The 56,028-nt window shown below is 74.1% G+C and carries 52 protein-coding genes and 1 riboswitch (1 of these 53 only partly in view); of the genes, 25 read left to right on the top strand and 27 right to left on the bottom strand.

Translation table 11 applies throughout. The features are described 5' to 3' along the window. Positions 1-140: 140 nt before the first annotated feature. The 11 genes from BM064_RS02895 to BM064_RS02945 form a co-directional block, all read right to left on the bottom strand. A complete protein-coding gene (locus tag BM064_RS02895; RefSeq protein ID WP_092857711.1) occupies positions 141-2,141 on the bottom strand; it encodes a hypothetical protein in 2,001 nt (666 codons plus the stop codon). A 39-nt stretch (positions 2,142-2,180) separates the two neighbouring features. Beyond that, entirely contained in the window at positions 2,181-3,404 is a 1,224-nt protein-coding gene (locus BM064_RS02900; protein ID WP_092857713.1) for an ATP-grasp domain-containing protein, read from the bottom strand. 287 nt (positions 3,405-3,691) lie between these two features. Beyond that, the gene (locus tag BM064_RS02905; RefSeq protein ID WP_218160940.1) at positions 3,692-4,477 is read right to left on the bottom strand and encodes a hypothetical protein; all 786 of its coding nucleotides are present in this window, start codon (positions 4,475-4,477) and stop codon (positions 3,692-3,694) included. 94 nt (positions 4,478-4,571) lie between these two features. Continuing rightward, entirely contained in the window at positions 4,572-5,465 is an 894-nt protein-coding gene (locus BM064_RS02910) for an RDD family protein (RefSeq protein WP_245779039.1), read from the bottom strand. Further along, a complete protein-coding gene (locus tag BM064_RS02915; protein ID WP_092857719.1) occupies positions 5,462-6,460 on the bottom strand; it encodes a stage II sporulation protein M in 999 nt (332 codons plus the stop codon). The genes BM064_RS02910 and BM064_RS02915 overlap by 4 nt, the downstream gene beginning before the upstream one ends. Further along, positions 6,460-7,719, bottom strand: coding sequence for a DUF58 domain-containing protein (locus BM064_RS02920; RefSeq protein WP_092857721.1), 1,260 nt, complete (start codon positions 7,717-7,719; stop codon positions 6,460-6,462). Before BM064_RS02920 ends, BM064_RS02915 begins: the two co-directional genes overlap by 1 nt. A 23-nt stretch (positions 7,720-7,742) precedes the next feature. Then, positions 7,743-8,699, bottom strand: a complete 957-nt coding sequence (locus BM064_RS02925; RefSeq protein WP_092857723.1) for an AAA family ATPase — start codon at positions 8,697-8,699, stop codon at positions 7,743-7,745. After that, complete coding sequence (locus BM064_RS02930; protein ID WP_092857725.1) at positions 8,689-10,020, bottom strand: hypothetical protein; 1,332 nt, start codon at positions 10,018-10,020, stop codon at positions 8,689-8,691. The genes BM064_RS02925 and BM064_RS02930 overlap by 11 nt, the downstream gene beginning before the upstream one ends. Then, positions 10,017-10,628 (bottom strand): DUF4129 domain-containing protein, encoded by a 612-nt coding sequence (locus tag BM064_RS02935; RefSeq protein ID WP_177236128.1) that lies wholly within the window; start codon positions 10,626-10,628, stop codon positions 10,017-10,019. Before BM064_RS02935 ends, BM064_RS02930 begins: the two co-directional genes overlap by 4 nt. Before the next feature lie 174 nt (positions 10,629-10,802). Continuing rightward, positions 10,803-13,202: a sensor histidine kinase gene (locus tag BM064_RS02940; protein WP_245779040.1), complete on the bottom strand. Its 2,400-nt coding sequence runs from the start codon at positions 13,200-13,202 to the stop codon at positions 10,803-10,805. Beyond that, positions 13,195-13,863: a response regulator transcription factor gene (locus BM064_RS02945; RefSeq protein WP_218160941.1), complete on the bottom strand. Its 669-nt coding sequence runs from the start codon at positions 13,861-13,863 to the stop codon at positions 13,195-13,197. Before BM064_RS02945 ends, BM064_RS02940 begins: the two co-directional genes overlap by 8 nt. Positions 13,864-14,032: 169 nt before the next feature. On the opposite strand from BM064_RS02945, the gene BM064_RS02950 reads away from it, so the two are divergent. From BM064_RS02950 to BM064_RS02965, 4 genes are all read left to right on the top strand, one after another. Beyond that, positions 14,033-15,010, top strand: a complete 978-nt coding sequence (locus BM064_RS02950) for a Bug family tripartite tricarboxylate transporter substrate binding protein (protein WP_092857731.1) — start codon at positions 14,033-14,035, stop codon at positions 15,008-15,010. A 90-nt stretch (positions 15,011-15,100) separates the two neighbouring features. Continuing rightward, a complete protein-coding gene (locus tag BM064_RS02955; protein ID WP_092857733.1) occupies positions 15,101-15,571 on the top strand; it encodes a tripartite tricarboxylate transporter TctB family protein in 471 nt (156 codons plus the stop codon). Further along, entirely contained in the window at positions 15,571-17,091 is a 1,521-nt protein-coding gene (locus BM064_RS02960) for a tripartite tricarboxylate transporter permease (protein WP_092857735.1), read from the top strand. The genes BM064_RS02955 and BM064_RS02960 overlap by 1 nt, the downstream gene beginning before the upstream one ends. A 4-nt stretch (positions 17,092-17,095) precedes the next feature. Then, entirely contained in the window at positions 17,096-18,109 is a 1,014-nt protein-coding gene (locus tag BM064_RS02965) for an AbrB family transcriptional regulator (RefSeq protein WP_092857737.1), read from the top strand. 129 nt (positions 18,110-18,238) lie between these two features. Here BM064_RS02965 and BM064_RS02970 read toward each other — a convergent pair whose 3' ends face one another. Together BM064_RS02970 and BM064_RS02980 are read right to left on the bottom strand one after the other, a co-directional pair. Further along, positions 18,239-18,700, bottom strand: a complete 462-nt coding sequence (locus BM064_RS02970) for a helix-turn-helix domain-containing protein (protein ID WP_092857739.1) — start codon at positions 18,698-18,700, stop codon at positions 18,239-18,241. A gap of 1,069 nt (positions 18,701-19,769) precedes the next feature. After that, on the bottom strand, positions 19,770-20,762 hold the full coding sequence (locus BM064_RS02980) for an MBL fold metallo-hydrolase (protein WP_092857741.1): 993 nt from the start codon (positions 20,760-20,762) through the stop codon (positions 19,770-19,772). A 167-nt stretch (positions 20,763-20,929) separates the two neighbouring features. Between BM064_RS02980 and BM064_RS02985 the strand changes: the two genes are divergently transcribed. Further along, positions 20,930-21,856 carry a LysR family transcriptional regulator gene (locus tag BM064_RS02985; protein ID WP_092857743.1) on the top strand — a complete coding sequence of 309 codons (927 nt, stop codon included), beginning with the start codon at positions 20,930-20,932 and terminating at the stop codon, positions 21,854-21,856. A gap of 180 nt (positions 21,857-22,036) precedes the next feature. Here the strand turns inward: BM064_RS02985 and nadC are convergent, their stop codons facing one another. Genes nadC through nadA form a run of 3 tightly spaced genes read right to left on the bottom strand, consistent with a single transcriptional unit; the run spans position 22,037 to position 25,516 of the window. After that, the gene (nadC, locus tag BM064_RS02990; protein WP_092857745.1) at positions 22,037-22,897 is read right to left on the bottom strand and encodes a carboxylating nicotinate-nucleotide diphosphorylase; all 861 of its coding nucleotides are present in this window, start codon (positions 22,895-22,897) and stop codon (positions 22,037-22,039) included. Further along, positions 22,894-24,459: an L-aspartate oxidase gene (locus BM064_RS02995; RefSeq protein ID WP_092857747.1), complete on the bottom strand. Its 1,566-nt coding sequence runs from the start codon at positions 24,457-24,459 to the stop codon at positions 22,894-22,896. The genes nadC and BM064_RS02995 overlap by 4 nt, the downstream gene beginning before the upstream one ends. A gap of 7 nt (positions 24,460-24,466) precedes the next feature. Next, positions 24,467-25,516, bottom strand: coding sequence for a quinolinate synthase NadA (gene nadA / locus BM064_RS03000; RefSeq protein WP_092857749.1), 1,050 nt, complete (start codon positions 25,514-25,516; stop codon positions 24,467-24,469). A 210-nt stretch (positions 25,517-25,726) separates the two neighbouring features. Further along, positions 25,727-25,827: riboswitch (TPP riboswitch) on the top strand. Positions 25,828-25,942: 115 nt separating this feature from the next. Here nadA and BM064_RS03005 point away from each other — a divergent pair. From BM064_RS03005 to BM064_RS03025, 5 genes are read left to right on the top strand one after another with little or no spacing between them, the layout of a single operon-like run. Further along, positions 25,943-26,938 carry an FAD-dependent oxidoreductase gene (locus BM064_RS03005; protein ID WP_092857751.1) on the top strand — a complete coding sequence of 332 codons (996 nt, stop codon included), beginning with the start codon at positions 25,943-25,945 and terminating at the stop codon, positions 26,936-26,938. Continuing rightward, a complete protein-coding gene (thiS, locus tag BM064_RS03010) occupies positions 26,922-27,119 on the top strand; it encodes a sulfur carrier protein ThiS (RefSeq protein ID WP_092857753.1) in 198 nt (65 codons plus the stop codon). Before BM064_RS03005 ends, thiS begins: the two co-directional genes overlap by 17 nt. Position 27,120: 1 nt before the next feature. Next, positions 27,121-27,891: a thiazole synthase gene (locus BM064_RS03015; RefSeq protein WP_092857755.1), complete on the top strand. Its 771-nt coding sequence runs from the start codon at positions 27,121-27,123 to the stop codon at positions 27,889-27,891. Next, positions 27,888-28,484 carry a thiamine phosphate synthase gene (locus BM064_RS03020; protein WP_092857757.1) on the top strand — a complete coding sequence of 199 codons (597 nt, stop codon included), beginning with the start codon at positions 27,888-27,890 and terminating at the stop codon, positions 28,482-28,484. The genes BM064_RS03015 and BM064_RS03020 overlap by 4 nt, the downstream gene beginning before the upstream one ends. After that, the gene (locus tag BM064_RS03025) at positions 28,481-29,461 is read left to right on the top strand and encodes a HesA/MoeB/ThiF family protein (RefSeq protein WP_092858767.1); all 981 of its coding nucleotides are present in this window, start codon (positions 28,481-28,483) and stop codon (positions 29,459-29,461) included. The genes BM064_RS03020 and BM064_RS03025 overlap by 4 nt, the downstream gene beginning before the upstream one ends. Positions 29,462-29,498: 37 nt before the next feature. Here the strand turns inward: BM064_RS03025 and BM064_RS03030 are convergent, their stop codons facing one another. Beyond that, positions 29,499-30,401 carry a LysR substrate-binding domain-containing protein gene (locus tag BM064_RS03030; RefSeq protein ID WP_092857759.1) on the bottom strand — a complete coding sequence of 301 codons (903 nt, stop codon included), beginning with the start codon at positions 30,399-30,401 and terminating at the stop codon, positions 29,499-29,501. 127 nt (positions 30,402-30,528) lie between these two features. On the opposite strand from BM064_RS03030, the gene BM064_RS03035 reads away from it, so the two are divergent. From BM064_RS03035 to BM064_RS03060, 6 genes are all read left to right on the top strand, one after another. Further along, complete coding sequence (locus BM064_RS03035; RefSeq protein WP_092857761.1) at positions 30,529-31,170, top strand: glutathione S-transferase; 642 nt, start codon at positions 30,529-30,531, stop codon at positions 31,168-31,170. A gap of 40 nt (positions 31,171-31,210) precedes the next feature. Further along, positions 31,211-32,818, top strand: a complete 1,608-nt coding sequence (locus tag BM064_RS03040) for an FAD-binding oxidoreductase (RefSeq protein ID WP_092857763.1) — start codon at positions 31,211-31,213, stop codon at positions 32,816-32,818. 275 nt (positions 32,819-33,093) lie between these two features. After that, the gene (locus tag BM064_RS03045) at positions 33,094-33,669 is read left to right on the top strand and encodes a hypothetical protein (RefSeq protein WP_092857765.1); all 576 of its coding nucleotides are present in this window, start codon (positions 33,094-33,096) and stop codon (positions 33,667-33,669) included. After that, positions 33,659-34,624: a ketoacyl-ACP synthase III gene (locus BM064_RS03050; RefSeq protein WP_092857767.1), complete on the top strand. Its 966-nt coding sequence runs from the start codon at positions 33,659-33,661 to the stop codon at positions 34,622-34,624. The genes BM064_RS03045 and BM064_RS03050 overlap by 11 nt, the downstream gene beginning before the upstream one ends. Next, positions 34,621-34,866, top strand: a complete 246-nt coding sequence (locus BM064_RS03055) for an acyl carrier protein (protein WP_177236129.1) — start codon at positions 34,621-34,623, stop codon at positions 34,864-34,866. The genes BM064_RS03050 and BM064_RS03055 overlap by 4 nt, the downstream gene beginning before the upstream one ends. Continuing rightward, positions 34,863-35,915, top strand: a complete 1,053-nt coding sequence (locus BM064_RS03060; protein ID WP_092857771.1) for a hypothetical protein — start codon at positions 34,863-34,865, stop codon at positions 35,913-35,915. Before BM064_RS03055 ends, BM064_RS03060 begins: the two co-directional genes overlap by 4 nt. Before the next feature lie 66 nt (positions 35,916-35,981). Here BM064_RS03060 and BM064_RS03065 read toward each other — a convergent pair whose 3' ends face one another. The 5 genes from BM064_RS03065 to BM064_RS03085 form a co-directional block, all read right to left on the bottom strand. Beyond that, a complete protein-coding gene (locus tag BM064_RS03065; RefSeq protein WP_092857773.1) occupies positions 35,982-37,238 on the bottom strand; it encodes a M20/M25/M40 family metallo-hydrolase in 1,257 nt (418 codons plus the stop codon). Further along, entirely contained in the window at positions 37,235-38,194 is a 960-nt protein-coding gene (locus tag BM064_RS03070; RefSeq protein WP_218160942.1) for an arginase family protein, read from the bottom strand. The genes BM064_RS03065 and BM064_RS03070 overlap by 4 nt, the downstream gene beginning before the upstream one ends. A gap of 91 nt (positions 38,195-38,285) precedes the next feature. After that, positions 38,286-38,951 (bottom strand): amino acid ABC transporter permease, encoded by a 666-nt coding sequence (locus BM064_RS03075; RefSeq protein WP_092857775.1) that lies wholly within the window; start codon positions 38,949-38,951, stop codon positions 38,286-38,288. A gap of 100 nt (positions 38,952-39,051) precedes the next feature. Further along, positions 39,052-39,858, bottom strand: a complete 807-nt coding sequence (locus tag BM064_RS03080; RefSeq protein ID WP_092857777.1) for a transporter substrate-binding domain-containing protein — start codon at positions 39,856-39,858, stop codon at positions 39,052-39,054. A 49-nt stretch (positions 39,859-39,907) separates the two neighbouring features. Beyond that, positions 39,908-40,681 (bottom strand): amino acid ABC transporter ATP-binding protein, encoded by a 774-nt coding sequence (locus BM064_RS03085; RefSeq protein WP_092857779.1) that lies wholly within the window; start codon positions 40,679-40,681, stop codon positions 39,908-39,910. Between the two features lie 120 nt (positions 40,682-40,801). Between BM064_RS03085 and BM064_RS03090 the strand changes: the two genes are divergently transcribed. The 3 genes from BM064_RS03090 (at position 40,802) to BM064_RS03100 (ending at position 44,536) form a co-directional block, all read left to right on the top strand. Then, a complete protein-coding gene (locus tag BM064_RS03090) occupies positions 40,802-41,743 on the top strand; it encodes a LysR family transcriptional regulator (protein WP_092857781.1) in 942 nt (313 codons plus the stop codon). After that, positions 41,740-43,017 carry a M28 family peptidase gene (locus BM064_RS03095; protein ID WP_092857783.1) on the top strand — a complete coding sequence of 426 codons (1,278 nt, stop codon included), beginning with the start codon at positions 41,740-41,742 and terminating at the stop codon, positions 43,015-43,017. Before BM064_RS03090 ends, BM064_RS03095 begins: the two co-directional genes overlap by 4 nt. A 100-nt stretch (positions 43,018-43,117) precedes the next feature. Beyond that, entirely contained in the window at positions 43,118-44,536 is a 1,419-nt protein-coding gene (locus BM064_RS03100) for an amidohydrolase family protein (RefSeq protein ID WP_177236130.1), read from the top strand. Positions 44,537-44,581: 45 nt separating this feature from the next. Here the strand turns inward: BM064_RS03100 and BM064_RS03105 are convergent, their stop codons facing one another. The 4 genes from BM064_RS03105 to BM064_RS03120 all read right to left on the bottom strand — a co-directional run bounded on the left by BM064_RS03105 (position 44,582) and on the right by BM064_RS03120 (position 49,900). Beyond that, positions 44,582-45,751 carry an HPP family protein gene (locus BM064_RS03105; protein WP_092857787.1) on the bottom strand — a complete coding sequence of 390 codons (1,170 nt, stop codon included), beginning with the start codon at positions 45,749-45,751 and terminating at the stop codon, positions 44,582-44,584. Between the two features lie 91 nt (positions 45,752-45,842). Beyond that, entirely contained in the window at positions 45,843-47,063 is a 1,221-nt protein-coding gene (locus tag BM064_RS03110; RefSeq protein WP_092857789.1) for a calcium-binding protein, read from the bottom strand. A gap of 347 nt (positions 47,064-47,410) precedes the next feature. Beyond that, complete coding sequence (locus BM064_RS03115; RefSeq protein ID WP_092857791.1) at positions 47,411-48,826, bottom strand: amidohydrolase; 1,416 nt, start codon at positions 48,824-48,826, stop codon at positions 47,411-47,413. Between the two features lie 162 nt (positions 48,827-48,988). Next, complete coding sequence (locus tag BM064_RS03120) at positions 48,989-49,900, bottom strand: LysR family transcriptional regulator (protein ID WP_092857793.1); 912 nt, start codon at positions 49,898-49,900, stop codon at positions 48,989-48,991. A 235-nt stretch (positions 49,901-50,135) separates the two neighbouring features. Here BM064_RS03120 and BM064_RS03125 point away from each other — a divergent pair, with 235 nt between their 5' ends. From BM064_RS03125 to BM064_RS03150, 6 genes are all read left to right on the top strand, one after another. Continuing rightward, on the top strand, positions 50,136-50,918 hold the full coding sequence (locus BM064_RS03125) for a 5-oxoprolinase subunit PxpA (protein WP_092857795.1): 783 nt from the start codon (positions 50,136-50,138) through the stop codon (positions 50,916-50,918). Positions 50,919-50,938: 20 nt separating this feature from the next. Beyond that, on the top strand, positions 50,939-51,175 hold the full coding sequence (locus BM064_RS03130; RefSeq protein WP_092857797.1) for an acetyl-CoA carboxylase: 237 nt from the start codon (positions 50,939-50,941) through the stop codon (positions 51,173-51,175). Further along, a complete protein-coding gene (locus BM064_RS03135) occupies positions 51,176-52,531 on the top strand; it encodes an acetyl-CoA carboxylase biotin carboxylase subunit (RefSeq protein WP_092857799.1) in 1,356 nt (451 codons plus the stop codon). 81 nt (positions 52,532-52,612) lie between these two features. After that, a complete protein-coding gene (locus BM064_RS03140; protein ID WP_092857801.1) occupies positions 52,613-53,488 on the top strand; it encodes a 5-oxoprolinase subunit B family protein in 876 nt (291 codons plus the stop codon). Then, entirely contained in the window at positions 53,478-54,449 is a 972-nt protein-coding gene (locus tag BM064_RS03145; RefSeq protein ID WP_092857803.1) for a 5-oxoprolinase subunit C family protein, read from the top strand. The genes BM064_RS03140 and BM064_RS03145 overlap by 11 nt, the downstream gene beginning before the upstream one ends. A gap of 139 nt (positions 54,450-54,588) precedes the next feature. Beyond that, positions 54,589-55,734, top strand: a complete 1,146-nt coding sequence (locus BM064_RS03150; RefSeq protein ID WP_245779041.1) for a type 2 periplasmic-binding domain-containing protein — start codon at positions 54,589-54,591, stop codon at positions 55,732-55,734. Here BM064_RS03150 and BM064_RS28300 read toward each other — a convergent pair. Next, positions 55,731-56,028, bottom strand: the end of a protein-coding gene (locus BM064_RS28300; RefSeq protein WP_092857805.1) for a GntR family transcriptional regulator. Its footprint extends 722 nt past the window's final position; 298 of the gene's 1,020 nt are visible here — the last part of the coding sequence; its start codon lies beyond the right edge, outside the window; its stop codon occupies positions 55,731-55,733. The two genes, BM064_RS03150 and BM064_RS28300, sit on opposite strands and share 4 nt — an antisense overlap.

A 56,028-nucleotide genomic window follows, 5' to 3' on the forward strand; every position in this document is an offset into this window, starting at 1 on the left:
ACCTGAAGGTCGCAGGTTCAAATCCTGCCCCCGCAACCAGTTTGACCAATATTGCCAAACGCTTGAACGCCGCCCTCCAGGGCGGCGTTCGCGTTCGTGCCGCATGCTCCCGACGACCGCTCCCGCCAGACCCGGACCCCTCAGGCGCCCGCATTCGCAAGGTCAAGGGCGGTGAGTTCGCCGCGGCCGCGGGCCCAGCTGTCGCGGACGCGCCGGGCGATGGCGGCGATCTCGTCGTCGGAAGGCTCGGCCTCCGGCTCGGGGTGCAGAGGGTCGACGTGGAACAGGTAGAGCCGCGCCGCGAACTGGTCGATGGGCAGCGACGCCTCGCCGTGGCGCTCGCCCTTGCCCTGGGTGGAGACCACGATCCCGCCGCCCCAGTCCTGGCCGCTGTCGTTGTTGGGATTGTAGAAATAGACCCGCATCGCCCCCTCGACGTCCGCGGCCATGCGCAGGATCGCGATCGCGTGCCAGCCCACGAAGCGGCCGGTCGCGTCGGTCACGGCGATGCCGGCGGGCTGGGGGTGGATCACCGGCTGGCCGCCGTTGAAGCGCGGGTGATAGGCCGCGTAGAAGCGGCGCAGGAAGCCCTCGATGTCCGCGAGACGGCCTGTCGGCACGTCCACCGCGATGGCGCAGTCGCGGCCGACCCACCAGCCATGGAACTCGGGGTTGATCCAGATGTGCGGGTCGTCGCCGCGGTCCCCGCACAGGCGCCCCATCTCCGCGTAGATCCGGTCGAGATGCGGCACCACGGTCAGCGACACCGGATCGGCGTCCAGCGGCGCCCAGGCGGCGAGCCCGGCGGGCAGGTCGGCGGAGTTGATCGGCCGGCCCTCGAAATGCATCAGGACGGTGTCGTGATGGGCCGCATTGGCGACGACGTGGAGCAGGAAGTCCGGGTCGTTCAGCGCCCACATGGCGATGGCCCGCGCGGACTGGCAGGTGGGGTTGGCCCCCTGGCCCACGCCCAGCGGCTGGCCCAGCACCTGCAGCACCCCGGCCACGAGCACCGAGCGCGGCGAGGCCGCCGGGCCGTAGGCCTGGGCGAGGCGGCGCTCCGCCTCCGGCGACAGGGTCAGGGAGAGCTGACGGCGCAGCGCCGGCGGGATCGCGGGGTGATGCAGGATCCCCCGCTCCAGCAGTTCGGCGAGGCCCAGCACCGCCTGCGGCATCCCCGAGGTCACGGCCACGGCCAGCAGGTCCTCGGCCAGCGCCTGGTGGCGCCGCCAGCAGTCGAGGCCGACGCTGGTCAGCCCCAGCGCCTCCGGCGCGAAGCCCGCGAGCCCGCCCGACAGCGCCCGGTCGAGGAAGGCCGCGTGGTAGTCGGAGACGAGGCCGGTGTCGTGCATCGCCCGCGCCAGCGTCCGCGCCTCCTGGGTCAGGGCCCATTCGTCCATCGCCTCGAGCCGGGCGCGATAGACCGCGAGCCCGGGGTCGTCGCGGCAGGCCTCCGTCGGGCCGAACAGCGCAGAGATCAGCCGGTCCGCGCCCAGGCGGGCGTCCCCCGCCTGGGCCGGGCGGGAGGCGAGCGTCACCGAGATCTGGGCGATCATCTCCTTGACCGCGTTCACCTGGATCGGCCGCTGGGCGAGGATCCGCCAGATCTCGGCCACCAGCACCCCGAGGACGTCCTGGAGGCCGATGCGGTCGGCGAGATGCTTCAGGAGCGCGCGGACCGCGGGTTCCATCCGCCGCTCCCGCGCCGCCTCGTCCGGGGGGGAGAACAGGCGCCGCAGGTTCAGCGCGAGGACCTGCGCCAGGTGGTGGCGGGCCCGGTCGGCGTGCAGGCCGGGATGCGACGCCTCCCCCAGCGCGACCTTGAGCAGGCGCAGCAGGCTGACCGCCTCCAGCGTCACGGTGGCCGGGGGGGCGGCGTCGAAGGTGGCGGGCACGAGCTGGGCCGACAGCGCCTCCGGCCGGTCCCAGTCGGAGCCGGCGAAGAGGCCGGCCGCGTCCAGGCGGGGGGCCATCGCCTCCAGCCGCTCGAGCCCGCCGGGCGCGGCCAGCAGGCGCTGCGCGAGGTCGAGGACCATGTGCTGGTGGCGCGACTTCGCGAACGGCCGCGCCGCCTCGAGCCGGTCCGTGGCCGCCTCCAGCATCGACTGGAGGCGGTCCGCGGCTTCGGGATCAGATGTCATGCGGCGTTTGGGCTCCGACGGGACGGGCGGACGGGCGGATCACACGTAGAAATCCAGGTCCTCCTGCGCTTTCAGGAGATCCCGGAGCTGGTGAGGATTATCGCCGAAAAAGTAAACCAGACCCCAATGGGTTCCGAAAGCCGTCCGTTTGGTCACCTTCTGCTCCATCGGCTGGGCGAGCTCGTGGGACTCGAAATAGGGGTGGTTCTGCGTCTCGTCGGGGATCCGCAGCTCGCTGACCACCCGCCGGCGCGGATAGGCGCCGAAGCAGCCGGCATGGCCGCGGGCGTCCTTGACCGGCTCGGGGAACATCGCGTCGAGCTCCTCCTGCGTGGTCTTGGGATCGAAGCAGGCGACGATGCCCTGGTAGCCGTTGAAGCCGTAGGCGCGCTCGATCAGCTCCAGCGCGTTGAAGCCGGGGGGGCGGTAGGCGATCTCTCCGAAGTACATGGTGCCGTCGGAGGTCACGAAATACTCCGGGTGGATGAAGCCGAAATCGATGTCGAAGGCCTCGATCAGCTTCTCGATCTCCTGGGTGATCTTGGCGCGCCAGCTCTCGAGCTCGGGCGTCGCCGGCACGAAGACCGAGTAGCCCAGGGTCACGTATTCCGAGATGTTGAGGAACTGGATCTTGCGGTCCTTGATCCAGCATTCCACCGCGAACTCCCAGCCGTCGAGGTGGCTCTCCAGCAGGGCGGGGAACTCGTCGGCGGAGATCGAGTCGACGTCCTCCACCGTGCGGATCGTGCGGTGGCCGAGGCAGCCGGCCTTGTCGAAGGCCTTGAAATGGATCGGGTCGTTCACGTCGCCGTCGAGCTTCAGCAGCGTCTGGTTGACGCGCTTGAGGAAGCGGATCACGTCGGCGTGGTTGTCGGCCTCCTCGAAGATGCCGACGCGGATGCCCGCGAGCTGGGCGCGCCGCTTCATCAGCGACTTGTCGCGGAACAGCATCGACTGGCCGAGCAGGCGCGGGTTGCCCAGCAGCACGGAGTTGATGGCGCCCGCCCACTCCACCGTCTCTTCGAAGAGCGGGATGGCGACGTCGCAGCCCTCGTCCTTGAGGATATGGGCGATCTCGTGGGAGCGCTCGTTGAGGCGGTCGAAGTCCCAGGCGATGAACGGGATGCCGTGTTCGCGGGCGTAGGGTTCGGCCCAGTAGGGGGCCACGATCACATATCGCCTGTCGAACCGGTCGATCGCGTCGATCGCGCCGAGGCTCCATCCGAGGATCGCGACGTAGCCTTTGTCGGGGTTCTTCTCCATGTCGAGACGAGCTCCTTTTGGTTCATAGGCGCCGCCGCCCGTCCATCCGCAGGGCAGGGATGAAGGCGCGACAGACCGGCCGCTGCGGAGCAGCGGCGACGGTCAGGCCAAGTCTGGTGATGGGGTTATCCTAGGGCGAAAGGCCCGTCGGGCAAATCCGGGCGGGGCCGCGGGGGCCCGCGGCGCGGCGTCCGGCGCCCCCTTGCGGGCCCCGGAAGGGGGGGCGGACGGGCGCGCGCCGGCGCCTCGGGCCGGCCGTTTCGACGGCCGGCCCGGGCGGGCGGGCGTCAGTCGAAGACGGCCGCGAGGTCGCTGGTCGTCGCGCCCTCCTTGATCTCCCGCAGCCGCGCATAGATCAGCACGACCGTGACGGCGGTCAGTCCGTAGGCGATGCCGCTGAAGAAGGCGTTGGCCAGCGCCGTCGCGGCGACGACCCAGCCGCCGCCGGTCTCGCCCAGCGCCTGCATGCCGAACCCTGCGGCCAGCAACAGGCCATAGGCGCAGATCCCGATGACGAAGAGGACGCCCGCGATCGGCCAGCGATATCCCTTCGTCAGCCTTGCGCTGCGCCTCAGCGCGCCGAAGCCCGCGCGCTCGATCGCCACGGCCGGGAAGGTGACGGAGAGGACGGCGTAGACCCACATCCCCGGCACGATCAACAGGATGAAGCCGACGCCGATCAGCAGCGTGGTCGCCATGGCCAGCACGACGAGCGGCACGATGCAGCGCAGCGTCGCCGCGAGATAGCCGGCCACAGGGCGCGTGCGCCCCTGTTTGAGGTCGTAGGCGAACAGCACGAGCAGGCCCGCGGTCAGCCCGAACAGGGCCATATTGACCGCCAGCCCGGACAGGTAGACGAAGACCCCCTCCGGCGTGCCGAACGCCGGCAGCTCCCGGCCGAGCGCCACGTCGAACCCGCCGATGGCGGCGACCAGCAGGATCCCCGCCAGGCTGGGCAGGCCGGCGATCGCGATCATCTTCGGAACGTTCCGGAAAAAGATCGAAAAGCTCTCGGCCAGGAGGCGGCCCACGCCCAGCGGCGTGCGACGGCCCGATGCATATTGGTGACTCAAGGTCTTGTCCCTCTTGAAATCGGCCCTGCGGCCGTTGCGGGTTCCCGCCCGGACCAGGCCCCGCAGCTTCGGGGGCGGCGTGCGACCGCGCCCGTCACCGCCTGGTCTCCCGGTGGAACTTGTCTGCGCGCGCCTCGCCCAGGATCCGTCTCTGCTCGAGATGGGCGCGCTGGGCGGTGTAGAAGGCGCGCAGGAAGCTCAGGTGCGCCGAGGGCGGCGTCGCCTCGGCGTAGTCGATCCTGGCGCGGATCCGCTCGACGATGGCCGCGCGCACCTGCCGGCGGCGGTCGATCTCGGCCGCGGTCGCCGGCGCCTGCTCCTCGACGCGCAGCACCCTCTCCAGGGTCTGCAGCTCGTAGGCGCCGTAGTGCTCGAGGTGGCGGGTCATGAAGCCGAACGCGTCCGCCCCCGAGGCCGTCGCCGTCGCCGGGGCGGTGGAGGAGAGGTCGCTCGGCAGAACGGGCTCGGGCAGGTGGACCACGCAGGTCCCCGCCATGAGGTCGCCCAGCCGCCGGCGCCGCCGGTTCGAGAGCACGATCGCCACGGCGCCCGTCGTCCAGGCGAGCGCGATCAGCGAGGGCGCGAGCCGCTCGGCGTCCAGGGACAGGACCAGCGTCGCGGGAAGGAAGACCTCGGCCTCCTTCATCAGGTTGCGCAGCACCAGCGCATGGGGGGTCAGCGGCCCGCCGTCATGGGCCACGACCTTGATCTTCATCATCTTCTTGCCCAGCGTCTGCCCGTTCCAGGCAAGCTCGCTCAGCACGTAGTAGGGGACGCGCACGATCAGGAACAGCGCCGCGCCGATCCCTGCGAGCCAGATCGGCGCGACCGCGCCGGTCACGACGAGCAGCAGGATCGCCGCCGCGGCCGCGAGCCCGGAGATGGCGATGTCGGCGATCTGGGCGCCGACGTGCACCCCGAAGCCGGCCACCGGGAAGCGCAGCGGCACGCCCTCGGGGGGCGTGAGGATGTCGGGATCGGCGCTCACGCCGCGCCCCGCCCCGCCAGGCGGACCCACGCCAGCCAGAGCCCGCCGATCGTCCAGCCGATCAGCACGCGGAACCGCAGGTCCTGGACGAGCTGGCGGCCGAACCCCTCCAGCAGCGCCGCCGCGAGCAGCATCAGCGCGGCGACCAGCGCCAGCTTCGCGGCGTCGCGGCCGGCGAGGCGGATCGCCTCGGCCCGCGACCGGTCGCCGGGAAACAGCACGGCGGTCCCCAGCTGGAGCCCGCCCGCGCAGGCGATGCAGATCGCCGACAGCTCGGTCACGCCATGGATCGACAGCCAGCCGAACACGTCCCAGCCGAGGCCGCGGTCGATGTGCAGCGCCACGAAGGCGCCCAGGATCAGGCCGTTGTAGAAGGTCAGCAGGAGCGCCGGCGCGCAGGCGAACACGCCCAGCCCGAAGATGAAGATCGCGATGCGCGTGTTGTGCGAGAACAGGTAGGTCGCGAAGGCCGCGAGCCCCCCGCCGTCCGGCGGCCCGTAGATGGCCGCGCGCAGCTCGGCGGCGGAGGAGCCCGGTCCGCGGCCGTCCGCCAGCTCGGTCGGCATGAACACGGAATACCACGACGGGTCGTCGAAATAGAGCGTCCCGCCCGCCAGGGCGCCGAGCGCCATCGTCGCGACGCCGACGAGGACGAACGCCCAGGCCCGGCGCATCGCGGCCGGGGCCGAGACGGCGAGGAAGCGGCGGAACAGCCCGCCGATCCGCTCCTGCGGCGCGTAGACCGACAGGTAGGCGCGCGCCGTCGGCGCCTCGAGATAGTCGAGCAGCGCCCGGTCGAGCGAGATCTCCCGCGCCACGGCGAGGGAGGTGGCCGCCTGCCGGTAGAGCTCGGCCAGGTCGCGCGCCTCGGCGAAGTCCATGCGGTGGACGCCGCGGCGCTCGGCCAGCGCGACCAGCGCCTCGAGCCGCCGCCAGTCGGCTTCGCGCTCGGCGCGGAAGCGGCTCGAGCGGATGAGATCCGGGGTTCCCTGCATCAGAGCATCTTCCGCGCCTTGATCTCGAGATAGGCCGCCACCAGCCGCCCCGTGGTCTCGCCGGGGCGCACGTCGAGCACGCTCACGCCCAGCCGCGCCAGCCGCTCGAACACGATGCGGCGGTCCTGGAGGAGCTGGCCGGCGGCGATCAGCTCCACGGCGCCGTCGAGGCTGGCGGGCGGGGTCTCGGCGATGCGCTCCAGCTCCGGATCGCGGATCGCGACGAAGATCACGAGATGCGTCTTCGAGATGAGCGCCGCCGCCTCGACGACCAGCTCGGCCGAGGCGGCGTCGACGAAGTCGGCGAAGACCACGACCAGGCTGCGCTTGGGGGTGCGGGCCTTCAGCGTGCCGAGCCCCAGCACGTGGTTCGTCGCGCGCGGGGCGTAGGCGAGCCCGGCGGCCCAGCGCCGCATGCGGGCGAAGGCGAGCCGGCCGGGCGCGGGGGCCACGAAGCTGGTGGGGCGCGCCTCGTAGGCGAAGAAGCCCACGAGGCCGCCCCCGACCGCCGCCGCCCAGGCCGTCGCCAGCGCGGCGTTGATGGCGTGGTCGATCTTGGGCAGGCCGGCGACCTCCTCGCGCATCAGGTGGCCGGTGTCGAGCGCGAGGATCACGTGGTGGTTGCGCTCCGCCCGCAGCTCCTTCGAGAGCAGGGTGCGCCGCCGGGCCGAGCGCTTCCAGTCGATCGCCTTGACGTCCATGCCCGGGGCGAACTCGCGGAGCTGGTGGAACTCCGACCCCTCGCCGACCGCGCGGTTCTCCTTGATGCCGTGAAGGGTCGACAGGACCGTGGTCGCGATCGCGCCCGACTGCACGGGCCGGATGTTGGGGACCACGGCGATCCGGGCGCCCAGCCTGCGGCGGGCCACGACCTCGAACAGGCCCAGGCGCGACGGCCAGGTCAGCCACAGCCGCTCGAGCGTCCATTCCCCGCGGCGCGCGGCGCGCATCGGCGCCGTCGCGCACAAGCGCCCGGCCGCAGTCCCGAAGGCGAAGGCCGCCGGGCCGGAGAGGCCGGCCGGCCACTCCACCGCCCCCGTCAGGCCGGCGACGGCCGCGCTCGGCGACAGCCGCAGGTCGGCGGTCTCGCCCACGAAGATCTCGTCCGGCGCCGTCGCCTCGACCCGCAGTCCGCGGCGGGCGGAGAGCACGGCGTCGCCCGCCGCGGCCAGGGCGAGGATCGCCCACGGCGTCGCCGCGAGGTCCGGGGCGAGCAGCGTCCCGGCCAGCGTCAGGACCAGGGCGGCGAGCCCCAGCATCAGCAATCTGCGCGTCGGACGGATCAGTGCGGCGCCTCGATCTGGTCGAGGATGGTCTCCAGCGCCGTCCCCGCGTCGCGCCCCTCGATCTCGGCGGTGGGGCCCAGCACGATCCGGTGGCGCATCGCGGGCAGGTACAGGCGCTTCACGTCGTCGGGAATGGCGTAGTCGCGCCCGTCGAGCGCGGCGGCCGCGCGGGCGGCGCGGGCGAGCGAATCCGCGGCGCGGGTGGAGGCGCCGTGCGCGATCTCGGCCGTCTCGCGCGTGGCGCGGACCAGGCGCACGATGTAGCGCAGGATCTCGTCGCCGAGGATCACGCCGTCGACCAGCCGCCGGCTGTCGGCGAGCGTCGCGGCGTCCAGCACGGGCGCGAGCGCGGCGGTCTCCGACCCGGCGGCCAGAGGCGCGTCCGCGTGGCGGCGCAGGATCGAGAACTCGACGCTCTCGGGCGGGAAGTCGATCTCGAGCTTGAACAGGAACCGGTCGAGCTGCGCCTCGGGCAGGGGGTAGGTCCCCTGCTGCTCGATCGGGTTCTGGGTGGCGATCACCAGGAACGCGTCGCCGAGATCGTGGTCGGTCCCGTCGATGCTGACGGCGTTCTCGTTCATCGCCTGCAGCAGGGCGGCCTGGGTCTTCGGCGGCGCCCGGTTGATCTCGTCCGCGAGCAGGACCTGGCTGAAGATCGGCCCCCTGGCGAGGGTGAACTCGTTGGTCTGGAAGTTGAAGATCGAGGCGCCCAGGATGTCGCCCGGCATCAGGTCCGGCGTGAACTGGATGCGCCCGAACCGCAGGTCGAGCGCCGCCGAGAAGCTGCGCGCTAGCAGCGTCTTCGCCGTCCCCGGCGGGCCTTCCAGCAGCACGTGGCCGCGGGCGAAGAGGGCGGTCAGGAGCAGGTCCACGGCCTCCTCCTGGCCCTGCACCCGCCGTCCGATCTCGGTGCGGAGCGCATCGGCCCGTCCGCGCAGCGCTTCAAGCGTCATCGTTCAATCGCTCCAACAGGATCTCCAGTTCGTCCACGCAGGCGACGGCCGCCTCGGGCGGCAGATCAGGGGGCGCGGCGCGGATCCGCCCGAGCAGGGCGGCCAGCCGCTTGCCCAGGGCGGCATCGCGCCGCCGCGCGAGCCGCAGGACCGCGGTCTCGGCCGGCTCCGGGCCGCGGGGGCCGAGCAGCCGGCGCGCCGTCGAGCCGATCCGGGCCTGGGCGTAGGCTTGCACCAGCGCGCCGTCCTGGCCGGTCAGGCGCATGAGCCGCGCCCGCGCGCCCAGCATCGCCGCGCGGGAGGGCGGGCGCCTCGCCTCGCCGTCCGCCGCCGGACCGGCGCGGACCGCGCCCCGCCACACGAACAGCGCCAGCGTCGCCCCGGCTCCCAGCCACAGAAGGCTGAAGGGGAAGGCCAGGAACCGGGCGAGGTCGGCCCAGGTGCGCGCCGGGCTCCCGCGACCGCGCTCCGCCGTCAGCCAGGTCTCGAGGCTGTAGTCGACGATCACCCGCCTTCCGTCCGCCAGCCGGCCGACGAGATCCCGGGCGATGCGCGCGTTGTCGCCGAGCCGCAGGCCGTGGTTGTTCAGCAGGTCGGGATCGGAGAGGACATGCACCCAGCCCTCGCCGTCCGCGAGCTCCGTCGGGCAGAGGCCGAGGATCATCGCGCCGGGCCGGCCGATCTCGGGGCGGCAGCCGGCGCCCTCGAAGGTCCGGGCGAGGGGGAGCCGCGCCGTCAGCGTCCGGCCGTCCGCGCCGCGATAGGCGAAGTCGGAGAAGGGCGCCGTCGCCTGCCCGATCGCGCCGGCGGCCGCGGCCGGCCGGCCGAGGACCCGCTCCAGCAGCCGGGAGACGTCGGCCGGGTCGATCAGCAGGTCGGGATGGGCGACGCCGGTCAGGCGCATGCCGCTGCGCCACTTCGGCAGGACGAGCAGCGCGGGCGCCATCCCGACCTTCTCGCGCAGCGTCCGCGCGTCCATGTCGATCTCGTCGCGCTGCAGGCGCAGCTCGGTCTCGGTGGCGGGCGCGACGCGGGCTTCGTCGAGCGCGGCGTCGTAGACCGGCAGGACGGTCAGCCCCACCTCCCGGGCGGGGATCGTCCAGCCGCCCCGGAAGGACTGCGCGTCGAGCCCCCCCTCCGCGAGCCAGATCGCCAGCCCGTCGAAGCCCGACGGCGCCTGGCGGAGCGGCTGGTCGCGCCCGGCGGCGAAGAGCAGCATCGCGCCCAGGGCGGCGGCGAGCGACACGAGGACGACGATGGCGTCCAGGGGCGTGGACGCGGCGCGGCCGGGCGTCGGGCGGGCCGGGGCCGGGGCGCTCACGCCGCCCGCCCGTCGAACAGCGGCGCGACGCTCCGGGCGAGGCGGGCGAACTCCGCCTCGCTCATCTCCCGGTCGCCGAACTGGACATGTTCCGCGGCCCGCACCAGCGGGCGCAGGCCCCCGGCCGCGTCGCGGGGCAGGCGGGCCAGCAGCTCGCGCGCGGTCCAGCTCGACCGCCAGCGCATCCCATGGCGCTCCGCGGCCTGCAAGAGGGCGCTGCGCGCGAGGTCGACGACCGCGGCGCTCCAGTCGTCGCGGGCCATGATCTCGGCGAGGCTGGGCGGCGTCGTCTCGGTCGTTTCGGGGGGGCGGCCGCCCGTTCGCGCCGCCGCGGCCGCGTTGCGCGGCTGCGCCCGGAAGGAGGCCGAGACCGGCGCGCCGAAGCGCCGGACGTGAAGAGCCACGCCCGCCAGGACCAGGACCGCGATCGCGCCGAGGACGATCTTCAGCGACACGGCCGGGACCACGCCGCTCCAGTCGCGCCCGGGCCGCTGGGGCAGGCCGCGGGTCGCCCGTTCGGGCAGCGGCGCGTTCGGGTCGGCGTAGGTCACGTCGGCGTCCACGCGCCGCCCGACGGTCTCGAGATAGCTCCGCCCGCTCTCGGACACCGCCGACGGCGGCGTCTCCGCGCCCCGGGCGCTGGCGACGCCGGGTCCCGACGAAAGGATTAAGACAATGAGCGTGATGCAGAAATTTCTCATCCGCCGCCACTCAAGCGCAGGATGCTCGGCGATGCAGTCGCTTCTCGGCGGGCGGCGCGGGGCCCCTCCGCCGTCTCCGCCTCAGCGCCCCAGCGAGGTCTCCCAGGCGTCGAGGAAGTCCTTGCGCTTGAGGGCGTCGAGGTAGGTCAGCAGGCCGGGGGCGAGGCGGATGGGCACGAAGGCGCCGAGGCGCTCGTGGATGCGGCGCTCGATCTCCCGCTCGGCGGGGGGCGACGGGACGAGGGAAAGCAGCGGGGTCTGCGCGGCGACGATCCGCTGGCCCTCTTCCGAGAGCAGGAAGGCCACGAACCGGTCCGCGAGCTCGGGGTTGCGCGCGCCCTTCGGGACGAAGGCGGTGCGCGACATCACCAGGTTGTAGTCGTCGAAGAAATGCAGGCCGAGGTGGGGCTCCGCCTCCGCCTGGGCGGCGGCGTAGGAGCCGATGGCGTTGAAGACGAAGGCGAGCTCGCCCCGCGCCGTCGCCGCGACCATCTCCGAGGTGCAGCAGAAGGTGCGCACATCCGCCCGGCCCAGCACCTCGAACAGCCGCAGCGCCTGGGGGCCCTGCAGGCTGTCCTGCGTCGCATAGAGATAGCCCACGCCCGAGAGCGCGATGTCGTAGGTCCCGATCCGCCCGCGGAAGCGGTCCTCGTTCTCGCGCACGAAGGTCGCGAGGTCGCGGTGGCTGGCGGGAAGCTCCTCGGGCGAGACCGCCTGCCGATCGTAGATCATCACCGCCGGCTCGAAGGTGAAGCCGAAGATCTCGGAGCGCCACGCCGCCCAGGGCGGCGGCACGATCTGGGGCGGCAGCTCGATGCGCCGCGCGAGGCCCCGGTTGACCAGGTCCACCTGCAGGTCCATCGCCGAGGAGATCACCACGTCCGGCGGCGCCGCGTCGCCGAGATCGAGCATCGCGCGGTGCAGGTCGAGGGTCTGGAACTCCACATAGTCGACCGCGACGCCGGGGGTGCGGGCCTCGAACGCCTCGATCAGGGGCCGGATGGCGGGCGCGTCGGTGGCGCTGTGCACGACAAGCGTCTGCGCGCGCGCCCCGCCCGCCGCGAGCGGCAGGCAGGCCGCGAGCAGCAGCGCCGCGAGAATCCGCCTGAAGATCAAGGTCGCCTCCAGTCCTCCCAGCCGCGAGCGGGCGAGCGTCAGCTCCGCCCCGTGCCCGTCGGCCACCGCCTTGACGATCGAGAGCCCGAGGCCCGAGCCGGCGCTGGCCTGCGAGAGCGAGGTGAAGCGCTCGGTCGCGCGGGGCAGGTCCGCCTCCGCGATGCCGGGGCCGGCGTCCTCGACGCGCAGGCGGATGCGGTCGCCCGCGCCCTCCAGCGTGATGGCGACGGCGGTGTCGGGCGGCCCGTGGCGCACGGCGTTCTCGATCAGGTTTCGCAGCGCCTCGCGGATCGAGACGCTGTCGCCCTCGATCACGTCCTCGCCCTCGGCGACGGCCTCGCCCACGAAGGACAGCGAGACCCGCCGCATCCGGCTGTCGCGCAGGCTCTCGGCCAGGACGTCGCGCACCAGCGGCTTGAGGGCGGTGGGCCGCAGGCTGGCGCGGTCGGAGCGGTGGATGACCATGGCGTTGGCCAGCAGCTGGTTGGTCAGCCGCACCGTGCGCGCCGCCTGCCGGTCGGCCTTCAGCACGCGCGAGCGCATCTTCTCGTAGTCCTCGGCGTCGACGGCCAGCGACAGGTGCCCCTGCAGCGCCGACAGCGAGGTGCGGGTCTGGTGGGCGACGTCGGCGATGAAGGTCTCGGTCAGGCTCCGGCTGCGGCGCAGGCTGCGGATGAAGCCGTTGATCGCGTCGAACAGGCCCCGGATCTCGCGCGGGGGGGCGCCCTCGACCTCGCGCAGGTCGGAGGGCTCGCGCTGCGCGAGGTCGGCCGCGATCTGGCGCAGCGGCGAGAGCGAGGTGCGGATCGCCACCCACACGAAGCCGAGCCCGATCAGCGACAGCACCGCCAGCCCCGCGAGGCCGGTCGCGAAGAACGAGAGCTGCTGCGCGCGCCGCCGCTCGACCGTCTGGCCGATCTGCACCGCCACCCACTGCCGCCCGCCCGAGCCGGCGAGCTGCCGGCCCTGGAGGACGAAGCGGAAGAGGGCGCCGCGGTAGTCCCGCTCGAAGAACGCCGGCGTCGCCTCGGGCTCGGCGCCGGGCGGGACGGGCAGGTCGCCGGCGCCGGTGATCTCGCGCTCGCCGGGGATGAAGATCCGGTACTGCACCCGGTCGACGGGGTTGAGCGACAGGATCTCCATCGCCGAGGTCGGCAGGTCCACCGTGACGCCCTCGGGCCCCTCGGAGACGCGCTCGAGGATGGCGAGCGCGGCGCCGGCCAGCAGCAGGTCATGGGTGCGGTCGGCGGCGTTGCGCGCGTAGCTCCACAGCAGCGCCGAGATCAGGATCAGCAGGATCGCGAAGGCCGCCGCCATCGACACCAGCAGCCGGCGCTGGAGCGAATGGCCGGCGGGGTCACTCATCGTCCGACAGATAGGCGATGTAGCCCAGGCCCCGCGCCGTCTTGATGACCAGGGGCGTGCCCTCGAGCTTGCGCCGCAGGCGGGTGACGAGCTGCTCGACCGCGTTCAGGCTCGGCGCCTCCTCGAAGGTGTAGAGGCGGTCGGCCACGTCCTCCTTGGTCAGCATCCGGCCCATGTTGTCGATCATGATCTCGAGGAGCTGGACCTCCCGCGCGCGCATCTGGGCGTCGCGGCCGTCGACGGTGGCGCGCTTCGCCGCCCGGTCGAAGACCAGCGAGCCGGCGGCGAAGACGTTGCTCGCCGCCCCCGCCCGCCGCCGCGCCAGCACCCGGCAGCGGGCCGAGAGCTCGCGGAAGTCGACGGGCTTGATCATGTAGTCGTCGGCCCCCGCATCCAGCCCGATCACCCGGTCGTCGATCTGGCTGCGGGCGGTGAGGATGATCACCGGCGTCTCGTCGGCGCGGTTGCGCAGCGAGCGCAGGACCTCGTAGCCGCTGCGCCCGGGCAGGTTCACGTCGAGCAGCACGATGTCGAACTTGAAGTGGCGCAGCAGCTCGTTGGCCTCGTCGCCGTCGCGCTCGCGGTCCACGGAATGCCCCTCGGCGCGGAGCCGATCGATGATCGTCTCGGCCAGGTCGTCGTTGTCTTCCACGAGCAGCATTCTCATGCCCGGAAATTAGCAGCGGGCGGGCGCCCCGCAAAGCGCAGGGTGACGTAGGCGCCGCCGTGTCAGCGTCCGGTCAGCTTCACGTCAGGGAACGCTCAGGCCCCGCGGCGATACACGCACGACCGGGGGAGGACCCGGAGAAAATCCGCTTGGGAGGATATCCATGTCGTTCGCACGCCTCGGCGCGGCCGCTTTCGCCGCCGCCGCCGTCTTCGCCGCGCCCGCCGTCGGCCAGAGCCGGATCGACGACCCCGAATGCGTCGCGCCCGCCAACCCGGGCGGCGGCTTCGACCTGACCTGCCGCGTCGCCCAGACCGGCCTCGCCCCCCATGTCGACGAGCCGATCCAGGTGACCTTCATGCCCGGCGGCATCGGCGCCGTGGCCTACAACCTGTTCAACACCACCCGCACCGAGGACGGCTCGGCCATCGTCGCCTTCTCGACCGGGTCGCTGCTCAACATCGTCACCGGCAAATACGGCGCCTTCACCGAGAAGGACGTGCGCTGGGTGGGGACCGCGGGCGCCGACTTCGGCGCCGTGGTGGTGCGCGCCGACAGCGATTACCGCGAGCTCGGGCAGCTGATGGACGACTTCTCCGCCGACCCGGCCTCGGTCGTGGTGGGCGCCGGCGGCTCGGTCGGCTCGCAGGACTGGATGAAGGGCGCGCTGCTGCTGCGCGAGGCCGGCGCCTCGCCGATGGCGATGCGCTACGTGGCCTTCGACGGCGGCGGCGACGCGATCGCGGCGCTGCTGGGCGGCTCGATCGAGGTCTACATGGGCGACGTGGGCGAGATGGTCTCGCATCTCGAGTCCGGCCAGATGCGCATCCTCGCCGTGATGGCCCCCGAGCGGCTGGAAGCCCCCTTCGCCGAGATCCCCACGGCGATGGAGCTGGGCTACGACGTCGAGTGGACGATCCTGCGCGGCTTCTACATGGGCGGCGGGGCCTCGGACGCCGAGTACCAGGCCTGGGTCGACGCCTTCCAGGCCGCCTACGCGACCCCCGAATTCGCCGCCGTCCAGAAGGAGCGGGGCCTGCTGCCCCTGAACCTCGCGGGCGCGGAGCTCCAGGCCTCGATCGAGCAGCGCGTGCAGACGCTGCGCGAGATCGCGGCCGAGGCGGGCCTGATCGCCAACTGATCCGGGCGCCCGCCTGCCGGCCCGCCGCCGCCCCAGGGCGGCGGGCCGGCTCCCCCCTCCATGCCCGCCCCAAGTTTCGAGGAGACCGTCATGGTCGACCGCCTGTTCGCGGGGGTGCTGCTGGTCGCGACGCTGGCCTATGCGGTCATCGCCTTCACCGCCATCAAAGCCCCGTTCCAATACGATCCGCTCGGCCCCGAGAGCTGGCCGCGGATCCTGTCGCTGGTCGCGATCGCCTGCCTGCTGTGGATCTTCTGGCGCCCCGACGCGTCCGCGATGGGCGTCGCCCGCCGGACCTGGTTCCGCCTCGGCGCCACGGTCGCGATGCTGATCGCCTATTCCGAGCTCTACGAGCCGCTGGGCTTCGTGCTCTCCACCCTGCTGTTCGGCACGGCGCTCTGCGCCATGCTCGGGGGCGGGATCGTGCGGGCGCTGGCCTTCGGGACGGCCGCCGGCGTGGCGGGCTACCTGCTGTGCGCGGTCCTGCTCGACCTCAACCTGCCCGCGGGCGAGCTGATCGAGCGGGCCATGCAGTCTTCCGACGAGAAAGGAGCGTCGTGATGGACGCCGTGCTTTCCGGCCTCGCGACCGGCTTCGGCGTCGCGCTCGATCCGTTCAACCTGTTCCTGGTGCTGGCGGGCTGCTTCGCCGGCACGCTGATCGGCGCGCTGCCGGGGCTGGGCCCGATCAACGGCGTGGCGATTCTGCTGCCCATCGCCTACGGGCTGGGCTTCGGGCCCGAGTCCGCGCTGATCCTGCTCGCCGGGATCTACTACGGTGCGGAATACGGGGGGCGGATCTCCTCGATCCTGCTCAACGTGCCGGGTGACGCGGGCGCGGTGATGACCACGCTCGACGGCAACCCGATGGCGCGGGCGGGCGAGGCGGGGCGGGCGCTGTCGCTCTCGGCCGTCGCCTCCTTCGTGGGCGGCACCTTCGCGGTGGTGCTGATGACGATGTTCGCGCCGATGCTGGCGAGCTTCGCCGTCACCTTCTCGCCGGCCGACTACGTGGCGCTGATGGTCTTCGCCTTCGCGTCGCTGGCGTCCCTGGTGGGCAGGAGCACGGTGAAGACCCTGCTCGGCGCCACCCTCGGGCTGATGCTGGCCACCATCGGCATCGACGCCAACACCGGCGTCGCGCGCTACACCTTCGGCATTCCCGACATCCTGGCGGGCATCGACTTCCTGATCGTGGTGGTGGGCCTGTTCGGCATGGCCGAGCTGCTGACCCTGGTCGAGCACCAGGTCGCGGGCCGGCTGAAGTCGCTGCCGGTGGACAAGAGCTTCGTGCGCATGGCCGACCTTGCGAAGTGCAGGTGGACCATCGTCCGGGCCTCGGTGATCGGCTTCTTCATCGGCATCCTGCCGGGCACCGGCGCCTCGGTCGCCTCGGCGGTGGCCTACGGGACCGAGAAGCGGATCTCGGACGGCGGCAAGACCTTCGGGACCGGCGACGTCCGCGGGCTGGCGGCGCCCGAGGCCGCCAACAACGCCGCCGCCGGCGGGGCGATGGTGCCGATGCTGACGCTGGGCATCCCCGGGTCGGGGACCACGGCGATCCTGCTGGGCGCGCTCCTGATGTTCAACATCCAGCCGGGCCCGATGATGTTCACCCAGCGGCCGGAGGTGGCCTGGGGGCTGATCGCGTCGATGTACATCGGCAACGTCGCGCTGCTGGTCATCAACCTGCCTCTGGTGGGCCTTTTCGCGCGGATGCTGACGATCCCCCAGCACTACCTGACGCCCCTGATCGCGATCCTCGCCTTCATCGGCATCTACACCATCGTCGGCAACCCCTTCGACCTGCTGCTGATCACCGGCCTCGGCGTCTTCGGGTGGTTCCTGCGCAAGCTCGACTTCTCGCTGGCGCCGGTGATCCTTGGCTTCGTGCTGGGCAGCCTGTTCGAGAACAACCTGCGCCGGGCGCTGTCGATCTCCGGCGGCGACTGGGGGATCCTGGTCGAGGACTACAAGAGCCTGACGCTCTACGCGCTGGCGGTGCTGGTGGTGCTCGCCCCGGTCTGGCTGGCCCGGCGGGCGCGGCGGATGGACGGCGAGGCCGCCGCCGACCGGGGCTGAGGCGATGGCGCGCGACCTGCGGTCCTGGGCGGTCACGCTCGCGGCCGGCTTCGCGGGGGCGGCCCTGGCCGCCCTCGCGGGCGTTCCGGCGGGGGCGCTGATCGGCAGCACGCTGGGCGTGCTCGCCCTTGCGGCGAGCGGGCGCGGCGTGGGCCTGCCGACGCAGCTTCGCGACCTCGCCTTCGCGACCATCGGCGTCTCGCTCGGCTCGGGCGTCGACGAGCGGCTGTTGGCGCAGTTCGACGCCTGGGCGGTCAGCCTCTCCATCCTGGTGCTGTCGCTGGTAGCCACGCTGGCCGCGGGGCGGTGGATCCTGACGCGGGGCTTCGGCCTCGACGCGCGGACCGCGACGCTGGCGAGCTCCCCGGGCACGATGTCGAACGCCATCGCCATGGCCGCGCAGGGGCATGGCGACGCGACGGCGGTGATGTTCCTGCAGGGGGGGCGCCTGCTGGTCCTGGTGATCGCCGTGCCGCCGCTGGCCGTGGCGCTGGAGGGCTCGGCCCAGGCCGCGCCCGGGGGCGGGGCGGCGATGGCGCCCGCGGCCTTCGCGGCGCTGCTGGCGCTCTCCCTCGGGCTGGGGCTGGCGGGCGGACGGGCGGGGATGCCGGCGGCGAGCCTTCTCGCCGGCATGGCGCTCAGCGCCGCGGGCCATGCCGCGGGGCTGGTCCATGGCGCGGCGCCGGCCTGGGCGATCTTCGCGGCCTTCGCGACCACCGGCGCCGTCGTCAGCACGCGGATGAGCCGGGTGACCGCCGCGCAGGCGCGCCGCCACGCGCTGGCCGGGGCCTCGGTGGTGGCGGCGACCCTGGCGCTGTCGCTGGTCTTCGCGCTGGCCGCGCAGGCCGCGACCGGCCTCCCCTTCGCGCAGGTCTGGATCGCCTATGCGCCGGGCGGGGTCGAGGCGATGGCCGCCATCGGCCTCTCGCTGGGCTACGACCCGGCCTATGTCGCGGTGCACCACTTCGTGCGGATCTTCGCGCTGGTCCTGATCGTGCCGGTCGCGCTGCGCCTCTGAGCCTCAGCCGGCGCCGGGCGCCGTGCGGCTGGCGCAGGTCCGCCGCAGGCGCTGCCGCGCGAGCGCATCCTGCTTGGGGGCGACGCCGAATTCGCGCGCGTATTCGCGGCTGAACTGCGAGACGCTCTCCTAGCCCTCTCGGCAGGCGGCGGCGCCGACGGTCGCCGCCTCGAACACCCTCAGCCGGCGCGCCTCTAGCAGGCGGGGCCGCTTCCGGAACCGCAGCGGCGTCGTCGCGGTCCGCGCCTTGAAATGCCGGTGGAAGGACGAGGGGCTCCTCCCCGCGATGGCGGCCAGCCGCTCGACCGGCCGCTTGCGCGAATAGTCGAGAGGCAGGGCTGGGATCGCCCGGGCGACGCGTTGCGCGTTCGACTCCGGCAGCGCCCGCCTGCGCAGCTCCCCGCCGCCCTGCAGCCCCTTGAAACCGCCCTCGAGCGCTTCCTCGCCGAAGGCGACGGCCAGCCCGCCGTGATGCTCGACCTCCTGCGCTTCCGGCCCGGCGGCCGGGGCGGCGGACCGCGCCTGCCGCGAGACGGCCGGCCCGATGCGCAAGGCGGCGCTGGCGGAGGCGGCGCTGCAGGCGCTCCGCACCGCCTCCGCCTGATCCCGGCGAAAGGCGCCTGCGGATGCGCAGCCCATGGACCCCGCGGGACAGGCCGTCCCGGCACGGACGCCTCGTCGTCGTCACCGGGACGGGAGGCCGTCGCCCGCATCCGGCGGGAGGCGCCACAGGGGCGGGCGAGCTTCGAGCCGCTCGACCTCGCCTCGGCCGCGGCCTTCGGGCGGCGGCTGGGCGCGGCGCGGGAGCGCGTCGACGTCCTGCTCAAAAACCCCGGGGCGATGACGCCGCCCCGGCGCCTGACGATGCGTGACGCGTTCGAGCTTCGGTTCGGCGTCGACCACCTGGGCCATTTCGCGCTGACCGCGCGCCGGCTGCCGCTGCTCCGGCGGGGGCGGGACCCGCGGGTGGTCGCGCTGTCCAGCATCGCGGCACGGCCTGCGACGGCGACGACCGCCCCGCCGCGGCGGGCGTGGCGGCGAGAGTCCGGACCCGGGGGACGCCGCCCGCGCCCCCTTGCGCGTCACGGCCCGAAATCGAGCCGGCCGAAGCGCCCGTCGCCGGTGTCGCGCATCCGCAGCAGCAGCGCCGGGTCGAAGAGGCGGTCGCGGGCCGCGCCCTCCTCTCCGGGGAAGAAGAGCTGCGTGGTCAGGACGCGCCCGCCGGGCCGCTGGAGGCGGAAAGGGACGTGGCGGGCGCGGCCCGAGCCAGCGCCCGCATCGTCGCGCCCTGCAGGAGGGGCAGGGCCAGGAACGTCGTCGGCAGCGCGCGTCGGGCGGCGGCCCGGCCATCGCCTGGACGGCGTCGCTCATGTGCTCGGGGTCGGAGACGCCGCAGAGCACGCGGCTCACCGCCGGATGCCGGGACCGGCGGAAGCCGTCCCGCGCGTGGCCGACGTCGCCGAGGTGGTCGCCCGTGGCCCGGATCTTGTCGGCGAGGAACCTCTCCCCGGGGCGCGCGGCGTCGCCCGGGAACGGGCCGACGCGGACCTCGGCCGAGCCGCAGAGCGGCGAGGTCTCGCCCCCCCGCCCGCCCGCGGCGCCGAGGACGCGGCGTCCGTCGAGCGTCGGGGTCCTCGCGTCTCTCCTGCGTCGCGGGCCGTCAGAGCTGCCAGCCGGCGGGCGCCCAGGCGTAGCCGCCCTCGGTCCGCCGCATGTGACCGAGGCCGGGGAAGGGAAAATGGAAGCCCAGCACCGGGATCCGGTCGACGGCGGCGCGGTCGAAGATCCGCCGGCGGGAGGCGAGGGCCGCCTCCTTGTCGCGGTCGGGCCCCGGCAGCCACGGCCGCTCGACGTTGACCACCGGGTGATAGGCGAGGTCCGAGGTCAGCAGGAGCTGGTCGTCGCCCGAATGGACCAGGAACGCCGCCATCCCCGGGGTGTGGCCGGGGGCGGCGATCGTGGCCAGGCCCGGCACGATCTCGTCCCCGCCTTCGTAGAGCGCGACGTGACCCTGCACCGGCTCCAGGCTGCGCCTGATCGCGGCCGCGAAGCGGAGGCGGAAGTCCTGCGGGACCGGCATGTAGGAGAGATCGGGATCGGCGCGCACGAAGAACTCCCAGTCGGCCCTCGGCACATGGACCGTGGCCCGCGGGAAGGCCCGGCCGCCGTCGGCCGCGCGCAGGTTGCCCACGTGGTCGGGGTGGGCGTGCGAGATCACCACCGCGTCGATGTCCGCCGGGCCGAGGCCGAGGGCCGCGAGGTTCGCGAACAGGCGCCCCCCGTCCGGGCCCATCGTCCGCCCGGCGCCGGCGTCGAGCAGGATCCGCCGGCCGCCGGTCTCGATCAGCAGCGTGTTGAGGTTCAGGGTCAGGCGGTCGGTCGGCAGGAACGCCTCGCGCAGCGCCGCCTGCAGCTCCGCCTCGGGGGCGTCGCTGGCGTAGATGCGCGGCGGTCCGCCGATGCGCCCGTCGCTGATCACGGTCGCGTCGATCTCGCCGACGCGGAACCGGTAGAGCCCGAGGTTGCCCTCCGGCGCGGGAGAGAGCCGGGCGCGCGCGCCGCGCAGGTCCGGGACGGCGATCCCGGCGATCCCGGCGGCGCCGGCGAGGGCGGAGAGCATCGCGGCGCGGCGGTTCAGGGCGAAGGCGGTCATCGGGGCGTCGTCTCCTTGCAGGCGCGCCCGGGCCGGCGCGGCGCGGGAAGGCTCCGGCGGGGCGGCGGCGGGCGGGCGCGGCGGTGGCCTCTGGGTGGAACATGACACCGCGCGATTGGGCGGATAAGCTGTTGAGGATCGATCAGCGTGGTAAGCCCAGCTTCGCAATGGCCCCTCTTCGTCTCGACAGTCTCGACGTCTTCGTCGCCATCGTGCGCTGCGGCGGCTTCCGCGCGGCGGCGCTGGAGCGGGGGGTCTCCTCCTCCGCCCTCAGCCAGACGATGAGCGCGCTGGAGGAGGCGCTGGGCATCCGCCTGCTCAACCGCACCACCCGCAGCGTCTCGCCGACCGAGGCGGGGCAGCGCCTGCTCGACCGGCTGGACCCGGCGCTGGGCGACATCCGCCTCGCCATCGCCGAGGTCGACGCGCTGCGCGACAGCCCCTCGGGCACGCTCCGGATCAACGCGCCGGCGCCGGCGGTGGATCACCTGCTGTGCCCGCTCGCCTTCGACTTCATGGCGGCCTATCCGCAGGTGAACCTCGAGCTGGTCGGCGACGCGGCGGTGATCGACATCGTCGCGCAGGGCTTCGACGCCGGGGTCCGCTTCGGCCGCCAGATCGCGCAGGACATGATCGCGCTGCCGCTGGGCCCGGCGCTGCGCTACGCGATCGTCGCCTCGCCCGGCTACATCGCGGCGCATGGCCGGCCGGCGACGCCGTACGACCTCGTGGGGCACGACTGCGTCAAGCGCCGGTTCCCGGGGGGCGCGCTGGTCTCCTGGCGGTTCGAGAAGGGCGGCGAGTCGCTCGAGATCCCGCCGCCGGGCCGCCTGACCGTCAGCGCCGCGCGCAACGAGCTGCAGGCGGCGCTGGCGGGCCGCGGGATCGCCCATGTCTTCGAGGACTACGCGAGGCCCCATCTGCAGGCGGGCCGGCTGGTGGAGCTGCTCGCCGACTGGAGCCCGGTGCTGCCGCACTGGTTCCTCTACTACCCCAACCGCCGCCTGCCGAGCGCGGCCATGCGCGCCTTCCTCGACTTCATGCGGCGCTACGACTGGTCGGCGCAGGCGCGCCTCGACGCCGCCGGGGCGTGATCCCGCGCCCCGGGGCTGCCGGGCCCGGCAGGCCCGCAGCAGGGCGCGGCCGGCGGGGCGCGCCCACGAGGCCGGCGGCGCCGGCGATCGGCGCCGTCATCCGCTCGGTCCGTTCGCTCCCTTGCGATCGTCCCCGGGGTCGCGACCCAATCGAGAGGGGCGGGCGCCCCGGCCCGCGCCTCAGAAATCCAGGCCCAGGTCGAGGGTCGAGGCGGAGTGGGTCAGCGCCCCGACGGAGATGTAGTCGACCCCGGTCGCCGCCGTCTCGGCCACCCGCTCGAGGCGCATCGAGCCCGAGGCCTCCAGCGTCAGCCGCCCGGCGGTCATCGCCACGGCCTGCCTCATCGCGGCGGCGTCCATGTTGTCGAGCAGCGCCACGTCCGCGCCGCCCTCGTCCAGCGCCTCGGCGAGCTGGTCGAGCGTGTCGACCTCGATCTCGATGCGCAGCATGTGCGAGGCGCCGGCCTTCGCCGCGCGCAGGGCGGCGCGCACCCCGCCCGCGGCGGCGACGTGGTTGTCCTTGATCAGCACCGCGTCCGACAGCGAGAAGCGGTGGTTGAAGCCGCCCCCGTGCAGCACCGCCTGCTTCTCGACCAGCCGCAGGCCCGGCGTGGTCTTGCGCGTGCAGGTGATGCGCGCGCGCGTGCCCCGGGTTTCCGCCGCATAGGCCGCGGTCGTCGTGGCGACGCCCGCGAGGCGGCCCGCGAAGTTCAGCGCCACCCGCTCGGCCGAGAGGACCGAGGCGGCGGGGCCCTCGATCTCCATCGCCGTCTCGCCGGCCGCGACGACCGCGCCGTCGGGCGCCAGCGTGCGCAGCTTCAGCGCGGGATCGACCAGCCGGAAGGCGAGGGCGGCGACCTGCATCCCCGAGAGCACCCCCGCCTCGCGCGCCCGCAGGCGGGCCCGGCAGGTCGCGCCGGGCGGGATCACCAGGCGCGTGGTCACGTCGCCGCCGGCGCCCAGGTCCTCGAGCAGGGCGGCGCGCACCAGCGGCTCGAGCAGCAGCTCGGGCAGGGGGGCAGGCGGGAATTCGGGGGTCATGCGTCGGTCTCCCTGGCGGCTTCGGCGCGGATCTCCAGCGCGCGGTCGAGCGTCAGGCGGCTGCGCCGCCCCTCGCCCGTCGGCGCCTCTGGGCGGTCGGCTCGGAAATGGGCGCCCCGGCTCTCCCCCCGCGCGAGGGCGGCGGCGGCGATCAGGGTCGCGGCGGCGGTCATGTCGGCGAGGGCGGGGCCGGCCCCGGCCTCGATCCCCGCGATCTCGCGCAGGGCGGCGCGCAGGCCGGGCGCGTCGCGCACCACGCCCGCGCCCGCGGTCATCGCCCGGCGCAGCCGGGCGAGACGGGCGGGATCGGGCCCTTCGGGCGCCGCGCCGCGGGGCGGGGCGACCGGCGCGGCGGGGACCGCGGGGGGCAGCGCGGCGTCGATGTCGCGCGCGCAGCGCGCCGCGTAGACCAGCGCCTCCAGCAGCCCGTTGGAGGCCAGCCGGTTGGCGCCGTGCAGGCCGGTCGAGGCGGCCTCGCCGCAGGCCCACAGGCCGGGCAGGGAGCTGCGCCCGGCGGCGTCGGTCTCGATCCCGCCCATGTGGTAGTGGGCGGCGGCGGCCACCGGGATCGGCTGGCGGGCGGGGTCGAGCCCGGCCCGCCGGCAGGCGGCGGCGACGGCGGGGAAGGCCGCGTCGATGCGTGGCCCCAGCGCGGCGCGCGTATCCAGCATCGGCCGCCCGCCGGCCCGGGCGCAGGCGTAGACGGCGCGGGCCACCACGTCGCGCGGCGCAAGCTCGAGGTCCGGGTGCAGGCCGGCCATGATCCGCCGGCCGTGGCGGTCGACCAGCGTCGCGCCCTCGCCCCGCAGCGCCTCGGTCGCGAGCGGCGCGGGGTCGAGGCCGACGTCGAGCGCGGTGGGGTGGAACTGCACGAATTCCGCATCGGCGATCGCGGCGCCCGCCCGCGCGGCCATGCCCAGCGCCTGCCCGCGGATCCGCGCGGGGTTGGTGGTCAGCGCGAAGAGCCCGCCCGCCCCGCCGGCCGCCAGCAGCACCGCCGGCGCCTCGATCGACGCGGGCCCCGGGCCGCCGGGGCGGGCGGGGGCGATGCGCACGCCGGTCACGCGCCCGTCCGCGACCTCCAGCCCGGCGGCGCAGGCGCCCTCCAGCACCTGGATCGAGGGCGTCTCGCGGACCCGCTCGACGAGGGCGCGCATGATGCCGGCGCCGGCCCCGTCGCCGCCGATGCGGGCCACGCGGGCGAAGCTGTGCGCCGCCTCGCGCGAGAGCACGTAGCCGCCCCCCGCCGTGCGGTCGAAGGGCGCGCCCAGCCGGGTCAGCTCCAGCACATGGGCGCGGGCCTCGGCGGTCACGGCCTGCGCCACCGCGGCGTCCACCAGCCCTGCGCCCGCGCGCAGCGTGTCGGCGGCATGGGCGGCGGCGTCGTCGGGCGGCGCCAGGGCCGCGGCCACCCCGCCCTGCGCCCAGGCCGAGCTCGCGCCCTCGCCCAGGGGCTCGGGGGAGATCACCAGCACCGGGCGCGGGGCCAGCGCCAGCGCAGCGTAAAGCCCGGCCAGCCCCGCGCCGACGATCACCGCGCGCGGGGTCGCGATCCGCTCCATCCGCGCCTCAGGCCTTCGGGCGCGAGAGGGCGATCATCCGCTCGATCGGCAGGCGCGCCTTCGCGGCGATCCCGGCCGGGACCTCCACCGCCCCCTCCATCGCGTGCAGCGACCACAGGATCTTCTCCAGCGTGATGGTCTTCATGTAGGGGCACATGTTGCAGGGGCCGACGAACTCGACCTCCGGCAGCTCGTCGGAGATGTTGGAGGCCATCGAGCATTCGGTGACCAGCATCGCCTCGCGCGGCCGCTCGCGCCGCACGAAGTCGATGATGCCGCTGGTGGAGCCGGAGAAATCCGCCTCCGCCACCACGTCGGTGGGGCATTCGGGATGGGCGATGATCAGGGCGTCGGGCCGCCCCTCGCGGAACTGGCGCAGGTCGGCGGCGGTGAAGCGCTCGTGCACCACGCAGGCGCCGTCCCACCAGACGATATTCTTGTGGGGCACCTGCTTCGCCACGTTGCGCGCGAGGTGCTTGTCGGGGGCCATGATCACCGTCTCCGACTCCATCGCCGCCACGATCTGCGCGGCGTTCGAGGAGGTGCAGCAGACGTCGGAGACCGCCTTCACCTCGGCCGAGGTGTTCACGTAGGTCACCACCGGCGCGCCGGGGTGGCGGACGCGCATCGCCTCGATGTCCGCCGGCGTGACGCTCTCGGCCAGCGAGCAGCCGGCCTCGCGGTCGGGGATCAGCACGGTCTTGGCGGGGTTCAGGATCTTCGAGGTCTCGGCCATGAAGTGCACGCCGCACTGCACGATCACCTCGGCGTCGACCTCGCTGGCGCGGATCGCCAGCTGCAGGCTGTCGCCGACGAAATCCGCGACGCCGTGGTAGATCTCGGGCGTCATGTAGTTGTGCGCCAGGATCACCGCGTTGCGCTCGGCCTTCAGGCGGTTGATCGCCTCGACATAGGGGGCGTGGATCGCCCAGTCGAAGGGGGTCACCACGCGGCTCATCCGGGTGTAGGCGTCATGCGTCCGGGCGGCGGTCTCGGTCGAGGGCGCCAGGTCGTAGCGCCGGGCCAGCGCCTGGCGGTCGAGGGTCGGGGCGGTCATCGGCGGGCTCCTTCCACGGGCATCGAATGCACGCAAATGTTTGTGCCACAACGGTTTTTCGACTCAGAAGGGTCGAGCGGCGGGGTGTAGCCCCACGCCTGCCGCGCGGCAAGTTCATAATCGCGGCGCCGCCCGCCCTCCCGGGGCCGCGCACCGCGCCCGGCGCGGCGCGGCGAGGTTTGCAACCCGGCGCGCCGGCTGCTACCGCTGGACCATCCGTTGGGGCGCCCCGTCCGGGGCTGAGAGGCGCGAGCCGACCCATCGAACCTGATCCGGGCAATGCCGGCGTAGGGAACGGAGCACGACCCCGGCCGAGGTTCCGGCCTCCCGCGGTCCCTGCCTCCTCCCGCCGTCGGGGGAGACTGACATGACCCCTCGCCGACCCATCGCGATCTCCATGGCCGCGGCCCGACCCGGGCGCCGGACGTGAGACGCGCGACCGTCCTGGGCGCCGGCGTCGCGGGCCTCTGCGTCGCGGCCGAACTGGCGGCGCGGGGCTGCGAGGTCACGGTGCTCGATCCCGCCCCCGCCCCCGGGCCGCACGGCTGCTCGTGGTGGGCGGGCGGGATGCTCGCGCCTTTCTGCGAGGGCGAGACGGCGGAGGAGCCGGTGGTGCGCCTCGGCCGCCAGGCCGCCGACTGGTGGCAGGCGCAGGGCGCGACGGTGGAGCGGCGCGGCACGCTGGTGGTGACGCCCGGCCGGGACCGCCGCGAGCTCGACCGCTTCGCCCGCCGCGTGGAGGGCTGCGAGCGGCTCGACGCAGACGGGGTCGCGGCGCTGGAGCCCGACCTCGCCGGCCGCTTCGACCGCGGCCTGCTGGTGCGCGGGGAGGCCCATCTCGACCCCCGCGCCGCCCTCGCCGGCCTGCGCGCGCGGCTGGAGGGCGAGGGCGTGCGCTTCGTCGCCGGCCGCGGCGCCGGCAGGGGCCCCGGGCGCCCCGAGGGGACGGTCTTCGACTGCCGCGGCCTCGCCGCGCGCGACGTGCTGGCGGACCTGCGCGGGGTGAAGGGCGAGATGGTGGTGCTGCGCAGCGCCGAGCTGCGCCTCTCGCGCCCGGTGCGCCTGCTGCACCCGCGCTTCCCCCTCTACGTCGTCCCCCGCGACGGGGGCCTGTTCATGCTCGGCGCCACCCAGATCGAGAGCGAGGACCGACGGCGCAGCGTGCGCGCGGCGCTGGAGCTGCTCTCGGCCGCCTACGCGCTCCACCCCGCCTTCGCCGAGGCGGAGCTGGTCGAGCATGGCGCCGACGCGCGCCCCGCCTTTCCCGACAACCTGCCGCGGCTGCGGCGGCAGGGCGACACGATCCTCGTCAACGGCCTGTTCCGCCACGGCTTCCTGCTGGCCCCCGCGCTGGCGGCCCAGGCGGTGCAAGCGGCCTGCGACGGCAGCCGACCGGAGTTGATGGATGAAGATCATGCTTAACGGCGCCCCCGCCGAAGTGCAGGCCGAAACGCTCGCGGCCGCGCTGGAGGAGCTGGGCTACGGCGAGGCCAGGGTCGCCACCGCGCTCAACGAGGATTTCGTGCCCGCCGGCGCGCGCGCGGCCACGCGCCTCGCCCCCGGCGACCGGGTCGAGATCGTCGCCCCGCGGCAGGGGGGCTGAGATGGAGGTCTATGGAACCGCCGTCGCCTCGCGCCTGATGCTGGGCACGGCGCAGTATCCCTCGCCCCAGGTGCTGGCCGAGGCCTTCCGCCGCTCTGGCGCCGGCATCGCCACCGTCTCGGTGCGCCGCGAATCCGGGGGCGAGAAGGCGGGCGCCGCGTTCTGGGAGCTCGCCCGGGGCCTGGGCGTCGCGATCCTGCCCAACACCGCCGGCTGCCACTCGGTCAAGGAGGCGGTGACCACCGCCCACATGGCGCGCGAGCTGTTCGACACGCCCTGGATCAAGCTGGAGGTGATCGGTCACGCCGACACCCTGCAGCCCGACCCGTTCGGCCTGGTCGAGGCCGCGCGGATCCTGGTCGAGGACGGCTTCCAGGTGTTCCCCTACACGACCGAGGACGTGGTGCTCGCCGACCGTCTGCTCTCGGCGGGCTGCGAGGTGCTGATGCCCTGGGGCGCGCCGATCGGCACCGGGCTGGGCCTGACCAACGTCTACGGCCTGCGCACCCTGCGCGCCCAGTTCCCCGACGTGCCGATGGTGGTGGACGCAGGGCTGGGCCTGCCCAGCCAGGCGGCGCAGGCGATGGAGATGGGCTTCGACGCCGTGCTCCTGAACACCGCCGTGGCCAAGGCCGGCGACCCCGCGGCGATGGCCGACGGCTTCGCCCGCGCGGTGGAGGCCGGGCGCCTCGCCTTCGAGGCCGACCCGATGGAGCCGCGCGACATGGCCGCCCCCTCCACCCCCGTGATCGGAAAGGCGTTCCTGGAATGAGCCTCGACCGGTTCTACCCGATCTTCGACGGGCTGCCCTGGCTGGAGCGGATGCTGCCGCTGGGCGTGAAGCTGGTGCAGCTTCGCATCAAGGACACGCCCGAGGACGCGCTGCGCCGGATCGTGCCGCAGGCCCTGGCCCTCTGCCGCGCCCATGGCGCGACGCTGGTGGTCAACGACCACTGGCGGGTCGCCATCGACGCCGGCTGCGACTGGCTGCACCTCGGCCAGGAGGACCTCGACGAGGCCGACCTGCCCGCCATCCGCCGCGCCGGCCTGAAGCTGGGCGTCAGCACCCATGACGAGGCGGAGCTGGAGCGCGCCCTGGCCCTCTCCCCCGACTACGTGGCGCTGGGCCCGGTCTACCCCACGATCCTCAAGAAGATGAAATGGGAGCGGCAGGGTCTCGAGCGGGTGACGGAGTGGAAGGCCCGGATCGGCGACCTGCCCCTGGTCGCCATCGGCGGCATGAGCGTCGAGCGCGCGGCGGGCGCCTTCGCGGCGGGGGCGGACGTGGTCTCGGCCGTCACCGACATCACCCTGAACGCGGACCCCGAGGCGCGCCTGCGTGCATGGATCGGGGCGACGCGATGAGCCGCTACGCCCGCCAGATCGCGGTGCCCGAGTTCGGCCCCGCCGGCCAGGCGCGCCTGCGCGCGGCGCAGGTGCTGGTGGTGGGCGCGGGGGGGCTGGCGGCGCCGGTGCTGCAGTATCTCGGCGGCGCCGGGGTCGGGCGCATCCGGCTGGTCGACCCCGACCGCGTGGACGCGAGCAACCTCCACCGCCAGACCCTGTTCCGCGAGGCCGACGTCGGCCGCCCCAAGGCCGAGGCCGCCGCCGAAGCGATCGCCGCCCTCAACCCCGAGTGCCGGGTCGAGCCGGTGGTCGGCGCCCTCGACCCCGCCAACGCCGCGGCGCTGTGCGAGGGCATGGACCTCGCGCTCGACTGCGCCGACGTGTTCGCGGCGAGCTACGTGCTCTCCGACGCCTGCTTCGCGGCCGGGCGGCCGCTGGTCAGCGCCTCGGCGCTGGGGCTGGAGGGCTATGCGGGCGCCTTCTGCGCCGGCGCCCCCAGCCTGCGGGCGGTGTTCCCCGACCTGCCCCAGCAGGCGGGCTCCTGCGCCGAGGACGGCGTGCTGGGGCCGGTGGTGGGCGTGATCGGCGCGCTGCAGGCGCAGATGGCCGCGGCGATCCTGGCGGGGATCGCGCCCTCGCCGCTGGGGCGGCTCGTCACCTTCGACGCGCGGCCGTTCCGCTTCGGAGGCTTCCGCTTCGACGGCGCGGCGGAGCCCGAGCGCCCGCCCCGCTTCATCGCCCGCGCCGAGATCGCGGAGGCCGACTTCCTGGTGGACCTGCGCGAGGCCGACGAGGCGCCGCTGGTGCGCCCCGACGCCCGGCGGCTGCCGGTCTCGGCCTTCGGCCCCGACGGGCCCCGGCCCGCGCCCGGCCAGCGCGCGGTCCTGTGCTGCCGCTCGGGCCTGCGCGCCTGGCGCGCGGCGGAGCGGCTGGCCGGGGTCTGGGACGGCGAGATCGTGCTCGCGGCCCTCGGCGACCCGACCGCGGAGGGCTGAGGCGAGGGTCTGCGCGGGGGGGGCCGGAACCGGGGGCTCAAGCCCCCGCGAGCTGGGGGATGCGCCGCAGCCGGCGGGCGGCGAAGTCGACGAAGGCGCGGATCTTGGGCGCGGTGCGGCGGCCCTCGACATGCACCACGTGGACCGGCAGCGGCTCGGGCGCATGGTCCTCGAGCACGCAGACGAGGCGCCCGGCCTCCACGTCGTCGTCCACCTGGTAGGAGAGCGCCCGGCACAGGCCCCAGCCGCTGCGCGCGATCTCGATCGAGGCGGCGACGCTGGTCACCGTCAGGCCCGCGGCGCAGCGCACCGCCTCGCGCTCCCCCGGGCCGAAGCGCCAGACCGGCCCGCCGCCGCCGGCATGGGTCGCGACGATCCGGTGGCCGGGGAGGTCGCGGGGCGCCTGCGGGGTCCCGTGGCGCGCGAAATAGGCCGGCGCCCCGCAGACCACCCGGCGCACCGCGCCCACCCGCACCGCCGCCAGGTCCGAGGCGGGCAGGGGCCCGATGCGGATCGCCACGTCCACCCCCTCCTCGACCAGGTTCACCACGCGGTCGACCATCAGCGCCTCGACCGTCACGCGGGGGTGGAGGTCCAGGAACTCGGTCAGCAGGGCCGCCACGTGGATGCGCCCGAACTCCTGCGGGCAGGTGAGGCGCACGCGGCCCGCGGGGCTGCCGCCGGCGCCGGCCGCGGCCTCGTCGGCGGCCTGCAGGCGGGCCAGCACCTCCTGCACCTCGGCGAGGTAGGCGCGCCCGACGTCGGTCAGCCGCACCCGGCGCGTGGTGCGGGTGAAGAGCCGCGCGCCCAGCTGCGCCTCCAGCTCGTTCACCCCGCGCGTGGCCGAGGGCGCGCTGAGCCCCACCGCCCGGGCGCCGGCGGCGAAGCCGCCCGCCTCGGCGACTGCGGCGAAGATCCTCAGCGACTGCAGGCGGTCCATGCCGCGCCTCCCGATCCTTTCAGATCCCGAAAGGGTGCGCTTTGGTTTACGCGCATTATTTCACGATGCAGTCATGGCTAGGTCTCGTCCCGAACGCAAGCGCAACGCCATCGCAAGGAGCCGCGCCATGACCGACCCCCGCACCGGGACCGCCGAGCCCGTGATCCTCCACCGCACGCCGAAGTCCGGGCACTGCCACCGGGTGGAGCTGATGTTGCGCTTCCTGGAGATCCCCTACCGGACCCACGACCTCGACATGGCGGGCGGGGAGCACAAGGCCCCCGCGCATCTGGCGATCAGCCCGCTGGGGCAGGTCCCCGCCATCGAGCAGGGCGCGGTCGCGCTGTCGGATTCGAACGCCATCTGCACCTACCTGATCCAGCGCCACGGCGACGCCGGCCAGTGGCTGGGCCGCGATCCGCTGGAGGCGGCGCAGGTGCAGCGCTGGCTCTCGGTCGCGGCGGGCGAGATCGCGGCGGGCCCCTGCGCGGCGCGGCTGGTCAAGGTGTTCGGCGCGCGGCTCGACCACGCGGCGGCCGTGGCGGCGTCGCACCGGCTCTTCGCCATGATCGAGGCGCATCTCGACGGGCGGGCCTGGCTCGCCGCCGATCGCCCGACCCTCGCCGACGTCGCGGGCTACAGCTACATCGCCCACGCGCCGGAGGGCGCCGTCTCGCTCGCGCCCTATCCCCGGATCCGCGCCTGGCTGGGCCGGATCGAGGCCCTGCCGAACTTCATCCCCATGCCGCGCTCGCCGGAGCTGGCCTGAGGCCGGCGCCGCGCGGGCGTCCCCAGAGAGGAGGCGCGCCATGTCCCCCTTCCATGACGGCGAACGCGAGGCGCAGACCCGCGCCGGCGTCGCCGAGGCGGCCGCCGCCGGCGGCGCCTTCATCCGCGAGCGCATGCCCGACCAGCACCGCGCCTTCTTCGCGGGGCTGCCGTTCCTGGTCGTCGCCGGCGGCGACGCGCAGGGGCGGACCTGGGCCTCGGTGATCGAGGGGCCGGAGGGCTTCGCGACCTCCCCCCACCCGGGCCGGCTGGACCTGGCCCGGGGCCCGGGCGCGGACGACCCCCTGGCCGCGCGCTTCGCCGCCGGGGGCGAGATCGGCCTGCTGGGCATCGAGCTCGCCACCCGCCGCCGCAACCGCGTCAACGGCCGGCTGCGCCGCGAGGGCGGGGGCTTTGCGCTCGAGGTCCGCCAGAGCTTCGGCAACTGCCCCAGCCACATCCGCCCGCGCGAGCGGCGCCGCGAGGCGGCCGCGCGCCCGGGGCCGGCGCGCGTCTCGGACGCGCTGAGCGCGGCGCAGGCGGCGTGGATCGGGCGGGCCGACACGATGTTCCTCGCCTCCGGCTGGTCGGGGGAGGCGGCGGGGGAGGCCGCGGGGGGCTACGACGCCTCCCACCGCGGGGGGCCTGCGGGCTTCGTGCGGGTGGAGGGCGCGCGCGCGCTGAGCTTCCCCGACTACGCCGGCAACAACTACTTCAACACGCTGGGCAACCTGCTGCGCGACCCCCGCGTGGGCCTGGTCTTCGTGGATTTCGCGACCGGGAGCCTGCTGCACCTGACCGGCCGCGCCGAGATCGACTGGCACGCGCAGGCGAGCGCCGATCCCGACGCCCGCCGCCTGGTGCGCATCGCCGTCGAGCAGGTGATCGAGCGGCCGGGCGCCCTCTCGCTGCGCTGGCGGGCGGAGGAGGGGCTGCGCCTGCGGGTGACCGGGCGCACGCGGGAGAGCGCGGACGTGGTCTCCTTCCATCTCGCGCCCGCCGACGGCGCCGCGCCGCCGCCGTTCCGCCCGGGCCAGCACCTGCCGGTGGCGCTGTCGATCCCCGGGCAGGCGGCGCCGGCGCGGCGCAGCTACTCGCTCTCCGGCCCCGGGCCGGAGCTGCGGATCAGCGTCAAGCGGGAGGCGCGGGGCCTCGTCTCGCGGTTCCTGCACGACCGCGTGGCGGTGGGCGACGTGATCGAGGCGGGCCAGCCCGCGGGCGACTTCGTCCTGCCCGACGGCGAAGGGCCGCTGGTGCTGGCGGGGGCTGGCGTGGGGGCGACGCCGCTGCTGGCGATGCTCCACGCCGCGGTGCGCGAGGGGCGCCGGCCGGTGCGCTTCGTGCACGGCGTCCGCGCGGGGCGCGACCATGCCTTCCGCGCCGAGGTGGCGGCGCTGGTCGGGCAGGGCGGCGACGTCGCCGCCCGCACGCTCTACAGCCGCCCGGAACCCGAGGACCGCCGCGCGGGCGCCTTCGACGCCGAGGGCCGGATCACGGCCGCCGATCTGCTGGCGGCGGCGCCCGAGGGGGCGGCGGAGTTCCTGCTCTGCGGCCCCGCGGGCTTCCTCGCCGACCTGCGCGCGGGGCTGGAGGCCGCGGGCGTCCCCGCCGCGCGGATCCACGAGGAAAGCTTCGGCCCCGCGGGCTGAGGCGGGGCCGGGCGGCGACGCCCGGCCTCCGGCGCGCGGCGGTCGCGCGCCGACTCGCCCGGCCGCGGCGATGCGGCGGGCGGGCGGCGCGCGGACGCGTCGCATCCGCGGGGCGTGACGCCTGCGCGCCGCGGCCGGGGGTTGTGCGGGCGGCGGGCGACGAACCGCCCTTGCCTGTTGCGTCGGAGTTGAATAACCCCTGAAGTCGACTGGAGGCAGCCGGCGCGGCTTCGCCAGGTTTGGCGGACGCCGGGGATTTTCAGGAGGGCGGAGCAGTGGGCGAACAGCCCTTCCAGGTCGACTTTCCCTTTCGCGGGAGCCGGGATTACGTCCACAGCGCAAGCCTTTGCAACGAGATCGACCGCCGGTTCCCTCAACGTGAGCGCCTCGAGCTGGTGCTGCGCAGCTGGATGCGCGGGCGCGTCGCCTTCACGCCCCTGGGCGCGGGCGAGCGGGGCGAGGGCGCCGGCCAGGCGAAGCTGAGGATCGGCGGCGAGGACCGGATCTGGACCCTCGCCGAGGTCCCCTCCGAGCCCGGCGAGACCCGCGTGCCCTACGACGAGGACGGGCTCGTCGCCCAGGATCCGGTGACCGACGGGCGCATCACCTGCCGTCCGCATGGCGCGGGCAGCTTCTTCGACCGGCTGATCGCGGCCAACAAGAAGCTGATCAACCACACGCTGAACCCCGGGGTGAAGCTGATCGCGGCCAAGGTCGTGGTCGACGGCGCGCCCGGCCCCGACGCCCCCTTCACCCTGGTCCTCGCGTCCCACATGGGCGTGAAGATCTTCAAGAGCCGGATCCTGATCGGGGATTCGCCAATCGGGGAGCTTGTCTACTATGGCGGCTGAGAACCCTTTCTGCCTGCGCGCGATCGGCGTGCACCTGCCCGAGCGGCGGGTGGACAACACCGTACGGGCGGAGCGTTTCGACTACGACCTCGACAGCCTGCGCAGCAAGATCGGCATCGCCGCCACCGCGCGGATGGACGAGGGGCAGGAGACCTCGGACCTCTGCGTCGCCGCGGTGCGCGACCTCGAGGCGCGGCTCGAGGCGGCGGGCGAGGGGGGGCTCGACCTCGGCTCGATCGACCTGCTGGTGGTGGTCACCCAGCACCCCGACGGGCACGGGCTGCCGCACACCTCGGCGATCGTGCACGGCAAGCTGGGCCTGCCGGACGGGTGCTTCGCCTTCGACATCTCGCTGGGCTGCTCGGGCTACGTGGCGGCGCTGGCCACCGTCTCGGGCCACCTGATGGCGACGGGGGGCGAGCGGGCGTTGCTGGTCACCGCCGACCCCTACTCCAAGTCGCTGAGCGAGGACGACAAGAACACCTCGATGATCTTCGGCGACGCGGCCACCGCGACCCTGATCGAGAAGGGCGAGGGCTGGCGCATCGGCGCCTTCGACTTCGGCACCAAGGGCGCGCGCCACGACGCCCTGCGCCGGGACGAGGAGGGGGTGCTGCAGATGAACGGGCGCGCCGTCTTCGACTTCTGCGCCCTCAACGTGCCCAAGAGCCTGAAGCGCGCGATGGAGGCGAACGGCGTCACGCTCGACGACGTCGACGCCTACGCGCTGCACCCCGGCTCGAAATACATCGTCGACACGGTCTGCAAGCGCGCCGGGCTGACCGCGCCCGAGCGGCTGGACTGCGCCGACTACGGCAATACCGTTTCCTCCTCCATCCCCATGATCCTGGCGGGCCTGAACCGCGAGGCGGCGGGCACGGTCCTGATCTCCGGATTCGGCGTGGGTCTGGGATGGGCCACCACCGTTTTGACCACGAAAGGATCCCAGGCGTGACCCGAGCCGACACCGAACAGCTGATCCGCGACCTGATCTCCGAGAACGTCGACGGCTTCGACGGCCACCAGCTCAAGGCCGACGCGCGCTTCATCGACGCCGGCATGGACAGCCTCGACCTGGCCACCGTGCTGCTCGAGGTGCAGGAGGCCACCGGCGTCACCTTCCCCGACGGCGAGGAAGAGAAATACGACAGCCTGACCAAGCTGCTCGACTACATCGAGAAGGCGCAGTCGGAATGAAGGCGGCCGTCGCGGGGCAGGACGCCCCTCGCTGGCGGCGGATCGTCGACGCGGCCACGCCGGTGCTCTACGCCGAGGACGCGCCCCGCGCCGCGGTCGAGAAAGAGCTGCGCCGGATGGACGACTTCGCGGCCGCCGGCCCCAAGGGGGCGGCCCGGCCCGAGTTCCGGATCATGCACGACCTCGCCCGCTGGCGGCTGTCGGGCGAGTACGCGCCCGGCTACGAGAGCCTCAACGAGGCGCGGCTGCAATTCTGGCACCTGGAGAAGTTCTGCCCGGTGCTCGACTTCCAGAAGCGCGTGCTGGAGGCCACCGTCGCCGACTATCCCGGGGCGGAGGGGCCGGCGAAGTTCCTGAGCATCTACCGCGGCGTCACGGGCCCGGTGGATCCGCGCTTCGACGACGTGACCCGGGACATCGTGATCTTCCGCCGGCCCGGCGCGACGCTGACGGTGATCGCCTTCTCCGGCCTGCAGGGCATGATCTCGGGCGTCGGCTTCACCATGTACGACCGGGCGGTGACCCAGAAGCTGGGCGCCAACCTGATCGTGGTGCGCGACCTCAACCGGCTGTTCTACCTCGGCGGGCTGCGCTGCTTCGGCCCGCTGGAGCAGTCGATCGAGGGCCTGCGCGGCGTGCTGGCCGAGTTCGCGGGCACCCGCATCGTCGCCGCCGGCGGCTCGGCGGGGGTGTTCGGCGCCCTTCTGATGTCGCCCGCCCTGGGCATCCGCCACGTGGTTGCGAGCTCGGGCCCCACCTCGCTCGACATCGGCCTGAACGAGGGCGACCGCCAGCGCTACATGGCGGTGAAGGAGGCGCACGAGCGGGGCGAGGCGGCCTATCCGGACCTCGTCGCCGACGTCGTAGCCTCTGACATCGAGCGCATCGAGTTCTTCGTGGGCGGCGACCACGACTACGACCTGCGCCAGATGCGCAACATCGAGGCGAAATGCCCGGCCGTCCGTCCGCATGTGGTGGCGGGCGAGGCCTCCCACAGCGTGCTCGACAAGGTGATCGCCGACGGCTCGTATCTCGCCGCCTTCGACTGAGCCCGCCCGCGGGCGCGGCGCGGCCTTCGCCCCGGGGGGCGGAGGCCGCGCCGGCCCGCTCCGCGCCTAGCCCTCCAGGAACCGCGCCCCCGAGGCCGCGATCGCGGCCGCAAGCTCGGCGAGCTCGGCGATCTCCAGCGCCTCGTCCGGGCCGCCGAGATTGCGGGGCGTGAGGCCCATGGCCACCGTCTCGAACCCCGCCCGCCGCCACAGCCGCGCGTCCGAGCCGCCGATGCGCCCGTCGTGCCAGGCCTCGCCCAGCGCCGCGGCGGTCCCCGCGAGGCAGGCGCGCGCGATGGGGCTGCCGGCGGGGGTCCAGGTCGGCTCGTAGCGGCGCACGATCTCCATTTCCACGCCGAAGGGGGCGAGCAGGCGGCGCGCCTCCGCCTCGACCTCGGCCGTGCTCAGGCCCACGGGGATGCGCACGTCGCAGGCCGCGCGGGCGGCGTCGGGCACGAGGTTGGCCGAGATCCCCGCCTCGATCCGGCCGAGGTTCACGGTCAGGCGGCGCATGGTGCGGCGCGGCTCGGGCCCGTCTGCGCCGGCATGGGCTGCGGCCTCGTCCATCAGCCGGGCGGCCTCGGCCGGCTCCTGCAGCGCGCTCGCCTCCAGCCCGCGCAGGGCGGTCAGGGCGTCGAGCAGCCGGTCGGCGGCGTTGTCGCCGGCGTGGACATGGGCGCCGTGGGCCGAGCGGCCCTGCGCCGAGAGCTCCAGCCACAGCATCCCCTTCTCGCCCAGCCGCACGGCGCGGGGGCCGCCGGCGTCGGCCACGATCACCCCGTCCCCGCGCACCCGGGGCAGGTCGTCGATCATCGCCTGGGTTCCCAGCTCGCCCATCCGCTCCTCGTCGCCGCCGAAGGCGAGCACGATCTCGCCCGCGAAGGGGCGGGCGGCGAGCAGGCGGGCGGCCTCGATCATCGCGACCAGCCCGCCCTTCATGTCGGCCGAGCCGCGGCCGTAGAGGAGCCCGTCCGCGATCTCGCCGCCCAGGGCTGCGCGGGTCCAGCGGGCGGCGTCGCCGACGGGGTAGGTGTCGAGATGGCCGTTCAGCACCAGCCGCCGGCCGGGGCGGGCGCCGGGGATCGCGACCATCAGGTTGGTCACCGGCGCCACGGCCTCATGGAACGCGATCTCGGCGCCTGGCAGGTCGGCGAGCAGCGCGGCGCAGGCCTCGGCCATCGGGCGGGTGGCCGAGGGCGGGGTCTGGCTGTCGATGCGCACCAGCTCGGCGGTGCGGGCGGCCATGCCCTCGGCGCGGGCCGCCATCCAGGCGCGGGTCGCGGCGCCGTCGCGAGGGTCGGGGCGGGGGTCGGGGACGCTCATGCCTCGGCCCGGGGCAGGCGGGCGCGGGCGGAGCGGATCAGCATCAGGATCTCGAAGGTCACCGCGGCCGCGAGGAAGGCGGTCATCCCGTTCACGTCCTGCGGCGGGCTGACGGTGTTCACGTCGGCCGCCACCACGTTCAGCCCGTCCAGCGCCTTGAGCAGGTCCAGCCCCTCGCGCGAGCTCAGGCCCCCCCAGACCGGCGTGCACACTCCCGGCGCGCAGGAGGGGTCGAAGACGTCCATGTCCCACGAGAGATAGACCGGCCGGTCGCCCAGCGTCGCCTTCAGCTCGGCCGTCACGTCGTCCTGCCCCCGCTCCAGGAACTGGGCGAGCGTGAGGGTGTTGTAGCCCAGCTCGCGCGCATGCTCGTGCACGCCCGCGCGCATCGTCGTGCCGCGCAGGCCCAGGTGCCACGAGAGCCCGGTCAGCGCCCGCTGCTCCAGCGCCACGTGGGTGAACTGGGTCGAGGCGTCGACGGGATGGGCGGGGTCCGGGGGATAGGCGTCGGTATGGCTGTCGATGTGCAGCACCGCCAGGCCCGGATGCACCCGCGAGGCCGCGCGCACCAGCGGCAGCGAGACCGAGCCGTCGCCCCCGAAGCCCACCGGCGCCGCGCCGCGGGAGGCGAGGCGGAAGGCCGCCTCCTCGATCGCCGCGAAGCTCTCCTCGATGCGCGAGGGCGTCAGGATCACGTCTCCCGCGTCGATCACGCCCATGTCGGCGATCACGTCGAGGTCGGCGCGCTCGCTGTCGAAGCGGCGGATCAGGCCGGACTGGGCGCGGATCGCCTCCGGCCCCTGGCGCGAGCCGATGCGGAACGGGTGGATGCCGCAGTCGAAGGGGCAGCCCAGGATCGCGGCCTGCGCGCCGCGGGCGTCGGTGGAGAAGGGGGCGGACATGAAGGTCGGCGGCCCGCGGAACAGGTCGGCGTCGGGCAGGTCTTCGGGGGACATGGTCGGGGCTCCGGGGCGGATCGGGAGAGGGCGGCCGGGCGCGCGCCCCGGTGCGGGGCGCGTCGCCGGGCGGCGGGCCGGCAGGGGCGGTTCAGCGGCGCGAGAGGCGACGCTCCCAGATGCGGATGCCCATGGCCAGCGGCCAGCAGATCAGGAAGTAGACCACCGCGATGAAGGTGAAGATCTCCAGCGGGCGGAAGATCGAGGACGACAGCTCCATGCCGCGCCGGGTGATCTCGCCGACCGAGATGACCGAGCCGAGCGAGGAATACTTGATCAGCTGCACGAAGTTGGCGGCCAGCGGCGGCAGGATCGTTCGCACCGCCTGCGGCAGGGTGATGCGCACGAAGGTCTGGAACGGCGAGAGGCCCAGCACCTGCGCCGCCTCGCGATGGCCGACGGGGACCGACTGGATGCCGGCGCGATAGGCCTCGGCGATGAAGGCGGAGGAATAGAGCGACAGCCCGATCACCAGCGCCGTCCAGGCGTCGAGGTTGATGCCCAGCGTGATGGGCATGACGTAGTAGACCCACAGCAGCTGCACCAGGATCGGGGTGTTGCGGATCACCTCGCCCACGCTCAGCCCGATCAGGCGCAGGATCCGCCAGGGCGAGAGGTCCAGCAGCGCGATCACCAGCCCGCCCACCAGCGCCAGCGCCAGCGTGATGGCCGAGATCAGCAGCGTCTGCTGCAGGCCGCTCATCAGGAAGTCGATGTTGGCGGGAATGACGTCCCACCGGAAACTGTAGTCGCCCATGCGGCGGCCTCTCCGGGTTCGGGGTTCGCCGCGAGGGGCGCGGCGGTCGCGGGGCGAGGAAGGGGGGGGCGGGCGGCCTCGGCCGCCCGCCCGGCCTGCGTCAGGGGGCCACGATCGGGCCCAGCGCGTTCTTCTCGGCGAACTGCTGCAGCCGGCCGTCGAGCTTGATCGTCGAGACGAACAGGTTGACGTAGTTCAGCCAGATCTGGTCGCCCTGCGGCACCACGTAGGAATAGGGCGTCGGGCGCAGCGAGCCCTCGGGCTCCAGCGTGTTCACCCAGTCGAACAGCGAGGCGAGCTTCACCGAGGTCGGGTAGTCCGTCATCAGCACGTCGGCGCGCCCGGCGATCACCTCCCCCTCGCGCGAGGCGGGCGGGGCCACGGTGATCAGCTCGGCCTTCTTGAGATAGCCGCGCATGAACGGCTCGATGTAGGAGCCCAGCGTGACCACGACGCGCACGCCGTCCTGGTCGATGTCCTCCCAGGCCTTGATCTCGCTGTCCTTGGTGGTGACCGCGTAGATCGAGGAGACCAGGTAGGGGTCCGAGAAGGCCACCGCCTGCGCGCGCTGCAGGGTGGCGCCGATGCCGAACATGCCGATCTCGCACTTGTCGGCCTGCAGGTCGGCGATGAAGGTGCCGAAGGAGCTCTCCACGATCTCCAGCTCGACGCCCAGCTCCTTCGCCAGCTCCTTCGAGAGATCGGCGTCGATGCCCTCGATCTCGCTGGTCTGCGGGTTGCGGTAGGAGATCGCGTAGTAGTTCGGGTACTGGCACACGCGCAGCGTCCCCGAGGAGGTGACGCGGTAGAGGCGCGAGTCCGTCTGCTGCGCGGCGGCGGGCTGCGCGGCGGCGAACCCGCCGGCGGCGACGAGGGCGGCCAGCGCCGTCTTCAGGATCTGCTTCATGGGTCGGCTCCGTTGCGGTGGTCGGGAGGAGGAGGAGGGAGGCTTCGGCTCAATCCTCGAGCCGGGCGAGGAAGCGGGCGGCGCGCTCGGTCGTGGGGGCGTCGAAGAAGCTTTTCGGGGCGCCTTCCTCGACGATCTCGCCGGCGTCCATGAAGATCACGCGGGTGCAGGCGCGGCGCGCGAAGCTCATCTCGTGGGTGACGGCGAGCATGGTCATGCCCTCCTCCGCCAACTGGCGCATCACCGCCAGGACCTCGGCCTTCAGCTCGGGGTCGAGGGCTGAGGTCGCCTCGTCGAACAGCATCAGGCGCGGCTTCATCGCCAGCGCCCGGGCGATGGCGACGCGCTGCTGCTGACCGCCGGAGAGGCGCCCCGGGCTCGCGTCTCGCTTGTCGGAGAGACCGACCTTGGCCAGCAGCGCCTCGGCCTCGGCCACCGCCTGGTCGCGGGGCAGGCCGCGGACCCGGACCGGGGCCTCGATCACGTTGCCCAGCACGCTCATGTGCGGCCACAGGTTGAAGTGCTGGAAGACCATGCCGATGTCCGAGCGCACCGCCCGGGCCGCCCGGCGCACCGCGCCCGTCGACGCGCCCGCGGCGATGATCGTCCCGTCCATCCGGATCTCGCCGCCCGTGGGCGCCTCGAGCAGGGCGAGGCTGCGCAGCAGCGTGGTCTTGCCCGAGCCGGAGGGGCCGACGACGCAGACCACCTCGCCCGAGCGCACCCCCATCGAGACGTCGCGCAGGACCGTGTTCTCGCCGAACCGCTTGGTCAGAGCCCGCGTTTCGATCAGGGGGCCGGAGGATGCTTCAGCCGGGGGCATTCGGGCGGAACTCGCTGCTGATTCATTGGTCATCACGAGTCGTTATGCATTGACCCATTCATGCCATCAAGGATAAATTCTCTCCTGTCAGGAATGACGTTCCAGCCATAAGGAATTTCGATGACCCTTGATCCCCGCTTGCTGGAGGCGTTCCGCACCGTGGTCGAGGCCGGCTCGGTCACCGGCGCCGCCCGGCTGCTGGGCGTCACCCAGCCCGCGGTCAGCGCCCAGATCGCGCGGCTGGAGACCCATGCCGGGTTCGAGCTGTTCGAGCGCTCCGGCGGGCGCCTGGCGATCACCTTCCGCGGCCGCCGCTTCTACGAGGAGATCCGCACGGCGCTCGGCGCGCTGGAGCGGCTGGAGCAGGCCGCCCGCGACATCCGCTCGGGCGAGACCGAGACGCTGGTGGTCGCGGGCCATCCCTCCGCCTCGATCTCGCTGCTGCCCGAGGTGGTGGCCCAGTTGCGCGCCCGCCGGCCGGACGCGCGCATCGTGATGCTCAACCGCACCTCCGAGGAGGTCGCCGCCGCCTTCGAGGCGGGCGCCGTGGACATCGCGGTGGCCGAATGGCCGATCCATGTGCAGGGCGTCGAGATCCGCCGTCATGCCGCCGACTGCGTGGCGATCGTCCCCGCCGGCCACCCCCTGGCCGGGGCCAAGGCGCTCGGCCCCGCCGACCTCGCCGGCCACCCGCTGGTTGGCATGTCCGAGCGCCGGCTGATCGGCCACCGGGTGCGGGAGCTGTTCGTGGAATGCGGCCTCGACTACGCCCCCGCGATCGAGAGCGAGTTCTTCGCCGCGATCTGCGGGCTGGTCGCCGCCGGCGCCGGCGTGGGCGTGGTCGACGCCTGGTCGGCGCGCACCTTCGCCTCGCTGGGGCTGGTCGCGCGCCCCTTCCGCCCGGCGCTGCGCTACGAGATCGGCGTGTTCCGCCGCGCCTCCACCTCGCCAACCCCGCTCGCCGAGGAGCTGATGGCGCTGATCGAGCGCCGGCTGACCGGCGAGGCGCCCGCCCCCGAAGACATTCCCGAAGACATTCCCGACCCGGAGACCCCTGCATGACCGACGCCCCCTTCCTCGACCGCGCCTTCGCGGCGATCTGCGACACCGGGGGCCGTCTGTGCGGATCGCCGTCCGAGCGTGCCGCGACCGCGCTGCTCAAGTCGCTGGGGCAGGAGGCGACCGGCGTCGCCGCGCGCGCCGAGCCCTTCGAATACGGCGGCTGGCGCCCGCTCGCCTGCGCCCTGACCGGCCCCGACGGCGCGCCCCTTCCGGCCCATCCGCTGGTGCGCAGCGCGCCGGGCGAGGTCGAGGCGGAGGTCATCGACCTCGGCCGTGGCGAGCCGGAGGCCTTCGCCGCCCACGCGGGCGAGATCGCCGGCCGCATCGTCCTCGTGCGCCACGAGCTGATGTTCAACCCCGGCACCATCCACCGCCGCCTCAAGTACCGCGCCGCGGTCGAGGCCGGCGCCGTGGGCTTCCTGATCGCCGGCCCCGTCGCGGGCGGCTGCGTCGCCGGCTCCTCCGGCCGGGCCCCGCAGGAGGCGGGCATCCCGGCCTTCGGCATCTCGCCCGAGGCCGCGCAGGCGCTGGCCCGCCGCGCCGCCGGCCGCCCCCGCGCGCGCCTGTCCCTGACCACCGAGGAAAGCCCCGCGACGGCCGAGAACCTGTTCTTCGACCTCCCCGGCCGGACCGACGCGCGGGTGATCCTGACCGCCCATATCGACGGCCACGACCTGGGCGAGAGCGCCATCGACAACGCCTCCGGCCTCGCCGCCGCGCTGGAGGTCGCCCGCCGCCTGACCGCGGACCGCCCCGCGGGCGGCTGGCGGCGCGGGCTGACGCTGGCCTTCTTCAACGCCGAGGAATGGGCGCTGACCGGCTCGGCCCTGCATGTCGAGGCGATGTCGGCGGCGGAGCGGGCGCGCGTCTCGCTGGTGGCGAACCTGGATTCGCCGGTGGGGGGCATGGGCCCCGACGGCGGCCTCGCCGCCCTGACCTGCGGCATGGCGGGGATCGAGCCGATGCTGCTGGCGGCGGCCGAGGCCGAGGGCCTCGCCCTGCGCCTGCACCGGCCGTTCCAGGCGAACTCCGACCACGCCAACTTCGCGCGCGCCGGCATCCCCGCCTTCCGGCTGGTCGCGGGCTTCGGCCAGCACGAGGCGCCCGCCCGCCTGGTGCTGACCCCCCGCGACCGCCGCGACCTGGTGGACCCCGCCGAGCTGACGCGCGCCGCGGGCCTCGCCGAGCGCATCGTGCGCCACGCCCTCGACGCCCCGGCCGAGGATGCCGCCGCCTGGCGCGCCGCGGCGCCCGCGCCCGCCCCTGCGCTCTGACGTCCGCCGGGCCCATCGGCCCTTGATCGGCGGCGGCGGGCGGGGACCATGGGTCCGACGCCCGCCCCATCCCCCGCATCCCCCCCGAAGGAGACCGCCCATGACCGACGCCCCCCGGCCGCCCGAGCCCGTCGACCTGCTGGTCTCCGCCGGCTTCATGTACCCGGGGGCCGCAGACCCGGGCGCGGAGGCGGAGGTGGTGACCGGGGCCGAGGTCGCGGTGCGCGACGGCCGCATCCTCTATGCCGGCCCGGCCTGCGATCCCGGCCGCTGGGCCCCGGCCGAGCGGCTGGGCGGGCCCGGCCTCGCGCTGCTGCCGGGCTTCGTGAACGCCCACTGCCACGCCGCCTCGACCGTGTTCCGCGGCCAGTTCGACGACGGCATCGGGCAGAAGGGCCTCTACACCGTCTCCTTCCGGGGCGAGAGCCGGGTGACGCCCGAGGACTGGCGGATCCTGGCGCGCCTCGGCGTCGCCGAGATGATCCTGGCCGGCTACACCACGCTCAACGACTTCTGGTATTGCCCCGACGCGATGGCCGAGCTGGCGCTGGAGACGGGCCTGCGCCTGCAGGTCTCGACCGAGATCTTCGACGTCGACAAGCCCAGCCTGGCGGACGGCGACTACACCCGCCACGCCGCCGTCGGCGAGGCCCGCCTGCGCGAGGGCGTGCGGGTGGCCGAGACCTGGCACGGCGCCGGCGACGGGCTGATCACCGCGCGCATCGGGCCGCACGCCGCCGACACCTGCTCGGGCGGCCTGCACCTCGACTGCGCGGCCGAGGCGCGCCGGCTGGGCGTCGGCCTGCACTGCCACGTCGCCCAGTCCCCGCAGGAGGTCGCCCAGGTCCAGGCCGAAAACAACGGCATGGGCCCGGCCGAGTGGTTGGCCGAGATCGGCGCCCTGGGCCCCGACTGGGTGCTGGCGCATCTGACCCGGGCGGGGCCGCGGGACCTCGCCGCCGTGGCGCAGACCGGGGCGGGCTACGCCCATTGCTCGACGATCTATCCCCGGCGCGGCCACTACCCCGACCTGGCGGCGATCCGCGCGGCGGGGATCCGCACCGGCTTCGGCTCCGACTGGATGATGAACGATCCGTTCGAGGGGATGCGCTACGCGATGAACGCCCTGCGCCTGCGCGAGGGCCGCAGCGAGGCCCTGCGCTCGGACGAGGCGCTGCACCACGCGACCGCCGGCGCGGCCGAGGTCCTGGGCCTGGGCGGGCGCGTCGGCCGGCTCGTCCCGGGGCTCGAGGCGGACCTGATCCTGGTCGACCTCGAGACGCCGCACATGCAGCCCTACTACGGCGTGCCGTCCTCGCTGATCTTCTACGCGCGGGCGAGCGACGTGCGCCACGCGGTGATCCGGGGGCGGGTGGCGATGCGCGACCGCAAGGTGGCGGGGATCGACGTCGACGCCGCCCTGCGCGCCGTGCAGGCGCGCGCCCCCGCCCTCGCCGCGCTGATCGCCGAGCTGGGCGGCGCCCATCGCCTCGGCGCCTGTCCCTGCGGGATGCACTGAGGGGCCGTGGCCGGGCGGGCAGGGGCGCCCGGCGGGGGCCGCGCCTCAGCCGCGCAGGGCGCCGCGGGCGAGGGCGGCGATCATGTCGGTGCGGGTGACGATGCCCACCAGCCGCCCCGCGTGCAGGATCGGCACGGCGTCGGTCCCGCCCTCGGCGAGCATCGGCAGCAGGGCGCCCAGCGGCGTCGCGGTGGTGGCGCGGGGCGCGCCCACCGCCATCACGTCGCCGGCGCGGGCCGGCGCGCTCCACCCCCGGTCCAGCAGCCGCGACAGCGCCGCGGGAAAGCCGCGCCCCAGCCGCATGCGGTCCGCGACCGCCCGCCGGATCAGGTGGAGCTGGAAGATCACGCCCAGGAACGAACCGTCCGGCGCCGTGACGGGCAGGGAGGTGAAGCCGTGCCGGTCGAAGAGGTCGGCCACCGTCTCCAGCGGCGTGTCGGGGCCGACCGTCACCAGGTCGCGCGACATGATCTGGGCGGCGGTCGCGGGACCCGCGCGGCGGCCGGCGGCCTGGATCTCGGCCGCGCCGATCAGGCGGGCGAGGTCCTCGACCCCGAGGTTGAGGGACTGGCGGTAGCGCTCCAGGATCTCCGAGAGCTCGGCCTCGCTCAGGCCCAGGCGCTGGGCGGCGGGGGCGTCGGCGGTGCCGTGGGCGTTGGGCTCGCCGAACTGGCGGTGGGGATAGCGCCGGCCGGTGGCGCGGGCGTAGACCATCGCCAGCGCCACCAGCAGGGCCGTGCCCAGCGCCACCGGCACGAGGGCGAAGCCGAAGCCCAGCGCGCGGATCGCCTCGGGGCCCATCGCCGCGGTCATCGCCACCGCGCCGCCGGGCGGGTGCATGGCGCGCAGCAGGCCCATGACCACGATCGCGCCCCCCACCGCGACGGCGATGCGCAGCGCGGGATCGGGCACGAACAGGCAGGCCGCGACCCCGACCAGCGCCGAGGCGGCGTTGCCCGCCACCGCCGACCAGGGCTGCGCCAGCGGGCTGTTGGGCACGGCGAAGATCAGCACCGAGGTCGCCCCGAAGGGCGCCACCAGGTAGAGCCCCGACTCGAGGTCGATGGCGGGCGAGAGCACGAAGGCCCCCGCGACCAGCAGCCCCAGGAAGGCGCCCAGGCCCGCCCGCAGCGCCTCGCGCGCCGGCGTCGGGGCGACGGCGGGCGCGAGCCCGCGCAGCCAGCCGCGAAGCGCCGTCCTCGTCCTCCTGCGCATGGCCCCCCTCCCGTCGTGCCGGCGGTCCGCCCCCGGCGCCTAGCGCGCCGGGGCCCGGGCCGCAAGCGCGCCGCGACGTCGGCGCCCGCGCCTACAGGAGCACGTCGTCGAGGATCTGGCGCAGCTTCACCCCCTCCAGCGTCACCTCGCCGCCGCCGCCCAGGTTGATCACCAGGTCCCCGTCCTCGACGGAGGTCAGCGCCTTGAACGCGGCCTTGTTCGCGATCTCGTAGGCCGAGAGGTCCAGCAGGTCGACGTCGTTCTGGAAGTCGAACACGCGGTCGATCCCCTCGCCCGGCTCGAACACGAAGCGGTCGGCGCCCTCGCCCCCGAACAGCCGGTCGCGCCCGCCGTCGCCGTCGAGCACGTCGTCGCCGGCCCCGCCGCGCAGCACGTCGTTGGCCGCGCCCCCCTGCAGCAGGTCGTCGCCGCCGCCGCCGGCGAGCTCGTCGCGGTCGTCGCCGCCGTCGAGCGCGTCCTCCCCGCCGCGGCCCCGCAGCAGGTCCGCGCCGGCCCCGCCCGAGAACGCGTCCTCGGCCGAGGCGCCGGTCAGCCGGTCGGCGCCGTCGCCGCCCGTCACGGTCCCGTCGACGAAGCCGCCGCGCACGGCGACGTAGACGTCGTCGCCGGCGTCGAGGATCACGTCGCCCATCAGGCCGCCGGCGTTGCGCACGACGTCGGCCTCGTTCGAGGCGTCGACCGACGTGCCGCCGCGCCCGACGATGACGCCGCTGTTGAACAGCGTGCCGGCGCCGTCGGTGAAGATCACCCCCACCTGCGCGGCGGAGATCGTGCCGGTGTTGGCGATGGTCGCGCCCTGGCCGACCTCGATGCCGAGGCCGAAGCCCAGCACATCGCCCGTCGCCTCGATCAGGCCGGCGTTCGAGATGTCGGCGCCCGCGCCCGAGATCGAGATCCCGCGCTGGCCGGAGAGGACGCCGGTGTTGGACACCACGCCCCCGTCGCCCAGGAGCTGGACCGCGGCGTCCCCGAAGCCGCGGATCAGGCCGGCGTTGGCGACCTCGTGGTCGTCGCCGTTCAGCTCGACGCCGTCGCTGCCCGCGATGATCGAGCCGCCGACGTCCACCGTCACCCGCAGCGAGCTGGAGCCGGAGTCCGAGCTCACGGCGTCGCTGTCCTCGGCGAAGATCGCGCCCTGCACCACCAGGTGCACGGCGCTCAGGGCGGCGAAGTCGAAGGCGTCGCCGAAGTTGGGCGTCGACAGGCGGCCGGTGGCCGTGACCACGACCATGTCGCCCGCCGCGACCGCGTCGAAGCCGTCGATGTCCGTGCCGATGAAAGTCAGCGTCATCGAAGATCATCCTGATCCAGGGAGATGCGCACGCCCGCCGCGGCCATCCCCGCCGCGGCCCGGGCCGGCGCGCGCGCCTGCGGCGCGCGGCGCATGTTGCCGCCACGGCGATTGAACCGGGGATGAACCGCTCGGGCGCGCCGCCTGCGTCGCCGCGCGGGCGGCGCGGGCTCCGATCCGGCACGCGCCGCGGGCGCCCGGCGCCGTCGCCGGCCGGGGCGCCGGAAGGCGCCCCTGCGCCGCGCCCCCGCTCCGGGTCCGCGCCGACCGGAGCGCCGGAGGCGGGGGCGCCTCGCCGGCCCCGCGGCGCGGCCCCGCCCGGGCGGGGCGAGCGGGCGGGGCGGCGGTCAGGCCATCGCGGCGATCGGCGGTTCCGCGTCCTCGGGCAGGGGGCTGACGTAGCCGCGCGGGCCGACGCGGCGCGCGAGGTCGGCCTTCGCCCGCGCGCGCAGCTCCGCGTCGCGCATCGCGTCGGCGCCGGTCGCGGCCATCACCGCCGCGGCGTGGACCATGCCGGCCAGCGCCGGGCGGCTCTTGCCCTGCGCCACCACCTGCCAGCTGTGGAGCTGCGTGCCGATGGCGTGGTTGGCGCCCCACATCTGCACCGTGGGCACCACCCAGCTCACGTCCGCCACGTCGGTCGAGCCGCCCAGCGGCGTCGCCGGCGCCTCGGCGGGCACGATGAAGTCGGCGAGCGGCATCCGCCGCGTCTCGCTCATCCCCACCCCGCGATAGGCGGCGGCGATGTCCTCCTCGCCCAGCGTCTCCTGGAAGCGGGCGGCATAGGCGCGGTCGGCGTCGGTGAAGGCGGGCGGCCCGAGCCGCTCGAGGTTGCGCTGCATCGCCTCGCCCAGCGGCTGGTTGTAGATCAGGTTGGAGACGGCCGAGAGCACCCGGTCGGTGACCGTCGTCTCGGTCATCATCGCCGCTCCGGCCGCGACCTTGCGCACCCGCTCCAGCAGCGCCGTCATCTCGGGCGCCGTGCCCGCGCGCACCGTGTAGCGCAGCTTGGCCTGCGCCTGCACGACGTTGGGCGAGATCCCGCCCGCGTCGATGAAGGCGTAGTGGATGCGGGCCTCGTCGGGCATGTGCTCGCGCAGGAAGTTGGCGCCGATGTTCATCAGCTCGGCCGCGTCCAGCGCGCTGCGCCCCAGGTGCGGCGCGCCGGCGGCGTGGGCGGCGCGGCCCTCGAAGGCGAAGTCGATACGCGCGTTGGCGAGCGAGCCGCCTTTCAGCACGCCCGGGATGGCGCCGGGATGCCAGGTGATCGCCACGTCCACGTCGTCGAAGGCCCCGTCGCGCACCATGAAGGCCTTGGCCGCGCCCCCCTCCTCGGCCGGGCAGCCGTAGTAGCGCACCCGGCCCGGGGTCCCCGTCGCCTCGAGCCACGCCTTCACCGCGACGGCGGCGAGCATCGAGGCCGAGCCCAGCAGGTTGTGCCCGCAGCCATGGCCGTTGGCGCCGGGCTCGAGCGGCTCGCGCCGGAACACGTCGGCCTTCTGGCTGAGGCCGGCCAGCGCGTCGAACTCGCCGAGGAAGGCGATCACCGGCCCGCCCTCGCCGGCCTCGCCGATCATCGCGGTGGGGATGCCGGCGACCGGCGCCTGCACCCGGAAGCCCTGGGCGGTCAGCTCCTCGAGATGGGCGGCGGCCGAGGCGGTCTCGGCGTAGCAGGTCTCGGGCGTGGCCCAGACCCGGTCGCTCAGCGCCTCGAACCGGGGCCTCGCCGCCTCCACGAAGGGCCAGAGCGGATGTGCGTTCATGGGGGCTCCTGCGGTCAGGCGCGCGCGGGGGCGCGGCGCGTCGGGGGACGAGACTATGCGGCCCGGTTTCGGATCGGCAAGCGGCGCCTGCCGCCGGCAGGCCGCAGGTCGCAGGTCGCAGGTCGCAGGTCGCAGGGCGGGGGGCCGGGGGCCGGGGGCCGCTCAGCGCGGGGCGCCGCCGGCGGAGGCGAGGAAGCGCGCGGCGAAATAGTCGCGGAAGGCCTTCATGGCGGGCGTGAACTCCACCCCCCGCCGCCAGACCAGCCCCACGTCCATCGGCGGCGCCGCGTCGGCGAGGTTCACCTGCTCCAGCCGCCGCCCCTCCAGCGACCACGGACGATAGACCATGTCGGAGAGGATGGTGACGCCCAGCCCGTTCGCCACCATCGAGCGCACCGCCTCCACCGAGGAGGTGCGCAGCACGATCCGCGGCTGGCGGCCGGTCGGGGCCCAGTAGCGCATCGCGGTATGGGCGGCCTCGTCCACCGTGAGCATCACGTAGGGGTGCTCGGCCACGTCCGCGAGCCCGACCGAGCCGCGCTCCAGCAGCGGATGGCGCGACGGGGTCCAGAGCCGCCGCTGCGAGCCGAGCAGCGTCTGCGAGGCGAGCTCGGGGTTGGAGATGTTCGAGGTCAGCGCCACGGCGATGTCGACGCGGCCCGCCAGCAGCCCCTCCTCGATCAGTTCGCGCGGCATCTCGTGGATGGTGACGTCGAGGCCGGGCTGCGCCCTCGCCAGCCGCTCGAGATGCACGGGCAGGAAGTAGCCGATCACCGTGTAGGTCGCCGCGATGGTCAGCCGGCCGGAGACCTCGGGCCCCTCGCGCACCTGCATCGCCTCCTCGACCTTGGTCAGGATCTCGTAGGCCGAGGACAGGAACCGCTGTCCCGCCCGGGTCAGGGCCATCCCCTTGGCGGAGCGCTGGAAAAGCGCGGCGCCCACGACGCCCTCCAGCTCCTTGATCGCCGCGGTGACCGCCGACTGGGAGACCGAGAGCTCGATCGCCGCGCGGCTGACCTGGCCCAGCTCGGCGGTGGCGACGAAGTATTTCAGGTGGCGCAGGTTGAAGGACATGTCCGGTCCTTGAGATCAGAATAACGAAGGTCGTTCCATCGAGAAATCCGATACCGTCCCGGCAGACGGGCCGGCCGGGCGCCCCGGCCTGGCTTCGCCGTCAGCGTGTATCTGAAATTCTGATATTGCAAGCGCACGAAATTGTTCTGGTTCATGTCCGCCGGCAGGGACAGGCTGCGAGTCGTCCAGACAGGCGCGCGCCCCCCGCGTCCCCCAGAGCCGAAAGGAAGCGCCGATGTACCGTTCCGCCGTCGATCTCAACTGCGACATGGGCGAGGGCTTCGGCCACTGGAGCTACGGCGAGGCGCCCGACGAGGAGCTGATGAAGATCATCTCCTCGGCCAACGTCGCCTGCGGCTTCCACGCGGGCGATCCCACGATCATGGACCGCATGGCCCGGATGTGCGCCGAGCACGGCGTCGGCCTGGGCGCCCACCCCGCCTACAACGACCTGCAGGGCTTCGGCCGCCGCGCCATCGACGCGAGCCACGAGGAGCTGGTCAACGACATCCTCTACCAGGTGGGCGCGCTCCGCGAATTCGGGCGGCGCCACGGCGTGCGCCTGCAGCACGTCAAACCCCACGGCGCGCTCTACATGACGGCTGCGCGGGACGCCGAGTTCTCCCGCCGGATCTGCGACGCGCTGGGCCGGTCGGCGCCGGACGTGTTCCTCTACTGCATGCAGGCCTCCGAGACCCGGCGCGTGGCGCAGGAGTCCGGCCGCCCGGTGATCCGCGAGTTCTATGCCGACCGCGACTATGGCGACGACGGGCTGATCGTCTTCGCCCGCAAGATGCGCAGGCTCGACCCGCAGGAGATGGCGCAGAAGTGCCTGCGCGCCTGCCGCGAAGGCAAGGTGACCACCGTCACCGGCAAGGAGCTGACGGTCGAGTTCGAGTCGATCTGCTTCCACTCCGACACCCCCGGCGCGCTCGAGATCGGGACCGCGGTGCGCGCGGCGCTGACCGGCGCGGGCGTGACCATCGCGCCGCCCTCGACCCTCGACGTCGCCGCCTGAGCCCTGAAAGGACCGCCCCCATGGCCAAGGAAATCCGCTCGCCGCTGCCCGGCACCTTCTACCGCAAGCCCTCGCCCGAGGCCGCGCCCTTCGTCGAGGACGGCGCCTCGGTCGCCGTGGGCGACGTGATCGGGCTGGTGGAAGTGATGAAATCCTTCCACGAGGTGAAGGCCGAGATCGCCGGCGCGAACATCGCCTTCAAGATCGAGAACGAGGACGCGGTGACCGCCGGCGCGCTCCTCGCGGAGCTCGAGTAAGTGGCGGATCCCGCCGGCAAATCCCTCTTCGTCGCCAACCGCGGCGAGATCGCGGTGCGCGTCGGCCGCGCCGCGAAGGCGCTGGGCATGGAGTGGATCCAGGCCCACTCCGCCGCCGACGCCGACATGCTCGCCGTGCGCGAGGCCGACCGCGCCGTCGAGATCGGCCCCGCGCAGGCCGCCAAATCCTACCTCGACGCCGACCGCGTGGTGGCGGCGGCCAGGGAGGCCGGCGCCCACGCCGTCCACCCCGGCTACGGGTTCCTGTCGGAAAACGCCGCCTTCGCCCGCAAGGTCGAGGAGGCCGGCATGATCTTCGTCGGCCCGTCGGCCGACACCATCGCGCGCATGGGCGACAAGGTCGCCGCCCGCGAGGCCGCCGTCGCCGCCGGCGTGCCGGTGGCCCAGGGCTCGCAAGGCCGGGTGCCGGACGTCGCCGCGGCGAAGGAGATCGCCGCCGGGATCGGCTACCCCGTCATGGTCAAGGCCGCCGCCGGCGGCGGCGGCCGCGGCATCCGGGTGGCGGAATCGGAAGACGACCTCGCCCGCCTGTTCCCCCAGGCCGCCCAGGAGGCCCAGGCCGCCTTCGGCGACGGCGGCCTCTATATCGAGCAGTTCATCCGCGACGCCCGCCATGTCGAGGTCCAGATCATGGGCGACGGCGCCCAGGCGGTGCATTTCTATGAGCGCGAATGCTCCCTCCAGCGCCGCCGCCAGAAGGTGTGGGAGGAAGCCCCCGCCGCCTGCCTGACGCCGGAACAGCGCGCCCATGTCTGCGAGGCCTCCGTGCGCCTGGCCGAGGCCGTCTCCTATCGCGGCGCCGGCACGCTGGAATATCTCTTCGACCCCGCCCGCGGGACCTTCGCCTTCCTCGAGATGAACACCCGCATCCAGGTCGAGCACCCGGTGACCGAGATGATCACCGGCCACGACCTGGTCGCCGAGATGATCCGCGTGGCCTTCGGCGCCCCCCTCTCGGTCGCCCAACCCGACATCGCCATGTCCGGCCACTCCATCGAGGTCCGCGTCAACGCCGAGGACCCGTTCAACGCCTTCATGCCCTTCCCCGGCGTGGTGTCGGGCCTCTCGGTCCCCGAGGGCGTGCGCTTCGACACCCTCCTCTACGAGGGCTACGCGATCCCGCCCTTCTACGACTCCCTGATCGGCAAGCTGATCGTGAAGGGCGAGGACCGCGCCGCCGCCATCGCCGCCCTGGCGCAGGCCATCGAAGGCATGAAGATCGAGGGCCTCAAGACCACCCTCCCCCTGCACGCGGCGCTGGCCGCCGACCCGCAGGTCCAGGCCGGCGAGGCGCATACCGGCTGGCTCGAAGACTGGCTCGCGAAGCGCGCCTGAAGACCCCACCCGTCGCCCCCGGCCGGGGGGCGACGCCCCCCTGACCAGCCGCCCCCCGGCGCGGCACGGAGGCGAGACCCGATGAAGACACGCTATTCCTTCGGAGGCGACGAGCACATTTTCGTCGAGGTGGACGAGGAGATGTCCCTCGACGCCTTCTTCAAGGCGATCTCGATCACCACCGCGCTGCGCGAGAAGAACCTCGCCGGCGTCGCCGAGATCTGCCCCGCCAACGCCTCGTTCCAGGTCAAGTACGACCCCGACGTGATCGCGCCGGACAAGATGCTGGAGGAGCTCAAGGCCCTGGAATCCAGGGCCGAGTCCGCCGCCAAGACCATCACCACCCGGATCGTCGAGGTCCCCGTCTACTTCCAGGACCCCTGGACCCACGAGACCCTGATGCGCTTCCGCGAGCGCCACCAGGACCCGTCCGGCTCCGACCTCGACTACGCCGCCCGGATCAACGGCTACGACAGCGCCGAGGCTTTCGTGGAAGCCTTCCACTCCCAACCGTGGTTCGTCTCCATGGTGGGCTTCGTGGCGGGCCTCCCCTTCATGTATCAGCTCGTGGAACGGGAAAAGCAGCTTCAGGTTCCCAAATACCTGCGCCCCCGCACCGACACCCCCAAGCAGACGGTGGGCTACGGCGGCTGCTTCTCCTGCATCTATTCGGTGCGCGGCGCCGGCGGCTACCAGATGTTCGGCATCACCCCGATGCCGATCTTCGATCCGACCGAGACGATCAGCTACCTCTCCGACTTCATGGTCTTCTTCAACCCCGGCGACATCGTGAAGTTCACCCCCATCGGGCGCGAGGAGCACGACCGCATCGAGGCCGACGTGAAGACCGGCGCCTGGCGGCCCCGCATCGCCGAGGTCTCCTTCGACCTCGCCGCCTGGACCGCCGACCCCGCCGGGACCAACGCCAAGCTGATGGAGGCGCTCGATGCCGCTTAAGGTTCTCAAGCCCGGCCTGCTGACCACGGTCCAGGACCTCGGCCGCCCCGGCTATTTCCACCTCGGCATCCCGATGGGCGGCGCCATGGACCGCCTGTCGCTGCGGGCCGCCAACCTCCTCGTCGGCAACCCCGAGGACGCCGCCGCGCTCGAAGCCGTCTTCCTCGGCCCCGAGCTGGAATTCCTCTCCGACGGCCTCGTCGCCGTCACCGGCGCCGACCTGCCGATCCTGCTCGACGGCGAGGAACAGCCCGGCTGGACCGCGATCCCGGTGAAGGCCGGCCAGGTCCTCTCCTTCGGCTACCTGCGCTCCGGCGCCCGCATCGTCATCGCCGTCTCCGGCGGCATCGCGACCGAGGCCGCGCTCGGCTCCCGCTCCACCTACGCCATCGGCGCGCTGGGGGGCGTCGACGGCCGCGCCATCGCCGCCGGCGACGTGATCCCCACCGGCGAACCCGGCGCGGGCAAACCCGGCGCCACCGTCCCCGAGGCCCTGCGCCGCGGCCCCGGCTCCCCCGCCGAGCTGCGCGTCCTCCCCGGCCTCTTCTGGCACTGGATCACCCCCGACGCGCAGAAGCATTTCTTCGCCGACGAGTGGAAGGTCGCCCCCGAGGCAGACCGCATGGGCTACCGCTTCAAGGGCGGCCGGCCGATGGAGTTCGAGCCGCGCGAGCGTCCCTTCGGCGCCGGCTCCGACCCCTCCAACATCGTCGACGGCTGCTATCCCTACGGCTCCGTCCAGGTGCCCGGCGGGACCGAGCCGATCGTGCTCCACCGCGACGCCGTCTCCGGCGGCGGCTACTTCATGGTCGGCACGGTGATCTCGGCCGACATGGACCTGATCGGCCAGCTCCAGCCCCACATGCCGGTGCGGTTCGTCGAGGCGACCATGGACGGCGCGCTCGCCGCCCGGGCGGAGCGCAAGGCCGTCGTGGCCAGGATCCGCGAGGCTCTGGCCTGAGATGGCCGCCCGCGCGGACAGCCTCGATGCGGGCCTGACCGCCCCCGGGGGCCGCGCCCCCCGCCGCGCCCCCGGCCGGGGGCGCGCGCAGCCCTCGCCCTCGGCCCCCGCGGTCCGGCGCCCGCGGGAGCCCCTGCGCGTGCTCGGCACCTCGGTCACCCAGATCGAGCCGATCCGCAAACTGGCCGAGGCCGACCTCGGCCTGCCGCTCGAGCTCATCACCCTCGACGGCGCCTCCGCCCAGCGGCGCGGGGCGCTCTTCCCCTCCAGCTTCGACGTCTACGACCAGTGGTTCCACGACCTGGACCTGATCTGGCCCGCCGGCTCGATCCAGCCGCTGGACGTCCGCCGCATCGCCGCCTGGGACGCGGTCGGCGAGCTCCCCCTGACGGGCCGCATCGCCCCCGGCCGCGCGGCGCCGGGCGGAGACCCCTCGCGCCTGCTCTGGGTGCAACCCGACGGGTCGCTCGGCCCCAAACCCTCCGACCGCATCTCGATGGTCCCCACCGTCCACAACGCTGACGCCTTCGCCGTGGTCGGCATGGACCCCGCGAAAGTCGACAGCTGGGCCGCCCTGCTGGACCCCGAGCGCGCCGGCCAGGTGCTGGTGCAATCCGACGCCGCCATCGGCTGCTTCGACCTCCTGCTGGCGCTCCGCGCCCGCGGCGACATGGCCCCCGCCGACCTCGGCGACCTGGCCCTTGAAGAGATCGACGACCTCGTCTCCCGCCTCCGCGCCTTCCACGCCGCCGCCCATTTCCGCGCCGTGTGGACCGACGAGGCCGAGGCCATCGCAGCCCTGCGCGCCGCCCGGCGCGAGGGCCGCCCGATGATCGGCTCCCTGTGGTGGTCCGGCCTGATCGCCCTGCGGGCCGAGGGCGTCCCCGTCGCCATGGCCACCCCGCGCGAGGGCTACCGCGGCTGGTTCGGCGGCCTCGCCCTTTCGGCCCGGGCGAAGGGCTGGGCGCAGGACGCGGCCTACGACTACATCAACTGGTGGCTCGACGGCGCGCCCGGCGCGATCCTCGCCCGCAACGGCGCCTACATGGCCAACCCGGAAGCGGTCCGCCGCCGCCTCACCGCCGCCGAATGGGCCTTCTGGTATGGCGGCGAGCCCGCCCGCACCGAGATCCGCGACGCCCACGGCCGCATCATCTTCGCCCCCGGAGAGCGGCGCGAGGGCGGCGCCTACGCCGAGCGCATGTCCCGCATCGCCGTCTGGAACACGGTGATGACCGAGCACAACTACCTCGTCCGCCGCTGGGACGACGCGCTGGACGTCTAGTTGCTCTCCCGGATCAGGTAGCCCGGCAGCTCCGGCTGCGGGAACACCGAGACCGCCATCAGCCGCCGCCGCGTCCGCTCCGCCGACAGCCGCATATGCTCGGCCATCGCATCCGCCCCGGCCTGCCACGAGCCGCGGGTCAGAAACTCCAGCACGATCCGATGCTCCCCCATCGCCAGCGCGAAGGGCCGCGAGCCGACGAACTCCGCGAACACCCGGTTCACCACCAGCGCGATCTGGCTCTGCCGGATCATCCGCAGCAGGTGGGGGTTCGGGCTCGCGGCCAGCAGGCGC

This window comes from Albimonas pacifica, assembly GCF_900113695.1.
GTDB classification, from domain to species: Bacteria; Pseudomonadota; Alphaproteobacteria; order Rhodobacterales; family Rhodobacteraceae; genus Albimonas; species Albimonas pacifica.

Coding starts and splice junctions, on each gene's coding strand:
- BM064_RS03065 (WP_092857773.1), bottom strand. CDS start 37,238: ATGAGCGTCCCCGACCCCCGCCCCGACCCTCGCGACGGCGCCGCGACC.
- thiS (WP_092857753.1), top strand. CDS start 26,922: ATGAAGATCATGCTTAACGGCGCCCCCGCCGAAGTGCAGGCCGAAACG.
- BM064_RS02925 (WP_092857723.1), bottom strand. CDS start 8,699: ATGACGCTTGAAGCGCTGCGCGGACGGGCCGATGCGCTCCGCACCGAG.
- BM064_RS02940 (WP_245779040.1), bottom strand. CDS start 13,202: ATGAGTGACCCCGCCGGCCATTCGCTCCAGCGCCGGCTGCTGGTGTCG.
- BM064_RS02900 (WP_092857713.1), bottom strand. CDS start 3,404: ATGGAGAAGAACCCCGACAAAGGCTACGTCGCGATCCTCGGATGGAGC.
- BM064_RS03040 (WP_092857763.1), top strand. CDS start 31,211: ATGTCCCCCTTCCATGACGGCGAACGCGAGGCGCAGACCCGCGCCGGC.
- BM064_RS03115 (WP_092857791.1), bottom strand. CDS start 48,826: ATGAACGCACATCCGCTCTGGCCCTTCGTGGAGGCGGCGAGGCCCCGG.
- BM064_RS02980 (WP_092857741.1), bottom strand. CDS start 20,762: ATGACCGCCTTCGCCCTGAACCGCCGCGCCGCGATGCTCTCCGCCCTC.
- BM064_RS02950 (WP_092857731.1), top strand. CDS start 14,033: ATGTCGTTCGCACGCCTCGGCGCGGCCGCTTTCGCCGCCGCCGCCGTC.
- BM064_RS02965 (WP_092857737.1), top strand. CDS start 17,096: ATGGCGCGCGACCTGCGGTCCTGGGCGGTCACGCTCGCGGCCGGCTTC.
- nadA (WP_092857749.1), bottom strand. CDS start 25,516: ATGACCGCCCCGACCCTCGACCGCCAGGCGCTGGCCCGGCGCTACGAC.
- BM064_RS03120 (WP_092857793.1), bottom strand. CDS start 49,900: ATGTCCTTCAACCTGCGCCACCTGAAATACTTCGTCGCCACCGCCGAG.
- BM064_RS03060 (WP_092857771.1), top strand. CDS start 34,863: ATGAAGGCGGCCGTCGCGGGGCAGGACGCCCCTCGCTGGCGGCGGATC.
- BM064_RS03140 (WP_092857801.1), top strand. CDS start 52,613: ATGAAGACACGCTATTCCTTCGGAGGCGACGAGCACATTTTCGTCGAG.
- BM064_RS03100 (WP_177236130.1), top strand. CDS start 43,118: ATGACCGACGCCCCCCGGCCGCCCGAGCCCGTCGACCTGCTGGTCTCC.
- BM064_RS02895 (WP_092857711.1), bottom strand. CDS start 2,141: ATGACATCTGATCCCGAAGCCGCGGACCGCCTCCAGTCGATGCTGGAG.
- BM064_RS02920 (WP_092857721.1), bottom strand. CDS start 7,719: ATGCTGGGGCTCGCCGCCCTGGTCCTGACGCTGGCCGGGACGCTGCTC.
- BM064_RS03025 (WP_092858767.1), top strand. CDS start 28,481: ATGAGCCGCTACGCCCGCCAGATCGCGGTGCCCGAGTTCGGCCCCGCC.
- BM064_RS03105 (WP_092857787.1), bottom strand. CDS start 45,751: ATGCGCAGGAGGACGAGGACGGCGCTTCGCGGCTGGCTGCGCGGGCTC.
- BM064_RS03020 (WP_092857757.1), top strand. CDS start 27,888: ATGAGCCTCGACCGGTTCTACCCGATCTTCGACGGGCTGCCCTGGCTG.
- BM064_RS03030 (WP_092857759.1), bottom strand. CDS start 30,401: ATGGACCGCCTGCAGTCGCTGAGGATCTTCGCCGCAGTCGCCGAGGCG.
- BM064_RS02915 (WP_092857719.1), bottom strand. CDS start 6,460: ATGCAGGGAACCCCGGATCTCATCCGCTCGAGCCGCTTCCGCGCCGAG.
- BM064_RS03075 (WP_092857775.1), bottom strand. CDS start 38,951: ATGGGCGACTACAGTTTCCGGTGGGACGTCATTCCCGCCAACATCGAC.
- BM064_RS03090 (WP_092857781.1), top strand. CDS start 40,802: ATGACCCTTGATCCCCGCTTGCTGGAGGCGTTCCGCACCGTGGTCGAG.
- BM064_RS03110 (WP_092857789.1), bottom strand. CDS start 47,063: ATGACGCTGACTTTCATCGGCACGGACATCGACGGCTTCGACGCGGTC.
- BM064_RS03015 (WP_092857755.1), top strand. CDS start 27,121: ATGGAGGTCTATGGAACCGCCGTCGCCTCGCGCCTGATGCTGGGCACG.
- BM064_RS02945 (WP_218160941.1), bottom strand. CDS start 13,863: ATGCTGCTCGTGGAAGACAACGACGACCTGGCCGAGACGATCATCGAT.
- BM064_RS02985 (WP_092857743.1), top strand. CDS start 20,930: ATGGCCCCTCTTCGTCTCGACAGTCTCGACGTCTTCGTCGCCATCGTG.
- BM064_RS03035 (WP_092857761.1), top strand. CDS start 30,529: ATGACCGACCCCCGCACCGGGACCGCCGAGCCCGTGATCCTCCACCGC.
- BM064_RS02960 (WP_092857735.1), top strand. CDS start 15,571: ATGGACGCCGTGCTTTCCGGCCTCGCGACCGGCTTCGGCGTCGCGCTC.
- nadC (WP_092857745.1), bottom strand. CDS start 22,897: ATGACCCCCGAATTCCCGCCTGCCCCCCTGCCCGAGCTGCTGCTCGAG.
- BM064_RS03095 (WP_092857783.1), top strand. CDS start 41,740: ATGACCGACGCCCCCTTCCTCGACCGCGCCTTCGCGGCGATCTGCGAC.
- BM064_RS03085 (WP_092857779.1), bottom strand. CDS start 40,681: ATGCCCCCGGCTGAAGCATCCTCCGGCCCCCTGATCGAAACGCGGGCT.
- BM064_RS03130 (WP_092857797.1), top strand. CDS start 50,939: ATGGCCAAGGAAATCCGCTCGCCGCTGCCCGGCACCTTCTACCGCAAG.
- BM064_RS03145 (WP_092857803.1), top strand. CDS start 53,478: ATGCCGCTTAAGGTTCTCAAGCCCGGCCTGCTGACCACGGTCCAGGAC.
- BM064_RS02955 (WP_092857733.1), top strand. CDS start 15,101: ATGGTCGACCGCCTGTTCGCGGGGGTGCTGCTGGTCGCGACGCTGGCC.
- BM064_RS03050 (WP_092857767.1), top strand. CDS start 33,659: ATGGCGGCTGAGAACCCTTTCTGCCTGCGCGCGATCGGCGTGCACCTG.
- BM064_RS03125 (WP_092857795.1), top strand. CDS start 50,136: ATGTACCGTTCCGCCGTCGATCTCAACTGCGACATGGGCGAGGGCTTC.
- BM064_RS02995 (WP_092857747.1), bottom strand. CDS start 24,459: ATGGAGCGGATCGCGACCCCGCGCGCGGTGATCGTCGGCGCGGGGCTG.
- BM064_RS03080 (WP_092857777.1), bottom strand. CDS start 39,858: ATGAAGCAGATCCTGAAGACGGCGCTGGCCGCCCTCGTCGCCGCCGGC.
- BM064_RS03070 (WP_218160942.1), bottom strand. CDS start 38,194: ATGTCCCCCGAAGACCTGCCCGACGCCGACCTGTTCCGCGGGCCGCCG.